The following is a 57,671-nucleotide window of genomic DNA, read 5'->3' as shown; positions in this document are numbered from 1 at the left end:
GGCCGCCGGACGACAGTGAAATACCGGCTGGTCGAACCTACGAGGGGAGGTGGCCTGTGAAGGCCGTTTGGAAGTACGTGTTCTTGGTGAAGTGCTCGAGATAGCGGGGGTCACTCACTTCGAGGGTGAAGTCGGCGGACGTCCCCTCGTCTTCGTCAAGGTCGGTGGAGTTGTCCTCGCGGATCTCCCAGGAGACGATGATCTCTTCGGCGCGGCGTGCAAAGTCGTCCGACCGCGGAGCGAGGCATATGTAGTGGGTGCCGTCCGAGAAGCCCCGCCCGCCATGGGGGTCGAGCTGGCCTTGGTAAAACTCCTTCGCCTTGACGCGAGGTATGCGCACCTGGGTGGAGCCCTCCTCCAACAGGTAGCCCTCCTCGTCAACACGCACCGTCGGGCCGAGATACAACTCGAAAAGCTCGTTGAACTCAGCTTCCGTTGCGGCGGAGACCGGCCCGGCACCGAAGTCACCGCCCTCCTTCCAGGCATCCATGATGAGCTGCAGGCCGAATACGGGCCCCTGGGAGAACCCGTAGTTGTCGGGATCGCGGTACTGAACACTGCCGGTGAGGGTGGTGCCACGGCGCGCACCGGTGAAGACATCGAAGATGTAGGTCATGCGCCTGGATCCTAGTGATCAGGACTGACAACTGCCCTGGTGCGCGGAACAGTCAGACCAGCGGCTCGATTGTCTCGGGACAGCTTGTTCGAGGCAGGCCACGTCGTCTGCTTGCGTCCCCCGGGCAGGGGAAATGCGAGTCGTGGAACCGTCTCCGAGACGGTTCCACGAACGGCAGCGTTGGGACCTCCTGCCCGCCATCGGTGCGGTGACCTGCGGTCTCAGGAGTCAGAACAGGCTTTCAGCGGCCGAACCGTGACTGCAACTGCTCAGGGAGACGTTCGCCCTGGATCCGGATGTTGGCCGCGGCCTCTTCGATCCGATGTAGGTCGCCGGTTGTCAGCTCGACGTCGAGTGCGCCCAGGTTCTCTTCTAGGCGGTGCAGCTTGGTGGTGCCGGGGATCGGCACGAACCACGGCTTCTGCGCCAGCACCCAGGCGAGAGCGATCTGGGCCGGCGTGGCTCCTTTGTCGTCGGCAATCTGCTGCAGCAGGTCGACCAGCACCTGGTTGGCTTGCCGTGCTTCAGGGCTGAAGCGCGGAAGCAGGCGGCGGAGGTCATTGTCGGCCAGCGACGTGCTGGAATCGATCTTGCCGGTCAAAAATCCTTTGCCGAGCGGGCTGTAGGGCACCAGACCGATGCCCAGTTCCTCCAAGGTCGGAATGATTTCGGTTTCGTGCTCGCGCATCCAGAGCGAGTACTCGCTTTGCAGTGCCGTTACTGGCTGCACGGCGTGGGCGCGACGAATCGTCGCGGCACCGGCCTCGGACAAGCCGAAGTGCTTTACCTTGCCTTCGGCGATCAGCTCCTTGACCGTGCCGGCCACGTCTTCAATGGGCACGTTGGGGTCGACGCGGTGTTGGTAGAGCAGGTCGATGCTGTCGGTTTGAAGACGCTTGAGCGAGGCCTCGGCCACTTGGCGGATCTGCTTGGGTCTGCTGTCGACCCCGGACATCGGGGTCGGCCCGTTCTCGCCGTGCTTGATTCCAAACTTGGTGGCGATCACCACTTGGTCGCGGACCGGTGCCAGCGCCTGACCGACCAGGTCCTCATTGGTAAACGGGCCGTAGACTTCGGCAGTGTCGAAGAAAGTCACGCCGTGGTCAACAGCCGCCCGCAGCAGCTTCGTCATCTTGGCTGTGTCTTGTGGCTGACCGTAGAAGAAACTCATGCCCATGCAGCCGAGCCCGAGAGCCGAGACTTCGAGGTCTTGCCCTAGTTTGCGTTGTCGCATTAGAGATGCTCCTGGGATATCGATCGTCTGGCTCCCGCTTATTTCGTGTTCAGCCGGGATCCGGTTTAGAAGTTAGGCAGCATTCCGGGACGCCGGCGAAACCCTAGTGATACAGGCATGCCCTCAACGCTATGGCCTTGGAGTGCACTCCAAGCAAGCGGAACAGGTAAGAGGGCGTTTTCTCCCGTTGTTTCATCCCGAATTACTTGTCATTTAACGATCGGTGTTGGCTCTCCGGTGGTTTCGTGCCGACTTTGTGATGGGCGGGGCGGCTGTATGCCTCGCCGGTCGCGAGGACGCGGCCCACGTCGTGACGGGCGGCCGGACGGCGGTTCTTCGAACCAAGTGGCCTTCCTGGCCCGGGCGTTGAGGGTTTCGGTGCGCTGGCTGGAGAGCCGGTCTTCGTGCGCAGGTTTCTGAACCTCCGTCGGACACGAGCGGGGGTAAGCCTGTGCGGTTCGGTCGGTCTCTCCCAGGGCCTGCGGAGGTCGGTGACCAGTGGCCGAGCGAGCCGGAGCTGGGCGTAGGCGGCGATCACGAGCCATGTCCACCGGTCGGCCGTCGCGATCTCGACGGGTGGTCCCGTCCTTTCGCGCGAGCTGGAGCGGCCGGGTCGGGGTGAGCTTCGGCTGGCCCAGGAAGCGCGGACTCGTTCGCGGTGCGGTTGGCCGGCGTGCACCAGGAACGGGTGGCAGAGGTAGACGTCCCCGGCCTTGCCCGTAGCGTACGCGAGCGGGCGATGCCTGGTGGCAGACTCCGCGCGCCGGGCCGGTTCCCTGGCCTCCAGGCCCGTCTCGCCCTCGGGCTCCAGCACCCGTGCGGCATCCAGGTGGGAGCCGACGCGATGCGGGTGGGGGCGTCGTCCTCTGAGTCCCGCCAGAGGCCGCGGCCAGGTGGCGGGATCATCCGGGGCGGCGTCCATGTTCCGCCAGATGAGATCGCGGCACTCGGCCGCCGTCTCCCGGGAGAATGCGCCGTCGATACGGACGAATCCGTCCTCGATGAAGGCGTTCACCTGCGCGTCGTCGAGCATGATCCCGCCATGCCCGTCGGCCGTCGCCAGCCATTTTCCGGTCCCGCCGCGGTCCACGACGCTGACGCCCCGCTGCTGGGAGCGGTCTGCGTTGCGTATTGGCGGTGCCGCGCCGAGTGGTCGGTGCTGACTGCTGCTTCGCTGGCCACAGCGGGACGCCGAGCGAGAGCAACACGGCCGCCATCAGCACGACGGGCAGCGGGACGAAATGCGTGCGCACCCGCTTCCCCGCCATCCGGTCGAGGCGACGAGCCCGTAGTCGACACCGCGTACGGTCTCGATCAGCGCGGGCATACGCGGTTGTACTGTGTGGTGGGACAACTGGCACTGGTTCTCGACTCCGGACGCCGCGAAGGTCTGGACCACGACGTGTCGCATGGCCGGGGAGCCGACCCTTTCCCGGGGCGGCGCCGCCGATGCTGACTTTGTTCTGACTTCCTGACCGGTTTCTCGATCGAGGAACCGCGCCACGGGGTACTCACGGAACTGGCCATCGCGCTCATGGTGTTCGTGCCGCTCTCCCTCATCGGTACTGCTGCACCGCCGGGCGCACCTACGTCGGTGCAGCAGGCGGTCGGACCAGGACCCCGCTGCGACGGCGGTTCATTCCCTGGCACGCCGTCGAGCGCATCTCTGTGGACCTGCGGAACGGCGAAATCTTCGGCCGCAGGGGCCTGTGTACCGGATCCGGCTTGACCTGGTGAACGGAGAGAGCTTCTGCTTGCTCGCGCCCGTACACAGCGAGTTCGACTCCGCCCCTGGAGTCGGCCAAGGGCGAGGTCATTCGCCGTGGGAAAGCGGCAACCGATCGGGTTCAGTCCGGCGGGTCGTGAACACTCGGCCGCCGATGCGCCGTGCAGGAGTTGCCGTACGCGTCGGCGGTCGATTCAGCGCGGGCGCGTCTCGCCTGTCGTGCGGGCGGCGAGCTGTTCGAGGTGGGTTGCCGCAGCGGTCGCGCCGCCGGCTTCGCGGAAGGAGCGACCCACCCGTTGGGCGGCGGCCCGGTAGTCGGGATCGTGGGGTACGGCGTCGAGCGCCGCATTGATATGGGCGGCGCCCGCCTGGTTGAAGCGCACGCGTACTCCCGCGCCGGCCCGGGTGACCTGGCCGGCGACGGCCGGCTGATCGTCCCGTATGGGAGCGACGACCAGGGGGAGCCCGTGCCAGAGCGTCTCGCAGACGGTGTTGTGGCCGGCGTGGCAGACCACGGCGTCGACTCTTACCAGCAAGGGGAGTTGGGGGACTCGGCGGCGCGCGAGAACGCTGTCGCCGATCTCCGGCAAGGTGCCCGAGGGGTCGACGACGATTGCCTGCAGGTGGTCGGTCCGGGTGCGTAGGCGCGCTGAGGTTGACGGCGTTGAGTAGGCCACCCCAATGCAGGTCGACCTCTTTCCGGGGTTGCCCCGGGAAAACATGGCGCACTGGTTTTTTGGCGCGATCGACCTGGAGCAAGTTGCGTTGATGGCCGTCTCGGCGGTTCCCTTCGACCCTGCGGCTCACCTCCGCCCGCGCGGAGAACACTCCAACCACAAAATCGTCATCGGAGCGCACACCGGCTCACCTCCGCTCAGGCGGAGGTGAGCCGTCGCGGTGCCCGGAGGGGTGTGGCCTTGATGAAAATTGAGGACCCCAAGGTCAGGGCCACTGCGCTTGAGGGCCCTGAAACGCCCTTCGCGCACTCCGGGAACGCCTGATGGGCTTCCTCAGGTCGGCATGCTCTTCACCGAGGGTGAGCCACCCGTCCGGGATCCAGCCGGCGACGTGCCCCTCGGTGAAGAGATCGAGGCCGGGAAGCTCCGGCGCGGACGCAGCTCCCGCGACCTCACCACAGGGCACCCAGAGGAAAGCAGCGCCCCCCTTTCCCCTTCACAGGGGAAAGGGGGGCCGGTCCAGGTGCGCCACAAAGGCCCTGTCTTCCCAACGCACTTGACCCCGCATCGGCCGGGTGTTCCACACAACGGAGCCTACGGCGTGTCCAAGCTCCCGCTCGCCCACGCGGTGCGCAGCGCCTTCTTGTCCACCTTGCCGACCTTGGTCGTCGGCAGCTGGTCCAGCAGGACCGTCCTTCGGGGCGTGTACAACTCGCCCAACTCGCCGGTCACAGCCGCGCCGACCGCCTCCGGGTCGACGTCAGGGCCGCCCTCGGCCGTGGCCAGGAAGATCTGTACGGCTTCCCCGTACTCCTCGTCCGGCACGCCCAGGGCCGCCGCGTTGCGCACACCGGGCAGCGTGAGCAGGAAGTCCTCCAGGACCCGGGAGTAGACGTTGTCGCTGGTACGGCCGGTGACGATGATGTCCTTGGCCCTGTCGACGAGGTAGAGGTACCCCTCGGCGTCGAGATAGCCCATGTCCCCGGTGCGCAGCCAGCCGTCCTGCAGCGCCGCCGCGGTGCGCTCCGGGTCCTCGTAGTAGCCGAGCATCACCGTCTCGCCACGGACACACACCTCGCCGACCTGCCTGACGGGCAGTGCCGCCGTGCTGTCTTCACCACGGATCTCGATCTCGACGTCGGCTATCGCACGGCCGCAGCTGCGCCAGAGCTCGGGGCGCCCGGCTCCCTCCGAGGCGAGATCCTCCGCACCGAACGCGGTGATACCGAGCGCCTCCGACTGCCCGTAGCCCTGGCTGACCACGGGCCCGAACACCTCGACCGCCTGCTGCAGCCGACTGGGCGACGTGGCCGCACCGCCGACGACGATCCGCCGCAGCTCGGGCAGCGCGCCCGGCTCGCACTCCGGGTGGTCGAGAACCGCGTACAGCATGGGCGGTACGAACATGGTGGCGGTGATCCGCTCCTCCCGGAGTACCGTCAGCGCCGCGCCCGCTTCGAACTCGGGCAGCACGACGAGGGTGGACCCCGTCACCAGAGCCTGGAGCGAGGTGAGGTGGCCGCTACCGTGCGTGAGCAGCGTGGCGGCGAGCACCCTGTCCGTACCCTGGTCCATGGTCGGGAAGAACGCAGAGCCGGAGTACTTCGGGACGTCTTCCACCAGGTCCACCAGCATGTTGTAGAGCCGGTGGCTGTGCGAGGCGAGTTTGGGGCGGCCCAGGGTTCCGCCGGTGTAGAGGACGGTGACGGCTTCGTCCGCTCCCGGGGCGGGCACGCCCTCGGGGCGCGTGTCTGGGCACTCGGCTGCCAGGGCCAGCAGGTCCGTGCACTGCTGCTCACACGGCCCGAGGCTGAGCAGTGCGGGGGTGTGGATGCTGCGGCCGGCCGCGTCGGCGGCCCGCCCAGCGAAGAGCGGGTCGGTGACCACGGCGCGCGCCCGGGACTGCTCGACCAGCGCGGCGAGTTCGCCGGGTCCTGGCTCGGGCGGCAGGAACACGACGCGGCAGCCGATGAGATGGACGGCGAGCTGCACCAGGACGGAGTCCACGCGGTTGGCCAGGAAAAGGCCCACTCCGTCGCCGGGCGCGAGACCCTGCCCGCGCAGCGCATGCCCCAATTCGAACAGCCGCCGACGAGCCTCTCCCCTGGTCAGCCGCTGCGCCCCTTGGACGAGCGCCTCGGCGTCCTCGTCCTTGTACCAGTGCTCCAGAATGCGGTCTAAGTACGTCCGCGGCTCAGATGTTTGCTGTGCGTTAACAATCACCAACACATCCAAACATGCTGCTCAGAAGCCGTGGCCTCACGGGGGCCACCTTCGGCCATCAGCTGGCGAAGTACCATGCCCATGCCTTGATGGAAATTCGGTGTTCGCAGGTCAGTTGAGCGCTTGAGAGCGCGCACAGTACGCTCGGCTCGCCAGATCGGCAGATGCTCGGGGCGATGATGCTGTTGCCGCAACGCGATGGTCGGCAACGGCCGGGGAGGGGGAGGTCGTCGAGGTCAGCCTCTCCCTGCCCGGCCGCAGACGCGGTGTGACGACCTTCAACGACTACGGCGTTCGGGGCCGTTCGTGCGCGGCCGTCGCCGCATCCGCCCCGGACGTGCCGTGGGCCGGCCGGAGCATTTGGCCGGCCGCGAGCGCACGGTAAGAGGGACTGGTGGTCAGCAGTTCCTCGTGGGAGCCGGAGGCGACGGTGCGGCCTTCTTCCAGCACGATGATGCGGTCGGCGTGCCGGACGGTGGAGAGACGGTGCGCGATCACCAGGAGGGCGCATTCCTGGGCGGCTTCCTTCATGAGCGTGGTGAGTGCGGTCTCGTTGATGGCGTCGAGGTGGGAGGTCGGTTCGTCGAGGAGAAGGAGTGCGGGCCGGGCGAGGAGGGCGCGGGCCAGGGCGACTCGTTGCCTTTCGCCGGCCGACAGGGTGTTGCCGCGTTCGCCTAGTACGCCGGACAGGCCGCCGGGCAGTCGTCGGACCACCCCGTCGAGCCGGGCGAGTTCGACGACCCGCCGGACCTCGGCATCACCGGCGTCGGGTGCCGCGTAGGTGATGTTGTCCCGGAGCGAGCCGTGGACGACATGGGTGTTCTGGTCGACGACGGCGATGCGTGCCCGGCATGCTCCGCGGCTCAGCTCGGCTGCGGGACGACCGTCGAACAGCAGCGTTCCGGAGTCCGGTTCGTGGAATCGCGCCACCAGCGCGAAGATCGTGCTCTTGCCCGCGCCCGACCGTCCGACGAGGGCGACCTGCCCGTGGTGGGGGACGGTGAACGAGACACCGTTGAGCACCGGCCGGTCCGGGACGTACCCGAAACGGACGTCGTGCAGGGCCAGGGCCGGTGCCTCGCCCTTCCCCGTCCGCTCCGCCCGCCGGGGCGTCACACGGACGACGCACCCGCCCGGCCCGGTCCGCTCCACGGCCTCCGCGCGCTCCACGACCTCCTCCGGTTCCGCCGGCATCGCCAGCGCCTGCGCGATCCGCTGGTACGCGCCCATGCCGCGCTGCATCAGCCCGACCGCCCGGAACACCGACGACAACGGCAGCACCAGGTAGGAGGCGTACAGCAGAAAGGCGACCAGATCGCCGAGGGAGTTGGCGTGTCCGTTGACCCGCAGCCCGCCGATGACCAGGACGAGCAGGAAGGAGCCCTGGACGGCGAGTTCGACAGCGGGGCTCATCACCGAGGCGAGTTTCGCGGTCCGTACGCCGGCGTCGTACGCCGCGTCGACCCGCGTGCCGATGCGCGCCGCCTCGCGCTCCTCGGCGCGGTGCACCCGGACCATCGGCAAGGCGCCCAGCGCGCGCTCCAGTTCGGCGGCGACGGCGCCGACGGAGCCTTGCATGCGTGCGGAGGCGGCCCGGATGCCTTTGAGCAGTGAGGCCACGACCACGGCGGCGGTGGCCACGGTCAGGGCGACCAGAAGCAGCAGCAGCGGGTCGATCCACGCCATCAGGACGACCGCCCCGGCGGCGGCGAGGGCGCCGGTGACCAGGTCGACCAGCGCCTGGGACACGACGTCCCTGAGCAGGGTGGTGTCGGTGGTCACGCGGGAGATCAGGTCGCCGGTACGGTGCCGGTGGTACTGGTTCATTTCCAGCCGCAGCAGGCGCGCGATGAGGCCGTGGCGCAGTCCCCGTACGACGCCTTCACCCATGCGTTCCAGGACGAAGCGCCCCACCGCGCCGGTCGCCGCCTCGGTGACGAACAGGGTGGCCAGGAGCGCGAGCAGCGGCCAGAAGGTCCGTCCGTGTCTGCTGGCGTCGACGATGTTCTTGGCGAGGAGCGGCTGGGACAGTCCGAGGGCGGAGCCGGCCAGGGTGAGCACGGTGGCGACGACGACGGAGGCCCGGTGCCCGGTGGTGAGCCGGTACATGGTGGTGACCGCACCCCATGTCGAACGGTCCGGTGTCTTCGTGGTGGCCGCGGTCATCGGGTGGGCCGGCTGACCGGTGCCACGGCGATGAGCCGGGTGAAGTAGTCGTCCGGCACCCCTTCGTCCACCGGGCGGGCATCGACCTCGATCCAGGCGTGCGCCGTGAACGGCGGCACGACCCGCACCCCGGTGCACCAGGTCGGCCAGCTGCCGCTCAGCCGGCACAGCAGCGCGGCCCCCAGGGAGCGGGGCAGGCAGCCGCGCGGCCCGGCGCAGCGCAGGCTGACCGCGCACATCGCGTCCCGGGCAGCCTTGGCCTGGCCGGCAGAGGCGGGTGTGGCTCCTCGGCGTACGAGCCCGAGTACGGCACGGATGCGGTGCGGGGGCAGGAAGGACAGCGCGACGGCGGGGAGGAGGACGAGTCGGGCGGCCAGCCGCCGGGCGAGGGGGACTCCGGTGGGCCGCTCCAGTGCGCTCGGTGTCGTCATGCGGCCAGCCCCGAAGCGCGCAGCTCCTCGACCAGGGCCGCGACGTCCCGCTCGGCCCGCGTGCGGTCGATGGCGAACTCGGCGAGAAGCGCGTCGGCCGCCGCTGTTTCGTCGCCGCCCGCCAGCAGGGTGGTGACGATCAGGCCGGCGGTGGGGTTCAACTCCCAGTACTGTCCGCTGCGTTCGTCCAGCAGGACCGTGCCGTAGTCGGTCGCGGCCGTGGAGATCTTGTCGCCGAACCGCAATGCCATATGTGTGCCTTTCGTATGGGGGCGTATGGGGGCGTATGGGGGGCGTGCAGCGAAGTGCCTGGGGGAAGCGCCTAGGGGGCGGTGCGGGTCCTGTCCTGCGCGGGGCGGGAGAGGCTGCGCAGCCACACTTCGCCGGCGATGGTCGAGTAGAGGATCGCGTCGCGCAGCCCGGGGGTGGCGGGCCGCTGGGCCAGCCGGCGCAGGGCCTCGCCGTCCACCAGGCCGAGCCGTTCCAGCCGTGAGTCCTCCCAGAGCGCCAGCAGGTCACCGCGGTGCTCGCGCAGCCCGTTGGACGCGTCCATGGACGCCGCGGCCTTGTTGGTACGCCCCAGACAGGACTCCGGCACGATGCCGCGCATGGCCGTGGTGAGAAGAGGCTTGTACCGCCAGGGCGTCACGCGCTCGCTCGGGCGGACCGCCAGGCATGCCTCGATCACCCGGTCGTCGAAGAACGGCGACGCCATCGGCACCCCGGCCCTGGCCGCCATCCGGTCCCACTGCCGGATGATGCGCGTACAGGAGCGGATCTGCTCCAGGTCGGTGTGCAGGCCCCGGTCCGGATGCAGCGGTAGGGCGGTTGCGGCCGCCGCACGAAGCGCCCGCCCGGCCAGCCGTTCGGCCTCGGGAGTGACCCAGTCGAACAGTCGCGGTGCCATGCCCCAGCCCAGACCGCTGCTGACGGACGCGGGCAGCGGCTCGCGCAGGTCGCGGCCGGCGTCCGCCAGCCATGTCCCGTACGGCCGGGAGTCGGCCAGCGCCCGGGCCATACCGCCGAGCGGCCACTGCCACAGCGCCCGGAACCCACGAAGCTGCCGCACGGCGAACAACGGGCGCCTGCGCAGCAGGCGGTGGTAATACGCCTCGGAGCACCACGCCACATGGTCACCGCCGATACCGGTCAGATGCAGCCGGCTGCCTCGCTCGGCCAGGCCCGGCAGGTGGTGCAGCACCCGTGAGCGGTCCATGACGCCGATGGTCGGCTCGTCCAACAGGTCGTCGATGCCGAGGAGGTCGTCGTAGACCAGTGGTGAATCGTCGGCGTTCCACACCACATGCTCGACCTGCGGCAGGCACCCGGCGGCCTGCGAGGCCCAGTACAGGTCGGTGTCCGCGGGATCGCGCCCCGGCCAGGTACTGGCCACCACCTTGGCGGGCGACCGAGCGGCCAGAAAGGTGATGGAGGTGGAGTCCAGCCCGCCGGACAGATCGCAACTGACCACGCCGCCCTGCCGCGTACGGGCCTCGACGGCTCCGGTGAGTGCGTCCCGGACGAGGGGGGCGCCGTCGGCGAGCGACCGGGTCGGCTCCGGCGGCGTCCACCAGCGCGAGTGCCGTACGGACCGCCCGTCCGCCGCGACGATCAGCGCGTCCTGCGGGGGCACGGCGGTGACCTCCCGCCACAGCGGTGCTTCGAGCAACGGGTGGGGAACCGGCCACAGCAGCCTGACCGCGACCTGTTCCTCGTCCGGTTCGGCGCCGAGCGCGTCGGCGAGCACATCGGAGCTGGTGGCCGCCACCCGCACACCGCCGACGAGCGCGTGGAACACCAGCCGCAGACCGGACGCGGTGCCCTGCACCCGGAGCTGCCCGTCATGTGCGGCCACAAGATGGAAGCTGCCGGGCAGGCTGCGAGCCCAGGCGTCGAGTTCGGAGAGATCCCTCAACCGGCCGATCCGGCGCGCCAGTTCGGCGGAGTCGACCGGACAGCAGCCGACGAGGGCGAGGGCGTCCGTGCCGGCGCGAGCGGTCACGATGTCCTCGTCGTGCCAGTGGCCCACCAGCCAGGGACGGCCGGAGGCGTACGTCAGGGTGCGGGTTTGCGGGTGGGCGAAGCAGCGGGCCACGGCGGCCGCGTCCGCACGGTCGGGAAAGACCGCGAAGTGCGCGTCGCCGGGGCCCCTGCCCGCACCTGGGTGCGTTTCAGTCATGGCTTCGGATCAGCGAGCCGTTGACCGTCAGTTCTTGCTCAGGATCAGCCGGTCGTTCCCGGAGCTGTTCAGGAGCCCGGTCTTCTTCCGGAACGAACCCAGTCGGACGAGCGTCGGCGCTTCGTAAGCCTTCTTCATTGCCGTCTCCTTCGATGCGGATTACGCCACCCCTCCCCAGCCCGGCCACGAGCCGGCTGTCCGGCTCATGAACAGCTGCGCCCGGATTCATCGGAAATCCGGAACAGGAGCTGCGGCGCGCCACCGAAGCTAGTTGCAGCCCCGCAGCCCCTCGCAACAGAAGAACCACAAATAAGGTTGTATGAATTGGCGTGCGACTCGTGCTCGAAATGGCTCGATAGATGCGCACCACTGAATCGCCAACCGCAGGGCCTGCGTTCCGGCGCCGTTCAGAAAAAACCTTTGGGCCTGTACAGACTTGGCGGTCGTCTTACCCGGCGCACGGGGGCGCAGGAACCCGGAGTGGTCGCCGCCGGGTAGCGCCTGGCCTCGCTCCCTGCACAACCAGTCCGCTGCCTTTCGCGCCGGGCGACGACGGATCGGCTTCATCGGTGAGGCACAAGGCGATGACGGGGGCTGCCCCCTCAGGGACGTCCGGCTCTACGTCGGCGCATTCGCGACGTACGAACGCCGACTGTCGTACGTCCTGGAAGGCCAGGAGGTCGCTGCCCCACAGCGCGTGCTCGTCCGCTCCTGACCTGCGTGTTTCCTCGCGCCCGCCCGCGGTGACGTGTTTTTCATGACGCATCATGTGGAGTGCGTTGTGGTGCTGGAGAAGGCGACTAAGGGCGTCTGACCTGCGGTTTTGCGCGTGCGCATTATGTGCGGTGTGGGCGTTACGGGCGATATCTTGACGCTGAAATGACGCTCGTGACGCTCGTTCTGACGGGGCATCAGTCGCTATGCGTCGTTGGTCAGATGGTCTGCTGGCGACGCAGGTGTGGCAGGTTGCCGGGAATTTCGTGGTGCCAATCGGGCTTGCTCGGCCACATGTGTGGAGAGCCCAGCAGGTTCTTCGTCTGCTGGTGGTACAGCGCAAGCAGCTCGCTGACCTGCGGGTATGGCAGCGGTGGGGACTTTGCCGGGACCGCTGGCCCGGGAATGGTCCGGATCTTGGCTGATGCAGACTTAGGGCTGCGGCTCTGTTGGATTGGCCGCAGCCGCCCGCTCCGAGCTGACGGTCCCACCTGGCACAGGTTGTAGATCGCGTCTTGTGCGGTCCGGGTGGTCCAGGTCAGGGGCGTATGCACAGGTCAGAGCCTCGTGATCCAGGAGCGTCAATGCTGTTGGTGAGACGCGTGTGATACCGCGTGAGAGGTGAGGAACCCCCGTCGGCTTGCCGGCGGGGGTTCCTGCGTTCGGGGGCGGGCCCGGTGAGGTGTTCGGCACGGTCTTGCTGTGCTCCGGCTCTGCCGTTCGACCACGACTGTTGCATCAAGGCCGGACCTGGAGTGAGGGGCCGTGAGCGTTCGACATCGGATGGTCAGGGCGGAACTTAGCTTGTGTACCCGCCAGTTGCTTGAGTCGCCCGTAAACGCATGGGCAACTTGCCTTGTTTTTCATAATGGGTTGTTTCGGTGGCCCTTTCTGTTGCTCCCGCAGTTGATATGGGTGTGCTGTGGCAGCGTGCCCACGCCGTAGCTGTCCTGCTGGGACAATGGGCGGGTGCTGTCCCGGGGCGGGGTCTGGCTCATGAGAATTTTGGCCAGGGTGTCTTGTCTCAGCTTTGTCGCCCCCGCTGACCAGGGATGGTGCGTGCCGGCACCGGCGGGGCGTGTCCCGATAGGCGCCTGTCGACCCATCAGGCGTTGTCACAGTTCTGACCGTCCGCGCGGTCCGGTGTCGGCGACTTGGAACCGCATGTGGTCGGGAGGCGAATGACCATGGCCTGTACGCCCAGCACCGCACGCACCCGTCGGCGTCGGCTTGGTGGGGAGGCCGTCCTCGGTGTGGACACGCACTGGGATGTTCATGCCGTCGCGGTGGTCTCCTCGCTGGGGGAGATGATCGGGACCGGGAGCTTCCCCGCCACCGCGGTGGGCTATCGCGAACTGCTGACGTGGGCCAGGGGGTTGGGCACGGTGCGGCGGGCCGGGTTGGAAGGGACCGGCAGCTATGGTGCGGGTCTGTGCCGCTATCTGCTGGCCCAGCAGGTCGAGGTGTTCGAGGTGAACCGGCCCGACCGGTCGGATCGCCGCCGGCGCGGGAAGCCGGACGCGGCCGATGCGCAAAACGCGGCCCGGGCTGTGCTGAGCGGGCGGGCACGCGCCCGGGCCAAGGCAGGCGACGGGCCGGTGCAGATCGCCCGGATGTTCAAACTTGCCAAGGACTCCGCGGTCAAGGCCCGCACCCAGGCGATCAACCAGCTCAAGGCCGTCCTCGTGACCGCCGATCCGGTCCTGCGGGAAGAACTGGCCGGGCTGAACACCCCGGCGCTGATCCGCACCTGCGCGCGGCTCGCCGACAACGACGAAGACGGGGGCGGCGGCGGTGCTGCAGGCCACCCGCATCACGCTGCGCCTGCTGGCCCGGCGCGTCGAGCAGCTGACCGGGCAGATTCAAGACCTGGAACGTCACCTGGCCCGGCTCGTGGAACGCCACGCCCCGCAGCTGCTCGCCCCGGTGGGCATTGGCCCGGACACGGCCGTCACCTTGCTGATCACGATGGGGGACAACCCGGAGCGCCTGGGCGGTGAGGCGTCCTTCGCCGCGCTGTGCGGGGTCAGCCCGGTCGAGCACTCCTCGGGCAGTCGGCACTACCGTCGGCTCAACCGCGGCGGCGACCGGCAGGCCAATGCCGCCCTGCACCGGATTGTGCAGACCCGGCTGCGCTTCGACCCGCGCACACGTGACTACTACGAGCGCCGCACCAAGGAGGGCAAGACCCGGCGCGAGATCGTCCGATGCCTCAAACGCTACGTGGCCCGAGAGGTCTTCAACCTGGTCAGGCCCTCACCATCATGACCTCCGTCATAGGGGGCAGCTGTTGTGAGAGCGCGGCCCGGTGTCCGCGCACGTGGCCCGGTTCGTGCTCTGCCTGATGCGGCGCCAAGAGGTCCACCTTCCAGGCGTACGGAGCCGCGGTGCTCAGCCTGTCGGTCACCGGCGGCGGAGATCCAGGAGACGTTGCAGCGGTGAGGTCGGCCACCTTCCACTGGCCGGTGTGCTCGTACCGGTAGTAGCCGTCAGCGTGCGGCTCGGGGATTTCCGGCGAGGCGCCCGGCACCACGGTGCCCGACAGTCCCAGCGGTGCGCCTGGTCCCCTGAGCCGTTCGGGTCCGTTCCCGGCATTTCGCCACGTCGACTCCGTTCTCCCGCGGTTTGCTGTCGTGGTGCGGGGGACATCCGACGCCGGTGCTCCGTACCTGCTTGTGTACGCGCTCGCACCGTCGAGGAGATCGCCGAGGACAGGCGAGAACGGGGCCCAGGATGTATCGCGACAAGCTCGGGATCTACCTGAATGACCACCTGGCCGGTGCCACCTTCGGCATCGGGCTCGCGCAGCGCATCGCCCACCGACACCGCCACTCGGCGCGTAGTGCCGACCGGCAGCGCATCTGCGACGAGATCGCTCAGGACCGGCGGAGCCTGCTCGAAGTCATGGACGCGCTGGAAGTCCCCGCACGCCGCTACAAGGTCTCCGGTGGCTGGGTGGCAGAGCGGCTGGGGCGTTTGAAGCCGAACGGTGTCCTGTACCGGCGCTCCGGACTGAGCACGTTGATCGAGCCGGAGACCCTGCGGCTGGGAGTCGGGGGGAAGACCCTGATCTGGCGCACGCTGCTCATCGTGGCCGCGGGGAAGCCCCGCCTGGACGAATCCCAGTTGCACCATCTGCTGGAACGGGCGCGCGACCAGATCGACACGCTGGAGACACTGCGCCTCGCGGCAGCGGAGGCGGTCTTCTCCTCCCGGGCGCGCAGCGTAACTGACGGCCCGTGAGACCGCGGCGACATCGTCGGCCGTCCAGTCGGCAGGCACACCGATGAAGCCTTCCGGAGCCGCGAGCCGTCCCTCTCTGTTCGGACGGCTGCGCCGTGGGATCCGGCGTTCGCCGGTCGGGCGCGGATGGAGACGGGGCCGTGAGCTGGAGCTGGGGTCGCGGTCACTGGGTTTTGCGGCGCTCGGGTTCCTCACGCTGGTGCCGCTGCTGATCGTGGTCTCCGTGGGTGATCCGACGCACGGGCGGGGGTTCGCGCAGTGGCTGGGGGAGGGGATCGGTGTGTCGACGACTTCCAGTGAGCAGATCGGGCAGCTGTTCACCCGGCCTGGCCAGGCGGCACGGACCACGACCGCGTTTGGCCTTGCCACCCTTGCTGTCTTCGGTCTGTCGTTGGGGTCGGCGGTGCAGACCGGCTACGAGAGGGTCTGGGAGCTCTCGCCGGCGCGCTGGTATGCCCGGTGGCGGCATGTGCTGTGGCTCGTCGTACTCGTCGGGTACCTCTTCATGTCCGCCACCACCACGCTGTGGCGACAGTCCTTGGCCCTCACGTCGGCCGCACTGCTGAGCGCGGTGCTGTTCTTCTGGTGGTCGCAGCGGATGCTGCTCGGTGGGCGGGTCGGCTGGGGCGCCCTGCTGCCCGGCGCGGTGGCTACGGTGATCGGGCTGATCGGTCTCCGGTTCTTCTCCCGGCTCGTCTTCTCGCCGTTGATCGCATCCAGCGCGGTCACCTACGGCGCCATCGGAACCGTCCTGGTCGTGCAGTCCTGGCTGGTCGGTGTGGGCGTGGTGGTGTTCGGCGGTGCGCTGGTCGGCCGACTGGTTCTTCAGCGCCGACACCGTTGAAAAGACCGACCGGCTACCGCTGAACTCGCCATCCGCGCCCGCGCCGAGGCTGGAAGGGCCCCCAACCGCCGCAGCCGCTCTGGCCGTTGCCGTCACGGCGCGAGCCCTCGCTTCCACCGGAGACCACAAGGGGCGCCCTGCGTGCGGTCGCCGACGCCCGCCGCCGTGGTCACGCTGACGCACCAAGGCACCCGGCGCATGGAGGCCGAAGAAGAAGAGCACGATTGACGCCCTGCTCAGGCGGCGTCCGAACCCTTCGTCTGCGAGCGGAGGCCCGGAGGAACAACCCGATCACGCGCCCGTGCACGGACCGTCAGGTTGCAAGGAGACGGTCGCCAGTGGGTGCCCGATGGACCCAGCGGCTGACCTCCGACGTTCGTTCCTATGACGCGGACCGCACCACAACTCCCCCTGATACGCCGCAATTCACCGCCGCGCGGCGAGCACTGGCACCACAAGCACCAGAACGCGCAGCAGTGCCACTGCCCCCAGGGGTGTCCGTGCACGAACGGTTCCAGCCCGCCTTTCTGTGCTGGCTATGAGTTCGCTCCGCCGTCAAGGCGTGATGTCCACGCATGGTCCGTGGCAGCAGCGGCCCTGGGTAAGCGCTGCGCCATTCGGGGGACATCTGGGCCCTCCCTCTATCCGAGTACCGCGGGTGATGCCTTAAATAGCAACAGTGAGTCCGGAGGTCGCCCATCCCTCGTGGGGACTCATGTTTTGCCGGTTGGCCCGTAGTGGCCAGCGGCATTTCCTTATGGGCGCTCCTTGGACGGCTGGTCAGTTGTTTCTACCAGCTGTGATCTGACTGCCAGTCGGTCCTTGAGGAGTCCCGAACTAGATCCACGCAGACCTAGATCGCGAGGGCTCAACATGGGCAAGGGTTTTCAGCCGAAAAGGCATCAACTGCTTTGAGTCGTGGTGAGTGGAAAACAACTCACGCTGCCGACTCCGCTGAATCCGACCACATCGGTTTCGGCGGATCCCATCTCAAACGGGGCTCCACGGACCGCTAGCACGCCCAAGTGACCGACTCGGGCGACAACTCCGCCTGTTTCCAGGCTCCCCCTGTTCTCCATCAGACCTGGATGGCGGACACCCCCGACGTCCGGCACAGGCGACGATCCGGCATCAGGCGACCTCCCGTGCGGCGTCACCAGGAGCACGCGGTAGGAGCGCCGACGCCTGAGTGCGCCCAGGCAGCTGTGACGAGTGCGCACACCACGCTCGGGGCGAAGCCTTCATGTTCATCCCGGCGCGCAGCAAGTGGCACAGCTCACCCCGTGCCCAAGGCGCCGGTCGCAGCGGTGCAAGCGCGCCGCCCTCCCACAGTTCCAGGGCGGCATCAGAGCCGCCCCGGAAGCCTTAGGAAAGGAAACCCACGATGGCAACACTTGTACCTCTGGGCACCGCCGCCACCTTCGGCGTGCTCGCCAACACGGCGGTCACCAACACCGGCCCCACTGTGGTCACCGGCGACCTCGGAGTGAGCCCCGCCGGTGCGGTGACCGGGTTCAACCCTCCCGGAACGGTCACCGGAACCATCCACGTGAACGACGCTGCCGCGGCGCAGGCCCAGGCCGACCTGCTCATCGGGTACGGCAACGCACTTCTGCAACCGGCCACGGCCACTGTCGCGACGGAACTCGGCGGGACCACCCTGACCCCCGGCGTGTACAACTCCCTCTCCGGCACGTTCAGCCTCAACGGGCCACTGACCCTGGACGCTCAGGGTGACCCCAACGCCGTCTTCATCTTCAAGACGAACACCACGCTCATCACGGGAGCCGCCGGCACCGTCAACCTCGCCGGCCTCGCGCAGTCCAGCCATGTCTTTTGGCAGGTCGGCAGCTCCGCGACACTCGGCGTCGGCACCACCATCAGGGGCAGCATCCTCGCCAACACCTCGATCACCGCCAACACGGGGGCCATCGTGGACGGCCGGTTGCTGGCTCTCGGCGCCGCCGTCACGCTGGACACGAACGCGGTCACCGTCCCGGCCCTGACTACCTGCCAGGTGGTGGTCCAGCCGGTGGTCGGGCCGGTGGTCGTCGGCCAGCCGACGCCCGTCTCCGCTGTGGTGACCTGCAATGGTTTGCCGGTCTCGGGTGCTTCGGTGACCTTCAATGGCGGTGCGGTCCCGGTGACCGTCACCACCAATCTGGCGGGTGTCGCGACCGGATCGCTGACCTTCAACACCGCCGGAGCCGCCACGGTGACCGCCACTGTCACCGCGGCGGGCACCGCGTGCTCGTGCACCGGCGTCGTCTCCGCGCCCGTCACCATCACCGTCACTCCGCAGCAGTCCTGCCAGGTGGTGGTCCAGCCGGTGGTCGGGCCGGTGGTCGTCGGCCAGCCGACCTCCGTCTCCGCTGTGGTGACCTGCAACGGTTTGCCGGTCTCGGGTGCTTCGGTGACCTTCAACGGCGGTGCGGTCCCGGTGACCGTCACCACCAATCTGGCGGGTGTCGCGACCGGATCGCTGACCTTCAACACCGCCGGAGCCGCCACGGTGACCGCCACTGTCACCGCGGCGGGCACCGCGTGCTCGTGCACCGGCGTCGTCTCCGCGCCCGTCACCATCACCGTCACTCCGCAGCAGTCCTGCCAGGTGGTGGTCCAGCCGGTGGTCGGGCCGGTGGTCGTCGGCCAGCCGACCTCCGTCTCCGCTGTGGTGACCTGCAACGGTTTGCCGGTCTCGGGTGCTTCGGTGACCTTCAACGGCGGTGCCGTCCCGGTGACCGTCACCACCAATGCGGCGGGTGTCGCGACCGGATCGCTGACCTTCAACACCGCCGGAGCCGCCACGGTCACCGCCACTGTCACCGCGGCGGGCACCGCGTGCTCGTGCACCGGCGTCGTCTCCGCACCCCTCACCATCACCGTCGGTGCGCCTACAGGCCCGCTGAGTGCGTCGCCCGCCTGCTGGCGGGTCAACCTGCCCTTCCCGATTCCGCACCTGTTCGTGGCGACGTTGAAGGCCACCCTCACGCCGGCGCAAGCGGGAGTCACGGTCACCTTCTACGTCTCCGGCCTGCCGGTGGGCACCGCGGTGACCAACGCCAGCGGTGTCGCCACCCTCAACAACGCCGGCCTGTCCATCCTGCAGATCAGCGCCAGCAGCTACACGGCGGTCGCCACCGTCGGGGGCTCCACGGTCCAGGCAACCGGCTCCCTGACGCCCTGCTTCCCGCCGGTGTGACCGACCTGCGCCCGATCGGCCGGGGGAGTGTGACGGGTCCTGCTGCGGTACTCGCGCACAGGTCTGGTCACGCAGTGCAGCCCCTGACCTGACGGCCTTCCGGTAGGCGGCCGGCCCCTCAAGGGCGTGTCCGTCAAGGGCTGTCCCCCGTCCTTCCACGACGGGGGACGGCCCGACTCAAACTTACCGGTGAGCCATTCGGCACCACGCCCGTCGGCAGGACGGAGACGGGGAAGCGGACAGCCCCCCCCCGGTGCCGGTGGTTCGTGGACGGCTCACAGGTGAGGACCGGGGCCGGTGTTTCCCTCCGGCATCGGCCCCGGACAGCCGAGCGGCTCTCACTGCCCCAAGGTCACGTGTGGAGCTCCAGGTGGCCGGTCAGACACATGTTTTCCACGTCATCGGGGTCCCGCCGAGTCCGCCCCACCCGTAGTGAGCCCAGCAGGAGAGTGGACGGTTCTCATGAGCGTTGCCGCGTTCCTTCTCGCCCTCGGCACCACGTGTCGCCTCACCCGTTTCATCACCAAGGACACACTGGCGGCGGGGTTCAGATCATGGATCGGCGCTCACTTCGGTGACGACCCCCGAGCCGCCTATCTGGTCAGCTGCGGATGGTGCACAAGCATATGTCGGAGTTTCACTTAGACCGTGTCCTACGTGGTGAGGCGGACGAGGCGCTTGTAGCAGCAAAGGGCGGCGGTGAGTCCGAGAAAGGCCAGGTAGTTGCGGGAATGGCGCTCGTAGCGGGGGCTGAGTCTGCGGTAGCCGGACAGCCAAGACATCGTGCGCTCGATCACCCACCTCCGGCGCCCTAAGCGTTCGCTGGATTCGATGCCTTTGCGGGCGAGGCGCACTCCGATCCGCTTGCCGCGCAGCCATTTCCGCAGATCGGCGCGGTCATACGCCTTGTCGGCGTGAAGGCGCTGGGGCTTGAGGTACCGGCCTCGGTGGGGGTCGTGTCTCGTTTGGTGACCCGCCACCATGGGCTTCAGCCCTTCGCTGTCGTGGGTGTTGCCGGCCGAGATGCCGACGAGAAGGGGCAGCCCGTTCGCGTCCGACAGGATGTGCATCTTGGAGCCCGGCTTGCCCCGGTCCACGGGGCTCGGATCTGTGTGTTCGCCCCCTTTTTAGCCCTGACATGGGCGGTGTCGAGGACAACGCGGGTGACGTCGATCAGGCCGGTGTCGTCGAGGCGGTGCAGCACGGCTTCGTGCAGGCGGCCCCAGACGCCGGCTCTCGACCAGATCAGGAACCGGCGGTGGGCGGTCGACTTCGATATGCCGAAGCAGGGCGGCAGTTGGCGCCAGGCGCAGCCGCTGACCATGACGTAGACGATGGCCGCGAACAGCGTCTCATCAGGCGTGTCCTGCGTTCCGCCGCCCTGCGGCCGCACTCTCGCCGGAGGGATCAGCGGCTTCGCGATCTCCCACAGTCCGTCCGGAACAAAATCCAACTCCACGTACCCCGCCCCATACCGAAGCCAACGACCGCCTCACCACGTAGGACACGGTCTTAGTGCTTCGGTGGCGCTGTCGCCACCGTCGTCAAGCGCAGGCGGCCGTCACTGACCCCGGACGGCCGCGGGCTTCAGGCCGGAGAATCGCCCCTGGGGTGGCATTTTCCCTGTTGGCTCGAACTATTCGAATGCATTGTGTGCGATTATGGCTTCTAGTAGCTGGGGGCGAGAAAGAGGCGAATCGTGAGCGCGAGCGAAAAGGCGAAGGCGAAGGCCGAGCAGGTCAAAGGCACAGTGAAGAAAGAAGCCGGTCGATCCGTCGGCAACGAGGGAATGATCGCCAAAGGTCAGGCGCAGCAGAGTAAGGGTGCCGCCCGTGAGGCCAAGGAGAAGGCGAAGGACACTTTCAAGAACAGAGGCTAATTGCATGGAACGGTAGGTCACGTTCCGAAACCCTGTGTTGCTGCCCACCTGCCGCGCATTTCGGTATCACCCCACATCATGCGGTGCCGGGTGACTGGTGAATGCACGCCTGAGGGGGAACTGGGCGCGCAGCTCGCGGGTAATTGCGTCAGACTCGAGACCGGCCGAGCGGCGGGCGTGCGCCACCGACTCGTCCGACAGCCGCCGGACGACGGTCCCCGGATCCGCGTGCGGGGCGAGCGCCAGCACGGTCCGGATGTGCGCAGCTCGTACGTTCCTGGATCGGTTACCGGCGTCGGGTCGAGCGGAAGCTGGCCTCGTCCGGCTTCACCGACAAGCGCCTGCCCGGCGGGCCGTCCGGGCGCTGGCGGCCTTGACCGTGTTCAACACCCCGTCGCACCACTGTGTCCACCACGGCGCCAACAACCCCTACCTGGACAAGAACTACGGCGGGATCCTCATCGTGTGGGACCGGATGTCCGGCAGCTATGCGGCGGAGACCGAACTCGTCAGGTACGGGTTGACCACACTCGGACCCTGCAGCGGGCCCGGGCGGACTCATCGCGCAGCGACAGCGGACGGACCGTTCACAGATCGGACCGGGCCCCCGCGGGGTGCCTGTTCAAGCGCAAGTCATCGGCCATCGTGATTTGAAACCCTCGTGAACACCCTGGAGTTCTACGAGCACCTCGGGCACACCCGAACTGTGTCGTCGAGGTGCGCTTCGGCACCCCGCGAGTTCGGCATGCTGCGTGCCATCGGCCTGTCGGGCAGGCAACTACGCGAGATGCTCACCCTGGAATCAGTACTGCTCGCGCTGACAGGCGCGGTCGCCGGCACCATCCTCGGCCTGGTCTACGGCGTGCTGGCGGTCCGCTCGATTTTGGCGGTTCGCACGTCGCCATCCTGACCTCGTCGGACGGCACAGCCCTGACGGTGCTCGGCATCCTTGCGGCCACCGTGTTGACCGGCATCGCGGCCTCGGTCCTGCCCGCCCGTCGGGTGCGCCGCATGGCGGTCGTCGACGCCCTGCACACGAGCGGATGACACGCCGCTATCAACCGCCCATCGCGGTCACCGGCGGACGTCGTGGCCCGGATCCCCTCGGACAGGCCTCCTTTGTGGGCAGCTTCACCGTCGACCGGGTCGAGCCGCGCGTTCCGCACGAGCGCGGTGAGGCGAGTTGCCCGGCTCCTTGGGCTGGCCGCGCCGAGATGCCGGCCGGCCGTCAACTGCACTGCGCGAGCGCGTATCGGTGGAATGACCGATGTGCGGGAGGTGGGGGAGTGGCCATAGTCCCCGGGAGATCGTTCGCGGGTGGCCGTGATGCACCCGGTTTTCGAAAGGAACTTCTGTGGACACGTATGCGGATCTGGTGTTTCTCGGCGGGCGGGTGGTCACGGTCGATGCGGAGTTCTCCGTCGCCTCGGCCCTGGCGGTGACCGGTGGGATCATCAGTGCCGTCGGCGGGCAGGACGACGTCGCGCCGCTCGTCGGACCCGGCACCCGCGTCGTCGATCTTCGGGGGGCGACACTGCTTCCCGGTATCAACGATTCCCATCTGCACGGATGCGCCTTCGGCATGGCGACGCCGCCGCTCTCCCTCGACCTCGGCCATCCCGCCGTGTGCTCCCTCGTGGACGTGGCCGAGGCGGTATGCGAGGCCGTCGGGCGGGTTCCGGACGGGCAGTGGATCACGGGGCACGGCTGGGACACCGGTTACCTCGACGAGTGCGTCTCCGATCCGTCGCGGCTGCCCTCGCGGCACGACCTCGACGCCGTGAGTCCTGACCACCCCGTCGTCCTGTACTCCTTCTCCGGGCACGCCACCTGGGTCAACTCCAAGGCACTGGAGCTCATCGGGATCGACCGGCACACCGTCGCGCCGCCCGGCGGGGCCATCGTCGCGGACGAAGCCGGGGAGCCGACCGGGCTGCTCCACGAGGGGGCCCAGGCCCTCGTCCAGAACGCGCTGCCGCCGCTCAGCCGGCAGGAGCGGACCGACGCGATCAGGTCGACCCTCGCCACGCTCGCCCGGCTCGGAGTGACCAGCTACACCGAACCCGGACTCGGCCCCGGCGGCGACGGCATCATGCGCGGCGCGCTCGGCGCGGAGACCCTCGACATCTACCGCCGGCTGCTGGCCGACGGCGAACTGACCGCCCGCCTCGGCGTCCTGCTCCTGCCCACCGGAATGGCGAGCACCGCCGAAGAATTCGCCCGCACCCTCACCGCCCTCGGCGAGTGCGGCGACGCCAATCCGCGCCGCCTCGCGATCCACGGAGTCAAGATCTTCGCCGACGGCATCGTCCCCAACAAGACGGCCTGGATGCACGAGCCGTACGTCGGCGGCGGCTGTGGCTCCTTGTGCGTCGGCGGCGCAACCGACGCCGAGCGGATCGCGGAAATCGACGCCATGATCCGGCATGCCCACGCCGCCGGGCACCAGCTGGGCGTCCACGTCACCGGCGACCGGGCCATCGACACCGTCGCGGACGCCTTCGCCGCGGCCATGGCCGAGCACCCGCGGCCCGACGCCCGCCACTACGTCATCCATGGCGACTTCCTTACCGCGCACAGCATGAAGGTGCTGGCCGCGCACGGCTTCGGCGTCAATATGAACCCCACGATCAAGTGGACCGTCGCCGACATGGAGGAGGAGTTCGTCGGCGTCGGCAGGGCCGCGTACGCATGGCCCTACCGCGATGCCATCGACGCCGGTGTGCGGGTCGCGAGCGGGTCCGACGCCCCCGTCACGTACCCGGACTGGCGCCAGGGCGTTGCCACCATGATGCTGCGCGAGTCGAAGGCCGCCGGCCGGGTCAGCGGCCCCGAGCAGCGCATCGGCCTGGCCGAGGCGATCCGTACGTACACGATCGACGCGGCCTGGCAGGACTTCGCCGACGACTGGAAGGGCTCCCTGGAGCCGGGCAAGGTCGCCGACCTCTGTGTGCTCGACGGGGACCTGCTCACCGCCGACCCCCACGACATCCCGGAGCTGCCCGTCGTCCTCACCGTCATGGACGGGCAGGTCGTGCACAACGCCCTTCGCGATTGACGTATTCCGGGCGCATGATCATCCTTGGGGGATGGCAGCGAAGCGGAGCACGGCGGACATCCTGGACGCGGCCGTCCACGTCCGTGAGGCCGCCAGGAGCGCCACGAGCGGCGCGACCGGCGTCGGCACGGTCCTGGCGGCGCTGTCGGAGGTGATGGAGTACGACCACGCCTCCCTGGCCCGGTGGGATCCGCTGCGCAGGCGCCACACCACCCTGGCCGGGAGCTACCCGGACGACGTCACGGCCTACATCGAGACCCGCCTCCACCACGACCCGGTGTTTCCCGTGCTCCGCAGCCCGGCCCGAGGCGGTCTCTGGCTCAGGGACGTCCCCTGGCAGCTCCTGGCGACATCCCCGGGATTCCAGGAGGTGCTGTGTCCCCTCGGCATCGAGGACGGCGTGGCCCAGTGCCTGTTCGCCACCGACGGCCGGTACGTCGGCATGCTGAACGTCAGCACCCGCCGACCGCGGCGCACGCCCGACCCGGCGCGCGCCGTGGTCACGCTGCTCACCGAGGCCCTCGCCGCGGCCGTCGACCTGCGCTCAGGCCCGCCGCCCGAGGAGATCGCTACTGCCGACTTCGCCGCGGACGCGCGGCGGCCTGGCGGACTCTCGCCGCGGGAGCTCCAGGTGCTGGCTGAACTGACCACCGGACGCACCAACCGGGAGATCGCCGAGCGGCTGTACATCACGCCGCGCACCGTAGGGACCCACATCGAGCACATCCTCGCCAAGCTCGACCTCCCCAACCGCGCGGCCGCCGCCGCCCGAGCCGCCGCCTGGGGAATCGAACTCTCCCGCTGACGCGAGCCCAACAACGCAATGCGCTGGGACCGCGGGCGCGCCCGGGCGGGACACCCCGTTTCCACACCTGCCGGGGCGACAACGGAGAGCTGAGGCAGGGCCAGTGTGGCTCCACGCCTGCGGGCTGAACGCTCTTGTGCCGCCGTTCCCTTTGTCGCCCGTGTGCCGGTGACGGCCTGCCGAGGTGTCACCTCACTTCGCGAGGAGCGACTCTCATCAGGAGCTTGGCGGGGTGGTTGGTAGAGGTCATGACTCCCCGTACCTGTGCCCCTGGGAGCGGCTCCAGACGCCACCGGCGCGCCACGGCCACGACCACCGTGGTCATTTCCGCGCGCGCGAACGACTCACCGATACACCTGTGCCGTCCGGCGCCGAAGGGAAGGAACGCGCCGCGGGGCGCGGCCTTCTGGCCGGGCAGCCAGCGGTCGGGATTGAACCTCAGGGGGTCGTGGAAGTGGTGCGGGTTCCGGTGCAGGACGAGGGCGCTGAACATGAACTCGGCACCTGGGGGAAACCGGTAGCCCGCGAGTTCGACCTCCGTGGTCGCTCGTCGCATCGTGACGCCTCCGGGGTTGCGCACGCGCAGCGCCTCGTCCACCACCCGCCGCGTGTACGGGAGATGGCCGAGGTGTTCGAACGAAGGCGCCTCTCCGCTCCTCGTCCGCAGCTCCTCGTGGAGTTCCCGGTCGACGGCGGGGTGCCGGCCCAGCTCGTGGAAGAGCCAAGCCAGCCCGCCTGCCACTGTCTCCGTGCCGGCGACCAGCAGTGTGATGAGTTCGTCGTAGACCTGTTGGTCGGTCATGGTGTTGCCGCTGTCGGCGTCCTGGGCCTGCAGGAGCATCGACAGCAGGTCCGGCTGCTCGGCGGGGAGGCCGGTGCGCCGGGTGCGGATGAGGTGGTCGATGGCCCGGCGCAGCCGGTCGTGTGCGGCCGCGAGGCGGCGGTTGCCAGGAGTGGGGAGCTTCTGCCCAAGGCCGGTCGGATCGATGGCCCGGTTGTACACGCCGCGGAGCACGACGGGCACGTCGTGGCGGATGTCCGCGGCAGTGTGCTCGTCGAGTGCGGTTGAGAACAGCGTGGTGGTGACGATGGCGAGGGAGAGGTCAAACATCTCCTGGGTGACGTCGACGACCTGTCCGGCCTGCCAAGAGGCGACTCGTTCGTCGGCCAGCCGCGCCATGGCTCGCGCGTAGTGATCGATCTGCCGGTGATGGAAGGCCGGCTGCATCCGGCGCCGCTGGCGGAGGTGGAAGGGCCCTTCGGAGGTGGCGAGGCCCTCGCCGAGGTAGTCGCGGAGCTTCTCGAAGGAGCGGCCTTTCGCGAAGTGGCCGGCGTCAGCGACCATCACGCGGTCGACGACCTCCGGTCCGGCGAGGACGTAGGTCGGTGTGGGGCCCAGGTAGACGGCAACGATCTGGTCGTACGCGGTGAGGGAATCGAGGAATTCCAGGGGGCGCCGCCACATTTCGAGTGCATGGCCGATCAGCGGAAGGCGTCCGGGAGCGGTGGGAGGAGCCGGGAGGCGAGCTGCGGTGGCCATAGGTGCCTTTCTTTGGCCGCGGGCCCGTGCCTGACCGGCAACCGAGTAGTACTCCTCGGGACGTTACGGACCGGTGATGCGGGTGCAGGCGTTCGGGACACACCGGGAAGCACCCGCCCGGCGACGTCCTCGCAGGTCGAGTAATGCATACATCACGGAAGGTAGCGTTATGGGCACTCAGGGCGATACCTGGATCTCGGTCAGTCGAGGGCGCCGGGGGCTGGAATCAGCCTGCGGCGTGTCTCGGATGGGTGAATCCGGGAACCTGGCCGCTCCCGGATTCCGGTAGGACCGTTGGGTTGGGCGGATAGCCGGATGATCGCTCTTCGGGCGTCCCCTGCTCATTCCTGTACACCTGCTTGAGGAGACGTCCCCTTGGCTACCGCTGATCTTCCTGGTCCTGATTCGCTGCTGCGCCGCACGCTGGGGGAGTGGCGGATCGGGTTGGTGGCGTGGCGGCTGCTGGTTCTGCAGACCGCGGATCCGGCGGTCGCCGCTGGCATGGCCAACTTCTCCACCTACCGCGCGCACCCGTGGCGGCGTATCGAGCACACCATGGACAGCGGGAAGCGGCTGTTCTTCTCCGACCGTGAAGGGCTACGCCGTGAGGTTGCCCGTCTGGAGCGCGCGCACCGCCGTCTGGCCGGGACCGACGAGCAGGGCAGGCCGTTCACAGCGTTGGACCCGGCGGTGCGGGTGTGGGTACTGGTCACCTTGTACGAGTGCATGACGGCGATGCGGGAACTGTCCGGGCGCCCGCTGGCGCCGCCTGAACTGGATCAGATGTACGGAGAATTCCGTGCGGTGTGTACCGAGTTCGGCCTCTGTGACGACCTGCTCCCGGCCACGGCCGCGGACGTGCCCGCGTACATGGACCGCACGATCCGCGAGCGCCTCGAATACAGCGAACCCGTGCGCTACCTGCTCTTCGACATGCTCCGTGAAGCACCCGCACCCCGCCGCCTCGGCCACCTGAAGCCGGCCTGGCCGCTTGCGCGCACCGTGGCCGCCCGCATGATCGGTGCGCTGACCATCGCGGACCTCCCGGAAGCCTTCCGCGAGCGCTTCAACTTGCCCCGCACCCGCCGCGCGGCCCTGCTGTCCTTCATCCTGCACCGTGGCATGCGCGTGCTGATGAATGCGCTGCCCGAGCACCGCCGCTACCGCACCCCACTGGCGGGCAACTCCTCGACTTCGCAGCCTCCCACCGCCTCCACCGACCGTCCTTCCCCGCCGGAGGCAAGCCCTGTCCGGCTTCCCGCACCACGCCGCCGCAAGGGTGCCGATTCCCGCCTGGCGCGTCTGCGGACCTTCTTCCGCCAGGTCCTCGACCAGACCGGCGACGGCCGCATCAGCTCGGCCGATCTGCAGGCCATGGCGCACAACGTGTGCTGGCCGCTCGAACTCACCCCTGAGCGCGAAGCCCGCGTCTATGCCGCCTTCGAGACCTGGTGGCAGCACTTGCGGGCCGGCATGGATGCTGACGACGACGGACAGGTGACCTGCGAGGAGTTCGTCACCGCCATGCTCACCGGGATCGACGCCGGGCCGGCTTATCTCGAGGAGGGGCTGCATGTCGCGGTGCGGGCGGTCTTCCACGCTGCGGACACCGACGGCAGCGGACACCTGTGCGCCGATGAGTACCGCACGATCTTCGGCGGCTCCCGGGTCCACCCCGCCGAACTCAACCACGGCTTCCGCCAGCTCGACCACGATGGAGACGGCCGCATCACCGAAGAGGAATTCGTCCAGGCCTTCACGGACTACTTCACCGCCCGCACCGACAACACGGCCGGCAGCCAACTCCTCGGACGCCCATAGCGGCCGATGCGGGCGAAGTGCCGGGGGCAGCCACTGATGGGCCTTGGCGGTTCAGTGGCGATTCCCGCAGGGGCCTGACGCGTGTGGCGGCGGAAGGGGGCGTCGTCGCGCTCGCGGTCTCTGACCCGGTGGTGGCCGTCGAGGTGATACGCATCGCGCCGACGGGTCCAGGCTGAGGGCGGGCCGCCGGTGGCACGAGGTGCGGAGGACCACGAGGAGAACGTCCGGTACCTGGCCAGCCCGGAATGCCCAGCCCGCAGGCAGCAGACCGGCGGCGATCTGGGAATGGTGCCGAGCGGGCGGCGGACGCCGGAGCGATCGTTGCTCCGCCGTCGCAGCGCGTTCGCTTCGCGGTCGTCCGCGCCGTGCGGCGTCGGCACCGGCCGAGTCGTCTGCCCGGTCCGAGGGGGCGGCTCTTCGCTGTTCACCGGTGGCCGGCCGATCCGGCTGCGGTGATCAGTGCTGGGGGTGCGGACGGTGGAACAGGGGGTGCCGCTTGGCGGTGGGGGCCGGAGCGAGACGGTCGACTTCGATGCGGATCATGATGGCCCGGACCACCTCGGTCAGCCCCAGGACGATGGCCATGACGCCCACCACCAGGGTGAGTGCCGCGATCGAGGCGAACGGCGAGACGATCAGCACGATGCCCGCCAGAGCGCTGATGATCCCGAAGGCCACGTGCCAGCCTCGGGCCGGCATGTCCTGGGCGGAGGCTGCCGCGGCCGTCTCCATGGTGCCGCGCACCAGCCAGCTGAAGCCGATCCACAGGGCGAGCAGCAGAATCGACTCCATGGCGCCCCGGAAGCAGATCAACCCCAGCAGGATGGCGAGCGCGCCTGTGAGGAAATGCAACACCCGAAGATGCCGGGGCACGTGCGTGCCGAAGGCGCCGGCCAGCTGGAAAACGCCGGTCGCCAGCAGATAGACGCCGAAGAGCACGCCGAGGACCCGCAGCGTTGCGCTCGGCCAGACCAGGGCGATGACGCCCAGGGCGGTGGTGGCCAGGCCCATGGTGAGCAGGATCTGCCAGCCCTTGTTCGCCAGGAAGGCCATGCCTTCGGCCAGGGGCGTGTCCTGTGGCTCGGTGCTGTGCGGGGGAGCGGGGTCTGGAGAACCGGAAGGGGATGTCATGACGTCTGCCTCCTTCTGGGAGCAGCGTGATCACGTCAGTACACGTCCATCGTCACCCGATCGGCTTCCCGTCGCTCGGCGGAGACGGAGATTGGTCGCGGTGCATACAAACGCCAGCCCTGCGTGGTGTGTGGGCGTTCTTGGGTTCTTGGGCGTCAGGAGGCGGAGAGGCGGGTTGGCCAGGCGGCGTTCTGCTGTGCAGTGATGTCCAGCAGCGGTGCGGAGGCGGCGGGCAGTGCGTCGAGCTGTCCCGGGCCGGGGTCTGACTCATGAGAGATCTGGCTGGCGGAGGTGTCTTGTCTCAGCTGTGTCGCCCCCGCTGGCCTGGAATGGTGCGTGCCGGCACCGGGCCGACGGAGCGTGTCCCGATAGGGGCCTGCCGACGAGCCAGGCGTTGTCTCAGTTCTGACCGTCCCCGCGCGGTCTGGTGTCGGCGACTTGGAACCGTTCATGTCGTCGGGAGGCGAATGTCCATGGCCCGTACGCCCAGCACCCCATGCACCGGTCGGCGTCCGGCTGGTGGGGAGGTCATCCTCGGTGTGGACACGCACCGGGATGTTCATGCCGCCGCGGTGGTCTCCTCGCTGGGGGAGGTGATCGGGACCGGGAGTTTCCCCGCCACCGCAGCTGGCTATCGCGAACTGTTGGCGTGGGCCAGGGGGTTGGGCACGGTACGGCGGGGCGGGGTGGAGGGGACCGGTAGCTTCGGCGCGGCACTGTGCCGTTATCTGCTGGCCCAGCAGGTCGAGGTGTTCGAGGTGAACCGGCCCGACCGGTCGGAGCGCCGCCGGCGCGGGAAGCCGGACGCGGCCGATGCGCAAAACGCGGCCCGGGCTGTGCTGAGCGGGCGGGCACGCGCCCGGGCCAAGGCAGGCGACGGGCCGGTGCAGATCGCCCGGATGTTCAAACTTGCCAAGGCGACCGGCTACCGCTGAACTCGCCATCCGCCCGCGCCGGGGCGGGAAGGGCCCCAACAGCCGCAGCCGCTCTGGCCGTTGCCGTCACCGCGCGATCCCTCGCTTCCACGGGAGAGCATGAGGGGCGCCCTGCGCGCGGTCGTCGACACCCGCTCCATCGCCGAGCGCCTGGACAAGGCCCGAGGCGCCGACATCGGGTTCGGCCACCCCTCCAGAAGCATCACGTCCATCTCTCCCCGGTATTCACCTTGATGGGATGGACGGGCGTGAAGCGCAGGGCGAACAAGAAGCGGTGCTCGTCCGCACGCAGTCGGTGCCCGAGCGGTTCGCCGCTACGCGACAGTGGCTAGCGATCGATGAGGAGGCGGACACCTGAGGGACTCAAGAACGTTAGGCAGTACGGGATGATCGGACAGCTCTACCACTGCCTGATGAAACGCGAGCTGTTCGATGAACAGACCGCCTTCCCCGCCGCGGCTTGACGCCTTCGCATCGTGAGGTGTCTGTTGCGTCCAACATGCCTTCCCACACCTGCGCTGAGCTGCACAAGGCACTCTGCTTCGTCTCGCGCCACACGTTCCACCCCGTAGCATCCCCTTTCTCTGGGGTGGGGCGGTGTCTTCACCTGGTCAGACCCGACTCACAGAAACCCACGTCATAGGGGCAGCTGAGACAAGAAGCCCTGCCGGATCGCTCCGGCGGGGCTTCTGCGCACTGCGGGTTAGGACGGCGGAGTGTCAGGCTCGGGCACCGTTGTACTCCGGCTCTCCGCTTTCGAGCACGCGGAGCAGGGATGCGGTGACGACACGTGTGCTACGGCCGATACGCAGCACACGGCATGGGAACTCCCCGCGGCGAGCCAGGTCGTACCCCTTCGCACGCGAGAACCCCAAGGCCCTGGAAGCGTCCTCCACGCTCCCTGTTCCGTCCCAGGTGGCGCGGATGCTCGTCGGGCTATACCGGGTGCCCTGAACCTCGTTGGGCTGTTCCTGCATTTTGCGATTCTCCGGTGCAAGAATAGTGCTGCTTAGGCGTAGTCGATATGGTTTGAAGTTGCCCAAAGATGCGGCTCTCATCGCGCGTTGATGTCGACGTCAGTCAACCCAGTGCAAGGTAGACCCCTTTCCTGGGTTCCCTCGGGAAGATGTGATGCTCTGCTGATTGCGGCGCGGTCGACTTGGGGACGCAGATGCGAGTGGGAGCGTGGACCGTACTTATTCCTTAGGGGCGCGCGGCTACGTAGGGTGCTGAAGGACGTGGAGCAAGTTGCATTGACGGGAGTCTCAGCGATTCCTTTCGTTGCGTGGTCGAGTAGTGGCGGTGGACAATTTAATGATCCAAGGGACCGCCGGTTTGGCTAACCGGCGATCCTGCGCTATGTTGCTTCGCTTCGAAGCAATCGGCGTCTATCGCCCCTTTTGTGGAGAGCCCCTCAACTCCAACTCGACGGTCACGCCATGAATCGACCCACCTTCGTCTGTGCGGAGAGCGCGCCTTCCACGCGTCTTGAGGTCCTGTAGTGCCGGTTCGCCTCGCTTGCGCAGAGCGGACGCCTTTGCGTCCAGAGCGAGGAAAGGCGGCCGGAACATCTCCACGTACGCGGAGAGGCGCCGCCGTTTCAGATCACCACGCGTTGAATCAGTACTGCGCTCCGAGAGGTCGCAAGCCGCGGGACCTGGGTATATCGGTTGATGTACCCACGCGCTGGGCTCTGGCTCGTGAGAAATCGGACCTGGTGTCCGGTCTGTCCTTCGTCGATCACCAGTGCGGGGTGTACTGCTGCCGGGCTGTTGAGGCGTGTCCCGGGGAGGGTCGTGCCGTGAACTGGGCATTGTCTCACTGCTGACCGCCTTGACGGCCCGGTGGCGAGGGCCGGCAAGCCCGAAGAGCAGGAGGTGCGCGCCTCTGGCGAGGGTCCCAAGTCCTAGAAAACGTCCTCCTGTTGTGGGCGAGGTCGTCCTTGGTGTGGACACGCACCGGGATGTTCATGTGGCTGCCGTGCTCTCCACCCTAGGGGCGGTCATGGATACCGCGCCCTTTCCCGCCACGTCGGTGGGCTATCGCGAACTCTGGGAGTGGGCCAGCGGCTGGGTACGGTCCACAGTGCCGGGGTGGAAGGGTCCGGCAGCTACGGAGCTGCCCTCTCCCGCTATTTGCGGGCTCGCCGGGTCGAGGTGTTCGAGGTGAGCCGGCCTGACCGCTCGGTTCGTCGACGGCGGGGGAAGTCGGACCCGGTGGACGCACAGGAGGCGGCACGGGCGGTCCTTAGTGGCCGCGCTCGCTCCCAGGCCAAGGCCGGCGATGGGCCGGTCCAGTGCGCCCGTCTGTTCAAACTGGCCAAGGACTCCGCTGTCAAGGCCCGCACGCAGGCGATCAATCAGCTCAAGGCGGTCCTGGTCACCGCCGATCCGGACCTGCGTGAGCAGCTGGCCGGTCTCAAGACTCCGGCCTTGGTCCGGACTTGCGCGCAGTTCGAAGATCGCGAGAGCGGCGACGGCGAGACAGCTGCCGTGGAGCAGGCCACCCGCATCGCCCTGTGCCTGTTGGCCCAGCGGATCGATCAGCTGACCGGGCAGATTCGCGACCTGAAGCGGTGCCTGACTGCACTGATGGAGCGGCACTTTCCACAGCTACTCACCCGGGTGGGCATTGACCCGGATAGCGCCGCCACCTTGCTGATCACGATGGGGGACAACCCAGAACGCCTGTGCAGCGAGGCGTCGTTCGCGGCGCTTTGCGGGGTCAGCCCCGTCGAGCACTCCTCCGGCCCTCAGCGTCACCACCGGCTCAACCGCGGCGGCGAACGAAGAGCCAATGCCGCCCTGTATCGGATCGTGCAGACACGGCTCCGGTGCGATGCACGTACCCGCAACTACTACGAGCGGCGCACCGCGGAGGGCAAGACCCGTCGCGAGATCATCCGCTGCCTCAAACGCTACGCCGCCCGAGAAGTGTTCAACCTGGTCCGGCCTGGCATCGGGCCCCACGAAGCGACTTAAGGCGACCGCAAGCCTGCGGCCCACCTCCGCTTGCGCGGAGAGCACCATCTGGAACGGCGCTGTCCCGACTGCGTCGACGGTTCACCTCCGCTCGCGCGGAGAGGACCAACAGCAGTCACTTGGGCTGAGATTCGGACACGGTTTACCTCCGCTTGCGCGGAGAGGACCGGCGAACATCAGCTGGAAGAGCGGGTTGCGGGCGTGCTCTCCGCGCAGGCGGAGGTGAACCGCCAGTACTTCTGCCCACGCTCCTGATCCTCCGGTCCTCTCGGCGCGAGCGGCGGTGAACCGTCGGCCGAGCAGTCCGCGGTGATGGCGCTTGCGTGGTCTCCGCGCGGGCGGAGGTGGGCCGGTCGGAATGACCGGGGCGAACGGGATGGGGCGGTGCTCTCCGCGCGTGGAGGTCGGCCGTCGTTCTGGTGCTAAGGGCTGATACCTGGTGAGCACGTCTTCGTGCTGGAGGGTGGTTGGTTCGAGGAGGCGTGGAGGGAAGTGTCGGGGTTCGGTAGTGTGCTGCTGTGTCGCCTGGTGATCTTCTGCTGCGGCGCTGACTGGTTGGACATGCTGGCTTGACCAAGCGCGTGAGCGCCTACGGATTCCGGCTGACTTCGCGGAATCGCACTGGACGGACCACGACAGGCTCATCGAGTATCTCGCTCACCTTGTGTGCGGGTTCGTCCTCAAGGAGGGCTTGCGCACCTGCACCTGCACCTGCACTTGCGCGTTCGGGGAGCGGGGCTGCAGCATCTGGTTCGACGGCCCCGAACGTGCTGCCGGACGACTCGACTTGCAGCTTGTCACCGTTCAAGGGGACTGCGAGATCGCCGAGTACGACCAGGTTCTCACCTACGCGGGCGGGCCGAGCGCGGAGATCCTGCGGGTTCACCGGGCGCCCCTCAGGGGCTGCGGTGGTGTGTGCTCCCGCATGCCATGGTGGACACGGCAAGGTCGCGTTCCTGCGGCGTATGGACGAAGGACGTCGAAGGGAACACGCGCGGGGAAGGCGGAGGGCCAGGTGACTGCGGAAGGGTACGTCCTCAAGGCTTGGGCAGTGCGTTCGGTGCGCTATTTGTCGTGGGGCACGCTGGGTCGTGTCCGATGGGTCCGTTGTCAGACCGTTCCGGTTGTTCGTGGCGCAGGGTCGTGTGGCGGAAGGCGTTCAGGTCGGCGGTGTCGGTCGGCGGTGTGGGTCGGAGTGTCGGGGGTTGGGTGTCCGGCAGCGAGAGTGTAGAGGGTGCTGTGGGTGGCGCTGTCGAGCCCGCGTCGTTGTGTTGGTGTCCGGTGAAGTGGTGGGCAGCAGGCCGGTGTGCAGGTCTGTCATCAAGTTCACTTGCCGGGATGCGTCGGTTCCTCGACGCCGTGATGCGTGGCGGGTGAGGGTTGCTGTGTGGCTCGGCGGTTGCGGGGTGCTGTCCGCCGGCACTGGGGCGGGCGTGTGCGGATGCCGTCCGGTTGCGTTTGCTGTGGCTGACCCGGCACCGGCTTACGCGCCCCGAATTCCTCTCCCTGACCCCGGGTGCGCAGCAGAGGTCAGGAAGGTGTGACCGTGGCCTTCTTGGGCCGGCGGGGCACGGTTGCGGTCTTGTCGTGGTGCCCGTACTCCGTCGACCGGGCCACGCCGGAGAGGTGGGCGATCTGCTGGACGGTGGGTCTTCTCACGGCGTCGCAGAGCTGCTGGGCGAGCGAGGCCTGGTCCTCGGACGGCCTGGGCCGGCGTCTGCCGGCCCGGCCGCGGGCTCGCGCGGCAGCGGGCCCGTCGTCGGTGTCCGTCACGATCAGTTCGCTTGGGAGTTCGGCGAGTACGGACAGCCCGCCCTGCGAACATCGCCGCCCGCCCCTGCCTCGTGGACGTACCGTGGACGGCCGATGTCCTGTTCGGTGACGTGCAGCCGACCGACGGCCGCGCTCGCGCAGCGAAGGAGATCGGCGCCGAGGCCACCGGGTGCGCCACGGCGCAGGAGAGCCCCAGACGGCGCCTGGCATCAATTGTCTGACGCCGTCGCCCTCGGCGTCACCTGGGCATCGGATGCGCCGCGGTCAGTCCGCCGTCGCCCCTCTCCGGCCCCTCCCGGCTCTCAGGCAGGGAGGGGTGCGGCTCGGAGTCGGGCATTGTTCGGGGGAAGGCCCGTCGGTAGTTGCTGGGTGACACTCCGATCTGTTTGAGGAAGTGGTGGCGGAGGTTGTTCGCTGTGCCGAGGCCGCTGAGCTCCCCGATCTTCTCGATGGGCAAGTCCGTTGATTCCAGCAGGTTTTGGGCTCGTCCCAGGCGCTGGTTGAGGAGCCACTGCAGGGGAGTTGTCCCGGTGGCTGCCTGGAGCCGCCGGTGGAGGGTGCGTGGGCTCATCGCTGCGCGTTGCGCCAGATCCTCGACCGTCAGGGGCTGGTCGAGGTGTCTGCGGGCCCAGTCCAGGACGGGGCCCAGGCTCCCGTCGTCGGTGGTGGGCACGGACAGGTCGATGAACTGCGCCTGGCCGCCGGGCCGGTGGGCGGGTACCACCATCCGGCGGGCCAGCTGGTTGGCGACGTGTGCGCCCAGGTCACGGCGTACCAGATGGAGGCAGAGGTCGAGTCCAGCGGTCAGTCCGGCGCTGGTGAGCACATCGCCGTCGTCCACGTACAGCACCGAGTCGTCGACATCTACCTTGGGGTAGCGCTCGGCCAGTTGAGCGGTGTGCATCCAATGGGCGGTGGCGCGTCGTCCGTCGAGCAGCCCCGCCTCGGCGAGTGCGAAGGCGCCGGTGCACAGGGAGACCATGCGGGCGCCTGCGTCGTAGGCGTGGCGCAGGGCCGTGATCAGTGCCGGCGGCAGCGGTCTGCCGTCCTCGACGCAAGCGTCGGGCACCGAGGGCACGATGACCGTGTCGGCGCCGGCAAGGTCATCGAGCCCGTAGCGGGTTCGCATCGACAGCCCGGCCCCGGCCCCGGCCCCGGCCCTGGCCGCAGAGCTGTCCTGCTCAGGCTCGCCCGTACTGCACAGCCGCAGGTCGTACCAGGGGTCGGCCAGGTCCGGCTGCGGCTTGCCGAAGACGGTGCAGGGGATGCTCAACTCGTACAGATCCCATGAGGGCACGCCGATGTCCTCGGCCACGACCACGGCGACGGAACCAGGATTCATACCCGAAGGGTATGGCAGGAATTTGGTGGTTGCTGTCACCGGTGTCACTGTTCCCGGCCGCCGCACGCTGCGATCTTGGTCCTACGTGACCAACCGCCGCACGCGGACGTACAGGGAGTGGTGGCATGCATTCTGATCGCCCGGCAGTAACCGTCATCGGCTTGGGCTCAATGGGATCGGCGCTGGCCGCCGCCTTGCTGGAGCGCGGCCACGAAACCACCGTGTGGAACCGCACGGCGCACAGGGCCCAGTCGCTTCTCGACCGGGGCGCCCGCCTGGCCGCAACCCCCCAGGAGGCGATCGCAGCGAGCCCGCTGACCCTGGCTTGCGTACTGGACTACGACGTACTGCACGCCGTCCTCGACCCCGTCGCCGGCTCCCTCACGGGCAAGACCCTGGTCAACCTCACCTCCGGCTCCCCGGAGCAGGCCCACCAGGCCGCCGCATGGGCCCGGTCACACGCCGCCGACTACCTCGACGGCGCCATCATGACCACCCCGCCGGGGGTCGGCAACCCCGAGATGATGTTCCTCTACAGCGGCTCCCACGCCGTCTTCGAAGCCCACCGCACGACCCTGGCGACCCTGGGAGACCCCTTGCACCTGGGCACCGACCCGGGCCTGGCCTCCCTCTACGACGCCGCCCTGCTGGGCCTGATGTGGTCCACCATGACCGGCTGGCTGCACGGCACCGCACTGGTCGGCGCGGAGAACACACAGGCCACGGCCTTCACCCCGGTCGCGATCCGCTGGCTGACCGCCGTGGCCGGCTTCCTTGCCACCTACGCCCCCCAGGTGGACGCCGGCCGCTACCCGGGCGACGACGCCACCGTTGACGTGCAGATCGCGGCCATTGACCACCTCATCCACGCGGCAGCGGCCCGCGGCATCGACAACGCCCTGCCCGAACTCCTGAAGTCCGCCATGCAACGGACCAAAGCCGCAGGCCACGGCTCCGACAGCTACGCGAGCGTGATCGAGATCCTCAAGAACCCGGCGGACAACAAATGACCCGGACACCAACAGCCACCCCTCACCTCCCGCCAAACCCGACGGCTCCCGCTCCCACCGTGCCATGGACGGACCTCCTGGCCGCCGCCACCGACGACTGCCTGGCCGCCCTCCTCCAACAAGCCGACCAGGACTGGTCACGCCCCGCCCACGCCCTCGACTGGACCTGCCGCCAGACCCTCGACCACCTCGCCCTCGGCCTGATGGGCTACACCGGCCTGCTCATCGCCCGCCCCGACGACCGCTACATCACCCTCTTCGCCTCACTCGACCCCCAAGCCCCCGTCCCCGCCTGCCTGGACGGCCTGCGCATCGCCGCCACCCTCCTCACCTCCACCGTCCGCGACACGCCTGCCGAGGCACGCGCCTGGCACCCCTGGGGCCACTCCGACGCCACCGGCTTCGCCGCCATGGGCATCACCGAACTGACCGTCCACACCTACGACATCACCCGCGCCCTCGGCCTGCCCTGGACCCCACCCGACAGCCTCAGCACCGCCGCCCTCACCCGCCTCTTCCCCGACGCCCCGTCCGGCCACGCCCCGTCCGACACTCTGCTGTGGTGCACAGGCCGCATCCCACTACCCGGCCTGCCCCGCCGCGCCGACTGGCAGTGGAACGGAACCGTGCGCTGACCCCGCCCGCACCCTGACCACCAGAGCCACCCCACGATTCCGCCGGCACTGACCGCATCCTCCAGACACCCCCACCAGCAGCCCCGAACAGCGGATCACCTCATCCCCTGCTCTTCGGACCGGGCAGGGCCGCAGGAAGCCGAGGCCGAGGCGCTCGTCCCTCTCCAGACGGAAGGCGCCGTACGGGCTGATGATCGACCAGAACAGCGCCGTCAGCCCGCGCCGGCCCTTCAACAGACAGCATCTTCGCGTCGCTGCTTGGTGTCGGAGATCCATACCCCGAGCCGGACTGCTACCGGCCCTCTCACCGTCGACGACGCTCTGCTCGCTGTGACCACATGGCACCGGCCGGCCGGCCGGGCCTTCCCGCCCCACCCACTGCGCAAGGGCCACAGGCCGCACTGCAACGCCTGGCTCGACCTCTTCACCGCACACACGGCCGTCGGGGCGGGACAAGGCGCCTAGGGGGTGTCCGCATAGGTTCGCCGGGGGCGGCAGAACGGTTGGATGGGCGGTGAAGTCCGTTCCTACGGCCGGAGGTGTGGTGGCCGACCTGTGCGGGTGCGCAGACTGACCGATCAGGAAGGGCAGAAGCTGCAGCAGATCGTGCGCCGGGGCAGTACCAACTCGGTGCGCTACCGGCCGGCGATGATGTTGCTGGCGTCCCCGGCGGAAATCGTGTCCCGGTCATCGCCAGCTGGTCCAGCCGACCGGGACACGGTCCGGGAGGTGATCCACCGGTTCAACAAGATCAGCCTGGCCTGCCCGGACCTCAGGGGCGGGAGCCGTCCCCGCCTGCGCAAGCCTGACGACGGGGACTTCGTCGTCCAGACAGCCACCACCGCCCCACCAACTCGGCCGGCCCTTCACCCGCTGGTCCACCGCAAACTCGCCGCCTACCTGCGCCGCGTGCACAAACGCGCCATCCGCATCGGCCGTGAAGCCTTACGGAGCCTGCTCCTGCGCCGTGGCATCTCCTTCCAGCGCACCAAGGAAGGAGCCCCGATCCGGACGCGACGCCAAGCTCGACCGGACCGAGGAGGTGCAGGAAGGCTTCCCGGACCGGGTCTTCGCCTCCGACGAGCTCGGGCCGTTGGGGATCAGGCCCACCGCGGGCTCCTGCTGGCCGAAGCAGGGCAAGGAACGTCGCCCGCATCCGCAGCGAGAAAGGCAACCGCTGGGAAGCCGACCGCTTCCAGCAGCAGCTTGATCACACAGGAACTTCAAATATGAGCTCGAGGCCGTCTTCCTCGTCCCATTGTTCTCCGACCTCGACGAAGCCAAATCCAGAAATCGTGGCCAGGGATGCCGTGTTGTCAGGACTGATCGTCACCCGCACGGTCCTGACGCGGGCTTCTGCAACGGCCCGACGTACCAGTGCGGTCAGCATCGCCCTGGCGTAGCCCTGACGACGGTGGACGGGGATCACCGAATAACCGAGCTCCACCATGCCCGCCTCATCCGGCGGCCCATGGAACCCGGCATACCCCACGACGACGCCTTCCGGCTCGGCTACCACCATCTGCGTGAGCCACCCCGCGCAACCCGGGTCGGAGGTCAGCTGATTGACCCGGTACTGCCACACCCACTTTGCCCTGTCGGTGACGAAGTACTCGGTGAGAGCGACACCTGCTTCGGCACTGGCTCGAGCCAGGTCGTCCTCCAGCAAGGCGACCATGGTCGTGCTCGACAACTCAACAAAGCGCACGGACTTCCCCCTCGTGGAGGCTGGGGTCCGGCGCTCGGCTTTGTCTGACACAGCGGGAATCTTCCAGGCGCGCCCAGGAGGTGTCCAACGGTTTTCGCAGCGGCCAACGCATACCCCGGCCCGATTGCGGCCCCGTCCCATCGACCTCAGCCGCGCCCCGGTGAACCTTCCCGGCCAGAGCACTAGGCAGGCTGCACGCCCAGCCTGGACAGCCCCAGCTGCTGTTCTTCCGACCGCTGCGCCCAGATGCCCGCCTCCCGCTGCCGTGCCAGCCACCGCCCGACTTGGCGAGGGCCCCAAACCCCCACGCCTCCGATGCCCCACCGTCAGCCCAACAAGTCACCGACGCCTCCTCGGCCGTCCGCTCCGTTCCAGAAGACAGCTCCCACCCAGAAGGGGAACCAGAACACTTGCTCCGGCAGGAGCGGGGCGGCGACGAACCAGATAAGGGGGAGAGCGGCGAACAGCAGACAGCAGCATAAGCCGCTCCTGCCAGGAGCAGATGACTCCCGTGGATTCCTAGGCATCTCGCGAAGGTAAGCGGTGCCCATAACTCGTGCATGAGTACCCGTACTCACGACGTCACATCCGGTGGCTTCGGGTATGTCCGCCGCGGCCAGCCGTCCGTAGGACCGCACAGGGGCGGCCCGACCGGCCGGTGGCGGCCTCACGCCCAGTCGATGCCCAACTCCCGTAGAGCCTCGCGTTGTTCGGAGGTGAGATTGCGGCGGCGGCCTTGGTGTGGGAGACCCATACGCTTGGAGACCCATACGCCCAGTTTCACGAACACCGGCTCCGTCTCGCCGCCGACCGCGACCTGCTCACCATGGCCGCGCGGTACCGGCCGGCGGCCTTCGCGTTCGGTCCATTGCGTGAGGGCCGCCAGGCCCGCTGGAGCGCCTGCTGTGCCTTGCCGGGCACCTTCGCGCCCTTGCCGGCCGGGCCGCGGCGCCGGGGCCCGGCGGGCTGTACACCCAGCCTTGTCAGCCGTTCCTGCTGCTGTGACGGAGCAGTGCTCTTCAGGGGACTGGGTGGCTTTGGTTCGGTGTCCCGTCTTCCGGCTGGGATCTGGGAGCAGGGGCAGTGGCTGCGTTCGGGCGTGATGACGTGGTCTGGGGTCGTGTTCGGTTTGGTTGTTCGGGCGCTTGGCCTGCAGTTCAGTAGTGGTGTGGGATTGATCTTGGATTTCTCGTAGGTGTGGTGGCGCGTCTACAGGCGGCTGCGCTCTCTGGGGGCTTGGGGTTCCGGATGATGCTGGTCAGTGGCGTGTGTGGTGAGGAAGACCGGAGGGGATCGTTCGCGTTGCTGGTGTGCGTGGTGCGCGGCGACAAGCTCCGGCGCAGCCCAGGCGCGCAGGGCGGAAGCGAGCCGCGGGTCGGGGCTGCTTGCTGGGGGCGTGGGCACATCAGCCGGGGGCGCCGGTTGCACCCAGGCGGTGCCGGTGGCGTCGTGGCTGCGGCGGCGGGTGCACAGGGTGCAGGCACGGACGGGCTGCTGCTCGGTCTTGAGCCGCGTCCAGTACGCGGCCGCCTCGGTGTCGTGGGTGGCGTCGCGGAGGAGAGGTGGGCAGGGCGCGTCAGGTGGGGGACGGGGTGCGGGTGAGGGTGGAGAGGTGCCGGGCCGCGCGTGGAGTGAGGATGAGTTCGGCGGTCGGGGTGTGCCGTGGCGGCGGAGGGTGATGCCGGTGCCATCGAGGAGCTGGGGCAGTGTCAGCCGACAGGTGCCATCGAGGCGTGGGGTGTAGAAGGCGGTTGCTTCGCCGGTTGCGATGTGCCGGTGTGGTGTCAGTGGGTGGGTGCCAGCGACGGCAGGTCAGGCCGGGGCGTTGCCGCTGGCCGGGTGTTGAGTAAGAGCGAGATCTCTGCCGTGGGGTGGCTTCGGTAGCGGGTGCGGCTGTCATGGGCGGTACACCCCACCCCGCTCCGCTGTCTCGGGAACGGCACTTCTGATCCTTTCTGATCCTTCAGTGGCCGCGCGGCTGCGCGGTGGTGGGCGTCGGTGTCCGGGAGGAAGGTAGGGGGTGGGGAGCCGGGCGTGTGGGGCGAGGTCACGGCGCGTTTGGGGTGCCCGGCCGGTGCTGGTGGCGCGGCTGCTGGGGCTCGATGCGGCCGGGGGTGCTGACGACGGCGCATGTCCGTGCGGCAGCCCGCAGGTCTCCCACCTGTACGGTTGCCAGGTGGTCGCGGGCTGCCGGAGCGGAACCCGCGTGGACAGGCCTCCGGGTGTGCGGCGCGCTCGATCGTGCTGTGCGGCTGATGACCTTCGCAGGCCCCGGCCGGACGGTCGGATCAGCGCAGTCCGGCGAAGAGATCGTTCTCGGGTACGGCCCCGCCGGTGGGGTCCTGGACACGTACGAAGGTCTCCATGCCCATCAACTCGCCGAACCTCTCCTTGCCCATCTTGAGGAAGAATATGTTCTCGCCCTGACTGGCGTGTGCGGCCAGCGCGTCGAACTTCTGGCCGCTGAATGCGGTGGTGTCCACCCACGTGGTGATCTCATCGTCGGGGAGGCCGATCTCGGCCATCGCGGCGGCCTCAGCAGGATCCGGCTCCGGCATGTCCTCATGGAACTCGCGCACGATCTCCCCGAACCGCTGCATCATCGAGCGGGGCATCGTCGTCCAGTACACCTTCGGTGTCAGCGCGGTCATCTCCAGCGCCGCCATCGTGATGCGGTGGGCCTGGATGTGGTCGGGGTGGCCGTAGAAGCCGTTCTCGTCATAGGTGACAACCACATCGGGTCGGTAGTGCCGCATGAGTTCCGCGAGTCGGGCGGCGCCTTCCTCCACGGGGGTCTGCCAGAAGGATCCAGGGGCGTCGTTGCTCGGCCAGCCCATCATCCCGGAGTCGGCGTAGTCCAGCATTTCCAGATCGCTGATCTTCAGGGCTTCACAGCTCGCCTGGAGTTCTTGACGGCGCATCAAGGCGACGGCCGCCGGATCGTGCCCGGGGTCGCCCGGCTTGGCACCCCCTGGTCCGTCACCGCAACCGCCGTCGGTACACGTCACGAGAACCGTGCGGATGCCCTCCGCCGCGTACCGCGCGAGGACTCCTCCGGTTCCGGTGGCCTCGTCGTCGGGATGGGCGTGCACTGCCATGAGCGTCAAGGGCCGGCCAGTCATGAACAAGTCCTCCTGCGGAAATACATCCTGGTCTGAGAGCGCGGCGGGCGTACCGAGATCCCGGGGCCCGGATCCTGGTGGGCGGACGACCTTGTGGTCTCCGTGCTCCCTGCCCGTGCGGCGCCGGTCCCTCGGTCGATGCAACAGCGCCGGCAGGACGACGATTCCCCGAGGGCGCAGCCGCAGGCCCGGGGACAGAGGGAGCAGCCGCCGGGTACCGCTCTGAGCACCCGCCCGCATTCCGCCCGGTGGTAAGCACCTTGGTGTTGATGGGCGTTGAGGCTTCCCGCGCAGCGTGCCTCCTGCAGTGCGCCCTACGGTTTCCCCTACCACCCCCCTACGCCACCGTCTCCGGTGTGAGGGGACAAAGCTGCAGGTCAGATCCCCTGGGTAAGGGGCCGCCGGCACTTCGACAACCCTCCTTCCCCCCTCCTCGTCAGTGGTGGGCGTTAGTGAATTGGGGGAGAGGCGTCGGGTTCCGGGCCGGGCTCGTGGCCGTACGGCCCAGAGGACGCGCCGGCCGCGACCGGTGCACTGGGAGGGGTGGGCAGTGGGCGGAACGAAGCGTCGGCCGTACGGGTCGACGGCCAGGACGCGGCAGATGGTCCTCGCCGCGCTGGGTGTGGTGAAGGTGGCGACCGCCGAGCAGATCCGGCAGCTGATGTGTCCGGGCACGGCCAGCGCGCAGACCGTCCGCAACGGCTGCCTCGACCTCGGCCGCGACGGCCTGGTGGAGTCGCTCGGCTCGGCCGGCCGCACCAACGCCAACGGCCATCTGGTCTCCGAGACGCTGTGGAACCTGACCGGCCCCGGGCCGGAGGCCGCGGCCGCGGTATTGGACCGGCCGGTGCGGGAGATGGGCGGCACCGCCCGCGGCGCCGCGCGCTCGGGTGCCAAGCACGCGGTGAAGGTCACCGACACCCTTTTATGGCGACCGGTCCGACCGTGCCTCCAGCCGCGCCGCACACCCCGCTGGTGTGGCTGAGCGGTGTCGTTGGCGAGCTTCGCCAACGACACCGCTCAGCCACGGAGATTCCCGCGCACTTCGTCGTTGCCCGCTGGGTCCGCTTAGGTGTCCTGCGCGGGAGGGCCGTGGGGAGGACGCTGTGGTTAGAGGTTGGTGGAGCGGTAGGCGAAGGCGAGGTCGTCGGTGCCGCGGGCGGCGATGGCGGGGAAGGAGTAGGTCGTTGCGGCTTGGGTGATCGGCACGAACGTCTGCCAGCCGGCGCCGGTGAGGCGGGTGAGCCAGATCTTGCGGTCTCCGCCGCGGACCGCGCAGTACAAGGTGGTGCCGCCGGAAGCCAGGGCAGGGATGTCCGGGGTGGTCCCGTTGTTGATGGCGTACGGACGTTCCCACGCGGTGCCGTTGTGCATGGTGATCATCACGCGGTCGGTGGTCCTGTTGCGGCTGCCCATGTAGAGCTTGCCCAGGTGGCTGGCCAGTGTCACGGCTGCCGCCTCTGTCTCGCTGCCGGGGACGCCGGCGAACCCGGACCAGGTGCCGCCGGGGGCGAGGGTGGACAGGTAGATGCCGCCGTTGCCTCCGCAGGCCGCGTAGTGCAGCTTGCCGGCGTGGACGGCCAGGGCGGGGGAGTGCGCGGTGGTGCCGGAGAGGTTGACGGGGGCTGACCAGTCTTTGCCGTTGGTGGAGGAGGTGACGACCGTTTGGCCGTTGTGGGCGGTGTGGGCCAGGTAGAGCCTGCCGTTGAACGAGGCGAGGGCCGGCGGTCGCCTCGTGAGATGTCCAGGGACCATGGCGAAGGTGCTCCAGCTGCTGCCTTGGCGCCGGCTGACCCAGATCTGGTCGCCGACGCCGCGGACCGCGCAGTACAGGTCACCGGCGTGGAAGGCCAGGGCGGGCGCGGAGGGGGTCTTGGCTCCGGGCCAGGCCAGCGTCGGGGCGCTCCAGGACCCGCTGTGGGTCAGGAGGGCGACGTGGTTGGGCTCGGGCTCGGCAAGGGTGCGGATCCACAGCCTGAGGTGACCCTCCTTGCCGCCGTTGAACTCATAGACGGCCAGACCGGCGGGCCACCCCACGCCACCGGGGACCTTGCTCAGCGCGACGAGCGCCTCGCGGGTGAAGCCGAGGGAGCGGTGGGCGACGAAGTCGTCCTTGTTCTCGAAGAGGGAGAAGAGCCAGCCGACGAACTTGGTGACGAACCCGAACAGCGCAAGTGCGCCGGCGCCGGCCTGGGCATTGTCGTCCGGAATCCCGGAAGCCTGCCCCCTTTCGGCTGCCTCCAGCGCCTTGTCGGAGACCTGGTACAGGTACTTGCTGATCTGGTGGAAGATGCCGCCGCTGTCCTCCTCCCACGCTTCGATGTCAATGAAGCAGAACCGGTCCACGGGCCCGTGGAAGAGGATGTCCGAGCCGCCGAAGCTGCGGGTATTGCCGGTGTACATGCTCCCGAAGACACCGGACCGGTACTCGCGGCGCGCCGCCTCGTCGCTGCCTGCGCCCGCGGCCCAGTAGAACTCGTCGGCCCCGATCTCATCGGACCCTGTCACGCTCATGAACTTGTGCGGCTTCAAGGTGAAGGTCGCCGGCATGGTCTCCTCTGCGGACCGAGGGGCGGTCACCAGAGTGAGCGCGGAGCCGTGCTCACCCATCGCGGCGATGAATTCCTCACTGTCCAGGCTGTCCAGCGGCTCCCCCTCAGGCAGGGAACTCAGGTCGATGGTGTTGACGTTGGGCTGGGCCAGCGCATCGCGGACCAGGACCTCCTGGTCGGCCGCGTAGTCCGCCAGCGAGTAGGAGCGCTCCAGGGGAATCCGCTCCACACCGGCCGGGAAGAACTCCGCGGCGCCGGGGGCGTCCTTGAAGAGCTTGCCGTACTCCGCGACCTCCTCCACCGACACGATCCGGGCCATCTGATCAACCAACTGCTGCTCCAGATCCGACAGCACCAGCCCCTCACTGAGCCGGGCAGCGGCATGCAGCGCCGTCTCGATCAGAATGTTGCTGCTCCGGTTCGCCCGCAGACGCTGTGCCCACCGCGTGTCCGACCGGGCCCCCGAGAGCAGGTTCCGTGGCAATTCGCCCGGATCGACCAAGGCCCACGTAGACCGCAGCCCCGCCGTCAAGACCTGCTGGCCCTACGCGTCCGCGTCCGCGCCGTGCTGCTCGGTGCTCATGCTGCTCCTCCCTTGTCTCTACGGATGCGGGTGGCGGCCCAGTCCGGATCGCGTATGGGCGCCGGGCGCCGGGCGCCCGCGTCGCGGTGGCCGGGGCGCGCATCACGCGCCAGCTGGTGCGCGGCGCGGTGACGACGTGGACCAGGACGACGACGCCTCCCGCCCGGTGCCACCCCGGCGAAGCGGACCTGATCGGCCGCCCAGCCGCCCAGGTGCCGCCACGGGCGCAACCGCCCAGCTGATGGCCGGCCGCGAGCGCGGCGACGCGGTGATGACGATGCCCATCACACCCAGCGCATCCCGATCTTGGATAGTTGCTCCACCCGCGCCGGGGACAGTGTCGCGGCCCGGGACCGCTGGTTCCCGACCCAGGCACCGAGCTTCAGCGGTACGTCTCGCTGCGCCTGGTCCTCCCCGCCGTCCCCGCCGACGGTGATTGTCTCCACGTGCTTCCTCGGCACCCGCAGGTGTCCTTCGCGTTCGTAGAACTGGCGGGCGGCCTCGTAGTTCATCGCCCACTTGTCGGCCTGGGTGCGGCGCGCGGGCGGCTTCTCGTTCTCGGTCGCGGGCTCGATGCCGAGGACCTGCTCGCACATCCACTGCTGCACGGTCGTCAGGTTGTCCCAGCCCAGCCGGACCGACCGCACCCACCGACCGAGGTCCTCGCCCTGGCGTACGACGTCGCCCGCCGCGGTGGGCAGCGTCCCGCCCTCGTCCAGATGCTGCCGGGTCAGGTGGAAGGCCCGCTGCCACTCCACCGGCCAGGCTGGGCACCAGGACGGGTCGATGTCCTCCAGCTGCTCGCGCCGCTCCTGCGACATGGCCCCGGCCGACGACTCCACGGGCAGCCCCTCGGCACGCCGCTGTTCGATCTCCAGCGCCTTCCTCGTCGCGGCCCGCGCGTTCTTCAACCAGATGCCCACCGCCGCGCCCTGGAACGTGGCGTCGAGCGGGGCCAGGAGGTGGCCGTGTTGGGCGGCCCATCCGCGCGCGGCGGTCAGGCCTTCCTCCCAGGCGACGTCGAAGCGGGACCAGACCATGCCGAGCTTGTCCAGCTGCGCGACGCGGTCCTCGTCCATGTCGCCGCGGGCGTAGAAGCGCCTGGCGTCGGCGATCCACTGGCCCAGCGGGAAGTTGGCGAGCGAGGCCGGCCACCCCACCCCCTCGGCTTCCTCACGTTCTGGGACGCGGTACGTGAATGGCACCCGCAGGTCATCGTGCTCGCGGGCGTAGATGACGGCGGCCTCCACACCGCGCCGCCAGTGCTCGCGTTCCGGGTTGAGGACGCGCAGGTTGATGAATGCGGCCAGCTGTGCGGGGTCGCGCGGTGTGGAGAACTTCAGCAGCGCCTTCGCAGGAGTGGAAGGTCCTCCGTCCCCACCCTCACCGCCCTGCTTCCTGCCTTCCGAGTCCTTCTGGACGGGCTTGTAGCGGCTGGGCGCCTGTTGCTCGGCCAGTGCCTCGACCACCCTGGCGTCGTGCGCGCGGAGCGCCTCAAGCAGCTTGGCGAGTCCGCCGTAGGCCTTGGAAGTCAGCATGTTGTCCGCCGTCTCCCCGGGCCCGAGCAGAACCGGCACCACCAGGCTGGCGACTTTTCCCTCACCCGGCTGCATCCGCAGCGCACGCCCCACTGCCTGGACGAGGTCGGGCATGGAGCCGCGTACGTCGGCCCAGTACACGGAGTCGCAGTTGTGGGTGTCGACGCCTTCCCCGAGCACTTTTGTGAAGTGCTGGCTAGATGTCAGTGACTGCATCTCGTTTATGCGTCAGCGTCAGGTCTTCCCGACTGCTTGTCTGACGTGTTGGAACCGCCCTGCTGTCAGTGGCACATGGTGGGGCAGTGTGGTGGCGAGTGGTGACATCATCCAGGACGCGTTCGTGGCACTTCCTATGCGTCTTGGCATCTCCCCAGTCTGATGCAGGGACTGCAGCGGCCGAGCGCCGCGACGAGGCCAGATCGGTCCTGTCTACCAGTTCCGCCACTTCGGCCTGCAACGCCGCCTGGCCAACCGCCCTCCTACCCCTGGGCGTTGATCTTCGCCATGAACACAGCGACGCTGCATGAATATCGGCGCACTTGGGACCGCGGTCAATTCGCCGGCTCCAGCGATCGCGGCTGTCTATCAGGACGGGCACTGCTCCTTCACCGGCTGGTCCGGGATGAGTTGGGCCCAGTGGTGAGCTGTGCTGAGGCGGCAGATGCGCTTGGCGACGTAGTCGGCGTCGGTGCTCCAGATGCGGGCGGCGTTGCGGGAGCTGAAGTGGGAGCTGAGGGTTGCCAGGGCATGGCCGTTGGGGGAGAAGCGTACTGTTGTGCGCATGTCCTTGTTGTTGCCGTGGCTGGGACCGGTGAGGGTGGCGCGTACGTGAGTGGCGAGGGCGTTCCACAGACGGACGGTGCCGTCGGCGCTCGCGGTGGCCAGGGTGCGGCCGTCGGGCGAGAACGCCACCCCCTCCACCACGCCGGTTTGGCCGCTGCGGGTGGTGGTGGTGTGGCGGGTGGCGATGTCCCACACACGGATGGTGCTGTCGCCAATGGCGCCCGCGACGATGCCGGCGGCCAGGGTTTGGCCGTCTGGGCTGAAGGCCAGCGCACTGACGGCGCCATTTTTTGGGCCGGGCAGGGGCGTGCCGGTCTGCCCGGGGCGCATGGTCCACAGCCGCGTGGTGCCGTCGGCGCTGACGGCGGCCAGAGCGCGACCGTCGGGCCTCAGGGCCAGTAGCTCCACCGTGCTCAGGGGCTTGCGAGCTCCGCGCAGGACGGCGGTGGTGCGGCGGGTGGCGACGTCCCACACCCGGATGGTGCCGTCGTTGCCGGTGGCGGTGGCCAGGGTGTTTCCGTCAGGCGTGATCGTGAGTTGCCGCACGGTGCCGGTTGCCCCGGTGAGAGTGGCGGTGCGGCTGCCGGTCGCCAGGTTCCACACGCGTACGGTGTTGTCAACTCCTGCTGTGGCCAGCACGTGGCCGTCACTGCTGGCCACCGACGTGGTGACGGGTTTCGGGGGGCGGATGGGTGCCGGGCGGGTGCGCGAGGGGGCTGTGGACCAGTGGACCAGCAGGTTGTCGTAGTCGACGGTGAGGGCGGCGTCGCGGTCGGCGATGGACCTTGGTGAAGTGATCGCGCCGGTGCGCCCGGTCAGGGTGGCGACCGGTCGGCGTGAGGCCACGTTCCACAGGCGGGTGTCTTTGCCCGCGGTAGCGAGGGTGCGGCCGTCGGGGGAGAATGCGACTGCGTAGACGGGCTGCTTCACGGCCAGTGTGGCCAGGGCCTTGTGTGCCCGCGGGCCCCACAGACGGACGGTGCCGTCGATGCTCGCACTGGCCAGGGTGGAGCCGTCCGGCGAGAACGCCACCTCCCCCACGATGCCGGTGTGGCCGGTCAGCGTCGTGAGCAGGCGGTGGGAGTTTACGTCCCACAGCTTCACGTCCCGGTCACCGCCCGCGGTGGCCAGGGTGCGGCCGTCGGGGGAGAACGCCACCCCGCAGACGACGTCAGTGTGGCCGGCCAGAACGGCGAGGACCCTGTGGGAGGACACCTCCCACAGGCGGGTCGTGCCCCCAGTGTCTGCCCCGGCCAGCATGCGGCCGTCCGGCGAGAACGACAGGCTCACCACCCCATAGGTGGGCCCGGTCAGGACGGCACGTTCCCGGTGGGTGCGTGTGTCCCACAGGCTCACAGTGCGGTCGCCGCTGATGGCCAGCATGCGGCCGTCGGGCGAGAACGCGACGTGTGTTACCTCTTTGATGTGGCCGGTGAGGGTCGCCAGGAGGCGGTGGGAGCGCGTGTCCCACAGCTTCACGCTGTGGTCGAAGCTCGCTGTGGCCAGGGTGCGGCCGTCGGGGGAGAACGCCACCGATCTCACGGCATCGGCGTGGCCGGTGAGGGTCGCCAGGAGGCGATGGGAGCGTGTGTCCCACAGCTTGACGCTGTGGTCGGTGCTCCCGGTGGCCAGGGTGCGGCCATCCGCTGCATAGGCTGTGCTGACCACCGTCCTCGGGTGCCCGGTGAACTGGTTGGCGTAGAAGCGGCCGTAGGCGCTGAGCAGGCTGCTGCGTGCTTCCGTGGTGGGGGACTGCCGATATCCCTTAAGTGCGAGGACCATGGCCGCCTCAGGGCGTTCGTCACTCATCTGGACGGCGCGGGCGGCAAGTGCACGGGACTGGGCCGCCTGCTGCGCGGTCACTGCTGTGTGCCGTTGCTGTTCGCTGGTCCGGTATTGGTCCCATGCGATCATGCCCGCGGTGAGGGCGAGGACGAGTAGGACGGCCAGTGTGCCGGTGAACTGGCGCAGGCGGCGGGTGGTGCGGGCGGCAGCGTGTCGTTCGTGGTCGTGGGCGGTGGTGCTTGTGGTGAGGAAGTCCCGTTCCAGTGTGGTGAGGTTGCTTCTGGCGTCGGGGGTGGCGAAGGCTTCTTCGGCCTGGGCCAGGCGGGTGCCGCGGTACAGCGCCCCGGGGTCCTGGTCGAGGTTGCTCCAGGCATGGGCGGCCTCGGTGAGCTGACGTAATGTGCGCAGTGCGTTGCGGTCTTCTTCGATCCATCCTCGAAGTCTGGGCCAGGCGGTGATGAGGGCTTCGTGGGCGAGGTCGATGGTGTCGTCGTCGAGGGTGATCAGCCGGGCGGCGGCCAGGTGTTCCAGTACCGCTGTGGTGTCGGCGGGGTCGTTGGTGTTGAGTTCGCTGCGGTTGATGGGGCGGCGGGTGTCCTGGGCGCCGTCGCCTGGGGTGATCAGGCGGATCAGGGTGCGGCGGGCGAGGGCGGCTTGTGCGGGGGGCAGTTGGGTGTAGGTGTCTTCGGCGGTGCGGGCGATGGCGCCGTGCAGGCCGCCGGCTGCCTCGTAGACCTGGGTGGTCAGCGTGCGTCCTCGCCGGTGGCGCCAGGTTTCCATCAGGGCGTGGGACATCAGGGGAAGACTGCCGGGTTCGCCGTCGATCTCTTCGATGATGCGGGCGGTCAGGTCCCGCTCGACGATCAGCCCGCGGGCTGCGGCAGGTCGGACGATGGCTGCCCTGAGCTGGTGGGTGTCCATGGGGCCGACCAGCAGTGTGGCGTCCCGCAGAGCAACGGCGAGGGCTCGGTGGTCGGCGCAGCGGCCGAAGAAGTCGGCCCGCACGGCCAGGACCACGCGCAGTCGGCTGGCCCCATCCCGCGCGGCCAGCAGACGATCGAGGAAAGCACCGCGTTCCTCATCATCCGTGCAGAGGGTGAACAGTTCTTCGAACTGGTCCACCAGCAGCCAGGTCTCCCCGGCCCCGGGAGCCGGCTCCAGACGTTCGCCATGCACCATGGGGTGTACGCCCGGGGTGAGGATCCGTACGGCGGCCGGTGCCTGGCCGTCGGCCTCGTCCGGGGCGCGCAGGCGGGGGATGAGTCCGGCCCGGAGCAGTGAGGACTTGCCGCTTCCCGACGCACCCACCAGCGCACTGACACGGTGCCGACGGACGGCCTCGGCCAGCTGCGCCGTCAACTCGTCGCGGCCGAAGAACAGTTCCGCGTCGCCCGGTTCGAAGCGGGCCAGCCCACGGTAGGGCGGATCGGCGTCGTCGTTTTGCGGTCGTGGCCGGCGGGTGAGCTCGGCGTCGGTCTGCTCCCAGCGGTGCTGCCACTCCTCCACGTCCCCGTTGCAGGCGCGCACATAGGCGAGCAGTACCGGCAGGGTCGGCAGACGTTCGCCCGCGGCGGCCTGCGACAGCGTCGCCGCTGAGAATCCCACGCGCCGTGCCATGGACCGGTAGGCCGGCGCCCCCGCCTCCACTCGCAGCTTGCGTAACTCATAGGCGAAACGCTGGACCGGACCGTCCTGCGGATCGATCGGATTCTCCGGACGCCCCACTCGCCGCTCCCCCCCCGAATCCCTGCAAGCGTTTCTCCAGCCTATGGGCCAGGCCACCACGTCCACAACGGCACCCCAGACGCGGCAGGGCACCGGGCGAATTGATTAGCTGCAGCTCAGAGGGCTGTCAAACAACTCTGCGGCGGGTGGGCTTGCTCTTGCCCCGGCCGGTTGCCCCGCCCCGGGGGAGTGGGGCAACCGACCCGGTCGCACATCCTGCCGCCAGGCCGGCGTGGCACACCCAAGCCGTCAGCCGAGCCGCAGGCAACAAGACCATCGAAGGGGGAACCCATGCCAAGCAGTAGCTCTGTACGAACAGAGGAAAGCGGTCGAGCTTTGCCCGGGAATCACAGGGGCATCGACGATGCACCCGCACAAGGCGCCGAAGGCCCGGCACACCCCCGCACGCCAGGAGACCCCGGCGGAATCTCTCACTTGACGCCCCGCGAGCGCCAAGTCCTCATCCTGATCGGGCAAGCCGCGCCAAATCGGGCAATCAGTCGGCAGCTGGCCATCACTGAACGTACAGTCAAGGCGCACCTCGCCAACCTCATGATGAAGGTTGGTGTCTCCACCCGCATTGAAGCCGCGATCTTCGCCTACGTCCACCATCACGCCATCCGCCGACCGGCCGCCTGACCCAGGGCAGCCAGCGGTGATCGAGCCAGCGCCCCTCCCTTGTTCCGGGATGGTGTACCTGTGGGGCGTCGGCTGCGGTCTGACGCCCCACATCGCACTGTGCCCACCGAGCCGGGGAGCTTGACCTCCGGTCAGGGCCACAAGCAAAGCAGCCGTATCTGCCGAGGAACTGGCTGATGGGCGGGAGGATGCAGGTCCTCGCTCTACGACAGCGCCAATCGCCCTCGGTCCAACGTGGGGCGCCAGGACAGGTGTATTGACCTGGAGCGTTGTTCACACGGCTGATGGGTGGCTTGCCGCCGAGTGCGGTGTGGTTGCGGTGGTGGTTGTGATGGGCGTCAGCGTCACCGCGGCTGCCCGCGTCGCCGCGACTGTAATCCGACGTGGTCGCCGAGGTAGGAACTCTTGAACCCGAGACAGCATCTCCTGCCAGGAGATAAGGCCCAGCGGCAGCAATGCCCACCCGGAACAGCGCCAGCCCTCCCCGAGACTCCACTGACTAGCACCGACCCCCGGGACGAGCACAACCGGCTCTCACTACCACCGACACCAAACCGAGGCACTTGGCGGCTGATCATGCTGGGCACAGGTCCTTTACCGGCTGGTCGGGGAGGGTCTGTGCCCAGTGGTGCTCTGTGCTGAGGCGGCAGACGCGTGTGGCGACGTCGTCAGCGTCGGTGTTCCAGACACGGGCGCCGTTGCGGGTGCGGGTTGCCAGCGCGTGTCCTTTGGGAGAGAAGAGCATCTGGGGTGGTGGGCCCTCCTTGAGGGTGGTGTCGGTGAGGATGGCGCGCAGGCGAGCGGTGCGGGTGTTCCACAGTCGTATGCTGCCGACCTCGTTGGCGGTGGTGGCGGCGAGTGTGGAGCCGTCTGGGCTGAAGGCCATCTGCTCGATGAAGCCGGTGTGGCCCCTTAGGACGGCGGTTGTGCGGCGGGTGGCAACGTCCCACACCCGGATGATGCCGTTGTCACTGCTGGCGGCCAGGCTGTGGCCGTCTGGGCTGAAGGCCAGGGACATGTCTCCGTTCTTGGGGCCGGGCAGGGGCGTGACGGCGTGACTGGAGCGGGTGTTCCATAGCTCCGTGGTGCCGGATCTGAGGAGGGCCAGAGCGCGGCCGTCGGGCCGCAGGTCCAGCGTCGCCGAGGGGGATCCACGCAGGATGGCGGTGGTGCGGCGGGCGGCGATGTCCCACACCCGGATGGTGCCGTCGCTGCTGCTGGAGGCCAGAGTGTTCCCGTCAGGAGTAAGCGCCAGTCGCCACACAATTCCGGCGCCCGCTGGGAGAGTGGCGATGCGTCTTCCTGTCGCCAGGCTCCACACGCGTATGACACCGTCGTAACCGGCGACAGCCACGGCGTCGTTGCTGGCCACCGCTGCGGTGAAGGGCTTCGGGACACGGATGGGAGGGCGGGTGCGCGGCCTCGCCGTGGACCAGCGGGCCACTGAGCTGTCGTAGTCGACTGTAAGGAATGCGTGGCGGTCTGCGACGGCTGGCTGTGCAGTGATGACGCCGGAGTGTCCGTTCAGTATGGCGACTGGTCGGTGAGAAGTCACGTTCCACAGGCGGACGGTGGAGTCCTTGCCCGTGGAGGCAAGGGTGTGGCCGTCGGGAGAGAAGGCCAAGGAGCCGAAGATGACGTAGTTGGGCGGCCCTACGTTCAGCGTGGCCAGGGCCTTGCGCGTCTGCGGGCGCCACAGGCGGATGGTGCCGTTGGTGCCCAGGCTGGCAAGGGTACGGCCGTCCGGCGAAAACGCCACGTCCCACACCTGGTAGGTGTGGCCGGACAACGTCGCAAGCAGACGGTGGGAGCGTACGTCCCACAGCTTCACGCTGCGGTCGTTGTTCCCGGTGGCCAGGGTGCGGCCATCGGGGGAGAACGCCACCCCGGTGCCGGTGCGGCCGGCAAGGGTGGCCAGGGTGTTGTGGGAGGACACATCCCACAAGCGGGTCGTGGCCTCGCCCGTGCTGGCCAACATGCGACCGTTGGGCGAGAACGCCACCCGCGCCACCCTATCGCTGTGTCCGGCCAGGAGGGCGCGTTGCCGGTGGGTGCGTGCGTCCCACAGGCGCACTGTGCGATCTCTGCCAGCGCTGGCCAGGGTGCGGCCGTTGGGGGAGAACGCCACCCCTCCGACCTCGCCCGTGTGGCCGGTCAGGGTCGCCAGGAGGCGGTGGGAGCGTGTGTCCCACAGCTTGACGCTGCGGTCCTCACTCGTGGTGGCCAGTGTGCGGCCGTTGGGGGAGAACGCCACCGCGTTGACAGTTCCGGTATGGCCGGTCAGGGTCGCCAGGAGGCGGTGGGAGCGTGTGTCCCCCAGCTTGACGCTGTGGTCGAAGCTCGCCGTGGCCAGGGTGTGGCCCTTTGGTGAAAAGGCCGTCGCTGTCGCTCTCTGGGTGTGCCCGGTGAACTGGTTGGCGTAAAAGTGGGCGTAAGCGCTGAGCAGGCTGCTGCGCGCTTCCGTGGTGGGGGCCTGGCGGTATCCCCGGAGTGCGAGGACCATGGCCGCCTCAGGGCGTTGCTCGCTTAACTGACCTGACCGGGCGGCAAGCTCACGGGAGACAGCCTGACGTCGTTGGTTCTCGGCACCATTACGTTGCTGGAAAGCGACGTAAGTGGCGATGAGAGCCAGGCACAAGAGGGCAGCGAGGGTGATCAGGGTGCGCCGTGTGCGGTGCTTTTGACGCTGACCGAGGGTGATGGAGGCGTCGAGGAAGGCGGCTTCCAGCGGGTTGAGCGCCTCGTGGCCGCGGCTGGGGCCGATAAAGGCTTCCTCGGCCTGGGCAAGGCGGGTGCCGCGGTAGAGGGCGCCGGGGTCCCGGTCCAGTTCGTCCCATGTCTTGGCGGCATCGGTGAGCCGGCGGTGCAGGCGCAGGTGGTCGCGTTCTTCGTTGATCCAGCCGAGCAGCCGCGGCCAGGCGGTGATCAGCGCCTCGTGGGCCAGGCGGACGTATCCGTCGTCGAGGGTCAGCAGCCGGCTGCGGGCGAGGCGGTCGAGTACCACCTCGATCTCGCCTCTTGCGCTGTCGGGTCCGATGGTTGCGAACTCGGAGGTCGGGGTGGGGCGGTGGGTGTCTTCGGTGCCGCTTCCGGGGACGATCAGGCGGAGCAGGGTGCGGCGGGTGAGGGTGGCCTGGGTGGGGGTGAGCTGGTGGTAGGTGTCTTCTGCGGTCTGGGCGATGGCGCCGTGGAGGCCGCCGGCCGCTTCGTAGGCCTGGATCGTCAGTGCCCGGCCGCGTCGACGGCGCCAGGTTTCCATCAGGGCATGGGACATCAGCGGCAGCGCGCCGGATTCATCCTCGACGTCCTTGAGGATGCGGGCGGTCAGCTCGCGTTCGACGATCAGGCCTTGGACGGCCGCGGGTTTGACGATGGCTTCCCTGAGTTCGCCGGGCGCCATGGCACTCACCGGCAGGGCGGCGTCCCGCAGCACAGTGGTCAGGCCTTGGTGCTCCAGACACCGGCCGTAGAAGTCTGCTCGTACCGCGAGGACAACCCGCAGGCGGCTGGAGGGATCACGGGCTTGAAGGAGAGCCTCGAGGAAGGCGGCGCGCTCGGCCGGATCCTGGCAGAGGGTGTAGAGCTCTTCGAACTGGTCAACGACCAGCCAGGTATCGGCCTGCGAACCAGGCGTTTCCTTCGGTGTCAGACGCCGGTCGTCGGAGGAGGGCGGGTGCTCGCCTGGGGTGAGGATACGCACGGCGGCCGGCCGCAGGGCGGGATCGTCGGTGTGACGCAGGCGGGGCACGAGGCCTGCGCGCAATAGGGAGGATTTACCGCTTCCGGAAGCTCCGACGACGGCTGTGACGCGGTGACCGCGAGCTAAGTGCAGGAGGTCGTCGACGAGCTGGTCGCGGCCGAAGAACAGTTCCGCGTCGCCCGGTTCGAAGCGGGCCAGTCCACGGTAGGGGGGATCTGCGTCGTCGTTTTGCGGTCGTGGCCGGCGGGTGAGCTCGGCGTCGGTCTGCTCCCAGCGGTGCTGCCACGCCTCCACGTCCCCGTGGCAGGCGCGCACATAGGCCAGCAGTACCGGCAGGGTCGGCAGACGTTCGCCCGCGGCGGCCTGCGACAGCGTCGCTGCTGAGTAGCCGACGCGCCGTGCCATGGCCCGGTAGGCCGGCGCACCCGCCTCCACTCGCAGCTTGCGTAACTCATAGGCGAAACGCTGCACCGGTCCGTCCTGCGGATCGATCGGATTCTCCGGACGCCCCACTCGGCCGCTCCCCCCCCCCGGATCGCTGCAAGCGTCCCTCCAGCCTATGGGCCAGGCCACCACGCCCACAACGGCACCCTAGACGCGGGGGAACATCAGGCGAATTGATTAGCTGCAGCTCAGAGGGACTGTCAAACAACTCTGCAGCAGGTGGACTTGCTCTTGCCCGGTTGGTTGCCCACCCCGGGGGAGTGGGCAACCGACCCGGTCGCACACCTGCCGCCACGCCGGCGTGGCACACCCAAACCCGCCAGCCAAGCCGCAGGCAACAGGACCATCGAAGGGGGAACCATGCCAAGCAGCACCTCTGCACAAAAAGAGGAAGACGGACGAGCTTTGCCCGGGAATCACACGGGCATCGACGATGGACTCGCACAAGGCGCCGAAGGCCCGACACGCCCCCGCACGCCAGGAGACCCCGGCGGCATCTCGCACCTGACACCCCGCGAGCGCCAAGTCCTCATCCTCATCGGGCAAGCCGCGCCAAATAGGGCAATCAGCCGGCAACTGGCCATCACTGAGCGCACCGTCAAGGCGCACCTCGCCAACCTGATGATGAAGGTCGGCGTCTCCACCCGCATCGAAGCCGCGATCTTCGCCTACGTTCACCATCACGCCATCCGCCGACCGGCCGCCTGACCCAGAGCAGCTGGCGGTGGTTGAGCCAGCGCCCCTCCCTTGTTCCGGGGAGGGGCGCTTATTCGCATCAAGAATCGAGCCGCACAACCGGCGCCGGTAAGGAGCCATTGAGGCGGAAGCCGCTCGCCGGTACAGATAGCACTGCCGCCAGACCGGTAGGCAGCGCACGGCGTGACCATGCCTGGGACGAAAACGCGATGCCCTGCCCGCCGACGTGGG

General features: G+C 68.7%; 35 protein-coding genes and 7 pseudogenes. 19 read left to right on the top strand and 23 right to left on the bottom strand.

Annotation, left to right across the window (positions count from 1 at the left end):
* Positions 1-37: 37 nt before the first annotated feature.
* The 10 genes and pseudogenes from NUT86_RS00490 to NUT86_RS00450 all read right to left on the bottom strand — a co-directional run bounded on the left by NUT86_RS00490 (position 38) and on the right by NUT86_RS00450 (position 11,390).
* Positions 38-616 (bottom strand): hypothetical protein, encoded by a 579-nt coding sequence (locus NUT86_RS00490; RefSeq protein WP_109886541.1) that lies wholly within the window; start codon positions 614-616, stop codon positions 38-40.
* Positions 617-857: 241 nt separating this feature from the next.
* Positions 858-1,850, bottom strand: coding sequence for an aldo/keto reductase (locus NUT86_RS00485; RefSeq protein ID WP_274732623.1), 993 nt, complete (start codon positions 1,848-1,850; stop codon positions 858-860).
* A 202-nt stretch (positions 1,851-2,052) separates the two neighbouring features.
* Positions 2,053-2,409 (bottom strand): annotated as a pseudogene (locus tag NUT86_RS40415) (NF041680 family putative transposase); the annotation flags it as partial.
* A 1,361-nt stretch (positions 2,410-3,770) separates the two neighbouring features.
* The gene (locus tag NUT86_RS00480; protein ID WP_401855337.1) at positions 3,771-4,298 is read right to left on the bottom strand and encodes a glycosyltransferase; all 528 of its coding nucleotides are present in this window, start codon (positions 4,296-4,298) and stop codon (positions 3,771-3,773) included.
* 549 nt (positions 4,299-4,847) lie between these two features.
* Entirely contained in the window at positions 4,848-6,482 is a 1,635-nt protein-coding gene (locus NUT86_RS00475) for a class I adenylate-forming enzyme family protein (RefSeq protein WP_274732621.1), read from the bottom strand.
* A gap of 279 nt (positions 6,483-6,761) precedes the next feature.
* Positions 6,762-8,642, bottom strand: a complete 1,881-nt coding sequence (locus NUT86_RS00470; protein WP_274732619.1) for an ABC transporter ATP-binding protein — start codon at positions 8,640-8,642, stop codon at positions 6,762-6,764.
* Entirely contained in the window at positions 8,639-9,073 is a 435-nt protein-coding gene (locus NUT86_RS00465) for a lasso peptide biosynthesis B2 protein (protein WP_093647010.1), read from the bottom strand. Before NUT86_RS00465 ends, NUT86_RS00470 begins: the two co-directional genes overlap by 4 nt.
* Positions 9,070-9,324: a lasso peptide biosynthesis PqqD family chaperone gene (locus NUT86_RS00460; protein WP_093647012.1), complete on the bottom strand. Its 255-nt coding sequence runs from the start codon at positions 9,322-9,324 to the stop codon at positions 9,070-9,072. Before NUT86_RS00460 ends, NUT86_RS00465 begins: the two co-directional genes overlap by 4 nt.
* Positions 9,325-9,395: 71 nt before the next feature.
* Positions 9,396-11,252: a lasso peptide isopeptide bond-forming cyclase gene (locus NUT86_RS00455; protein ID WP_274732614.1), complete on the bottom strand. Its 1,857-nt coding sequence runs from the start codon at positions 11,250-11,252 to the stop codon at positions 9,396-9,398.
* Between the two features lie 27 nt (positions 11,253-11,279).
* Positions 11,280-11,390, bottom strand: coding sequence for a keywimysin-related RiPP (locus NUT86_RS00450; protein WP_104531164.1), 111 nt, complete (start codon positions 11,388-11,390; stop codon positions 11,280-11,282).
* 1,757 nt (positions 11,391-13,147) lie between these two features.
* Between NUT86_RS00450 and NUT86_RS00445 the strand changes: the two are divergent.
* From NUT86_RS00445 to NUT86_RS00425, 5 genes and pseudogenes are all read left to right on the top strand, one after another.
* Positions 13,148-13,597, top strand: a pseudogene (locus NUT86_RS00445) (IS110 family transposase); the annotation flags it as partial.
* A 163-nt stretch (positions 13,598-13,760) separates the two neighbouring features.
* Complete coding sequence (locus NUT86_RS00440) at positions 13,761-14,234, top strand: transposase (RefSeq protein ID WP_274732611.1); 474 nt, start codon at positions 13,761-13,763, stop codon at positions 14,232-14,234.
* Between the two features lie 465 nt (positions 14,235-14,699).
* Positions 14,700-15,209, top strand: coding sequence for a hypothetical protein (locus tag NUT86_RS00435; RefSeq protein ID WP_109893876.1), 510 nt, complete (start codon positions 14,700-14,702; stop codon positions 15,207-15,209).
* A 43-nt stretch (positions 15,210-15,252) separates the two neighbouring features.
* Complete coding sequence (locus NUT86_RS00430; protein ID WP_159492167.1) at positions 15,253-16,053, top strand: YhjD/YihY/BrkB family envelope integrity protein; 801 nt, start codon at positions 15,253-15,255, stop codon at positions 16,051-16,053.
* Positions 16,054-17,437: 1,384 nt separating this feature from the next.
* Complete coding sequence (locus tag NUT86_RS00425) at positions 17,438-19,255, top strand: ice-binding family protein (RefSeq protein WP_274732606.1); 1,818 nt, start codon at positions 17,438-17,440, stop codon at positions 19,253-19,255.
* 653 nt (positions 19,256-19,908) lie between these two features.
* On the opposite strand, the pseudogene NUT86_RS00420 reads toward NUT86_RS00425, so the two are convergent.
* Positions 19,909-20,728 (bottom strand): annotated as a pseudogene (locus tag NUT86_RS00420) (IS5 family transposase).
* Between the two features lie 226 nt (positions 20,729-20,954).
* Between NUT86_RS00420 and NUT86_RS00415 the strand changes: the two are divergent.
* From NUT86_RS00415 to NUT86_RS00395, 5 genes and pseudogenes are all read left to right on the top strand, one after another.
* A complete protein-coding gene (locus NUT86_RS00415) occupies positions 20,955-21,134 on the top strand; it encodes a CsbD family protein (RefSeq protein ID WP_159492173.1) in 180 nt (59 codons plus the stop codon).
* Positions 21,135-21,513: 379 nt separating this feature from the next.
* Positions 21,514-21,660: pseudogene (locus NUT86_RS00410) on the top strand (sterol desaturase family protein); the annotation flags it as partial.
* Between the two features lie 135 nt (positions 21,661-21,795).
* Positions 21,796-22,044: an FtsX-like permease family protein gene (locus tag NUT86_RS00405; protein WP_274732604.1), complete on the top strand. Its 249-nt coding sequence runs from the start codon at positions 21,796-21,798 to the stop codon at positions 22,042-22,044.
* 444 nt (positions 22,045-22,488) lie between these two features.
* Positions 22,489-24,192: an amidohydrolase gene (locus NUT86_RS00400; RefSeq protein WP_274732602.1), complete on the top strand. Its 1,704-nt coding sequence runs from the start codon at positions 22,489-22,491 to the stop codon at positions 24,190-24,192.
* Positions 24,193-24,223: 31 nt separating this feature from the next.
* A complete protein-coding gene (locus NUT86_RS00395; RefSeq protein ID WP_274732600.1) occupies positions 24,224-24,997 on the top strand; it encodes a helix-turn-helix transcriptional regulator in 774 nt (257 codons plus the stop codon).
* Between the two features lie 187 nt (positions 24,998-25,184).
* On the opposite strand, the gene NUT86_RS00390 is transcribed toward NUT86_RS00395, so the two are convergent.
* Positions 25,185-26,537 (bottom strand): cytochrome P450, encoded by a 1,353-nt coding sequence (locus NUT86_RS00390; RefSeq protein ID WP_159492177.1) that lies wholly within the window; start codon positions 26,535-26,537, stop codon positions 25,185-25,187.
* A 375-nt stretch (positions 26,538-26,912) separates the two neighbouring features.
* Here NUT86_RS00390 and NUT86_RS00385 point away from each other — a divergent pair, with 375 nt between their 5' ends.
* The gene (locus NUT86_RS00385; RefSeq protein WP_148591672.1) at positions 26,913-28,358 is read left to right on the top strand and encodes an oxygenase MpaB family protein; all 1,446 of its coding nucleotides are present in this window, start codon (positions 26,913-26,915) and stop codon (positions 28,356-28,358) included.
* A 456-nt stretch (positions 28,359-28,814) separates the two neighbouring features.
* Here the strand turns inward: NUT86_RS00385 and NUT86_RS00380 are convergent, their stop codons facing one another.
* The gene (locus NUT86_RS00380; protein WP_159492181.1) at positions 28,815-29,489 is read right to left on the bottom strand and encodes an HdeD family acid-resistance protein; all 675 of its coding nucleotides are present in this window, start codon (positions 29,487-29,489) and stop codon (positions 28,815-28,817) included.
* 155 nt (positions 29,490-29,644) lie between these two features.
* Positions 29,645-29,734: pseudogene (locus NUT86_RS00375) on the bottom strand (urease accessory protein UreF); the annotation flags it as partial.
* A gap of 294 nt (positions 29,735-30,028) precedes the next feature.
* Here NUT86_RS00375 and NUT86_RS00370 point away from each other — a divergent pair.
* The gene (locus NUT86_RS00370; RefSeq protein WP_229838230.1) at positions 30,029-30,424 is read left to right on the top strand and encodes an IS110 family transposase; all 396 of its coding nucleotides are present in this window, start codon (positions 30,029-30,031) and stop codon (positions 30,422-30,424) included.
* Positions 30,425-31,143: 719 nt separating this feature from the next.
* On the opposite strand, the gene NUT86_RS00365 is transcribed toward NUT86_RS00370, so the two are convergent.
* Positions 31,144-31,401 carry a helix-turn-helix domain-containing protein gene (locus NUT86_RS00365; protein ID WP_274732595.1) on the bottom strand — a complete coding sequence of 86 codons (258 nt, stop codon included), beginning with the start codon at positions 31,399-31,401 and terminating at the stop codon, positions 31,144-31,146.
* Positions 31,402-32,311: 910 nt separating this feature from the next.
* Between NUT86_RS00365 and NUT86_RS00360 the strand changes: the two are divergent.
* A pseudogene (locus tag NUT86_RS00360) lies at positions 32,312-33,405 on the top strand (IS110 family transposase).
* A gap of 1,530 nt (positions 33,406-34,935) precedes the next feature.
* Here NUT86_RS00360 and NUT86_RS00355 read toward each other — a convergent pair.
* Together NUT86_RS00355 and NUT86_RS00350 are read right to left on the bottom strand one after the other, a co-directional pair.
* Positions 34,936-35,178, bottom strand: coding sequence for a hypothetical protein (locus NUT86_RS00355; RefSeq protein WP_274732591.1), 243 nt, complete (start codon positions 35,176-35,178; stop codon positions 34,936-34,938).
* A 238-nt stretch (positions 35,179-35,416) separates the two neighbouring features.
* Positions 35,417-36,499, bottom strand: coding sequence for a GlxA family transcriptional regulator (locus NUT86_RS00350; protein ID WP_446750814.1), 1,083 nt, complete (start codon positions 36,497-36,499; stop codon positions 35,417-35,419).
* A gap of 146 nt (positions 36,500-36,645) precedes the next feature.
* Between NUT86_RS00350 and NUT86_RS00345 the strand changes: the two genes are divergently transcribed.
* The 3 genes and pseudogenes from NUT86_RS00345 to NUT86_RS00330 form a co-directional block, all read left to right on the top strand.
* Positions 36,646-37,530 carry an NAD(P)-dependent oxidoreductase gene (locus NUT86_RS00345; protein WP_274732587.1) on the top strand — a complete coding sequence of 295 codons (885 nt, stop codon included), beginning with the start codon at positions 36,646-36,648 and terminating at the stop codon, positions 37,528-37,530.
* The gene (locus NUT86_RS00340) at positions 37,527-38,165 is read left to right on the top strand and encodes a maleylpyruvate isomerase N-terminal domain-containing protein (protein ID WP_446750742.1); all 639 of its coding nucleotides are present in this window, start codon (positions 37,527-37,529) and stop codon (positions 38,163-38,165) included. Before NUT86_RS00345 ends, NUT86_RS00340 begins: the two co-directional genes overlap by 4 nt.
* Positions 38,166-38,672: 507 nt before the next feature.
* Positions 38,673-39,330: pseudogene (locus NUT86_RS00330) on the top strand (IS630 family transposase); the annotation flags it as partial.
* A 45-nt stretch (positions 39,331-39,375) separates the two neighbouring features.
* Here NUT86_RS00330 and NUT86_RS00325 read toward each other — a convergent pair.
* On the bottom strand, positions 39,376-39,873 hold the full coding sequence (locus tag NUT86_RS00325) for a GNAT family N-acetyltransferase (protein ID WP_274732584.1): 498 nt from the start codon (positions 39,871-39,873) through the stop codon (positions 39,376-39,378).
* A 2,288-nt stretch (positions 39,874-42,161) separates the two neighbouring features.
* Entirely contained in the window at positions 42,162-42,995 is an 834-nt protein-coding gene (locus NUT86_RS00315; protein WP_266448598.1) for a PIG-L family deacetylase, read from the bottom strand.
* A 550-nt stretch (positions 42,996-43,545) separates the two neighbouring features.
* On the opposite strand from NUT86_RS00315, the gene NUT86_RS00310 reads away from it, so the two are divergent.
* Positions 43,546-43,980 carry a replication-relaxation family protein gene (locus NUT86_RS00310; RefSeq protein ID WP_274732580.1) on the top strand — a complete coding sequence of 145 codons (435 nt, stop codon included), beginning with the start codon at positions 43,546-43,548 and terminating at the stop codon, positions 43,978-43,980.
* Positions 43,981-44,105: 125 nt separating this feature from the next.
* Here NUT86_RS00310 and NUT86_RS00305 read toward each other — a convergent pair whose 3' ends face one another.
* The 3 genes from NUT86_RS00305 to NUT86_RS00295 all read right to left on the bottom strand — a co-directional run bounded on the left by NUT86_RS00305 (position 44,106) and on the right by NUT86_RS00295 (position 51,961).
* Entirely contained in the window at positions 44,106-46,031 is a 1,926-nt protein-coding gene (locus tag NUT86_RS00305) for a hypothetical protein (protein WP_274732578.1), read from the bottom strand.
* Between the two features lie 383 nt (positions 46,032-46,414).
* A complete protein-coding gene (locus tag NUT86_RS00300) occupies positions 46,415-47,884 on the bottom strand; it encodes a Helicase associated domain protein (protein WP_446750741.1) in 1,470 nt (489 codons plus the stop codon).
* 369 nt (positions 47,885-48,253) lie between these two features.
* Positions 48,254-51,961: an nSTAND1 domain-containing NTPase gene (locus NUT86_RS00295; RefSeq protein ID WP_274732576.1), complete on the bottom strand. Its 3,708-nt coding sequence runs from the start codon at positions 51,959-51,961 to the stop codon at positions 48,254-48,256.
* Between the two features lie 435 nt (positions 51,962-52,396).
* Here NUT86_RS00295 and NUT86_RS00290 point away from each other — a divergent pair, with 435 nt between their 5' ends.
* Positions 52,397-52,600 carry a helix-turn-helix domain-containing protein gene (locus NUT86_RS00290; protein WP_274740339.1) on the top strand — a complete coding sequence of 68 codons (204 nt, stop codon included), beginning with the start codon at positions 52,397-52,399 and terminating at the stop codon, positions 52,598-52,600.
* Between the two features lie 574 nt (positions 52,601-53,174).
* Here NUT86_RS00290 and NUT86_RS00285 read toward each other — a convergent pair.
* A complete protein-coding gene (locus NUT86_RS00285; RefSeq protein WP_274732574.1) occupies positions 53,175-56,813 on the bottom strand; it encodes an nSTAND1 domain-containing NTPase in 3,639 nt (1,212 codons plus the stop codon).
* Positions 56,814-57,104: 291 nt separating this feature from the next.
* Here NUT86_RS00285 and NUT86_RS00280 point away from each other — a divergent pair, with 291 nt between their 5' ends.
* Positions 57,105-57,452, top strand: coding sequence for a helix-turn-helix domain-containing protein (locus tag NUT86_RS00280; protein WP_274732572.1), 348 nt, complete (start codon positions 57,105-57,107; stop codon positions 57,450-57,452).
* The last annotated feature ends 219 nt before the right edge of the window (positions 57,453-57,671 follow it).

It is taken from the genome of Streptomyces sp. G7(2002) (genome assembly GCF_028870195.1).
In the GTDB taxonomy this organism is placed as follows: Bacteria; Actinomycetota; Actinomycetes; order Streptomycetales; family Streptomycetaceae; genus Streptomyces; species Streptomyces nigrescens.
Note: the sequence above shows the minus strand (reverse complement) of the source record. Positions and strands in the feature narration are given on the sequence as shown.

Excerpts from the sequence above, each read along its gene's own strand:
- NUT86_RS00315 (WP_266448598.1), bottom strand. The coding sequence starts at position 42,995 with ATGACTGGCCGGCCCTTGACGCTCATGGCAGTGCACGCCCATCCCGAC.
- NUT86_RS00340 (WP_446750742.1), top strand. The coding sequence starts at position 37,527 with ATGACCCGGACACCAACAGCCACCCCTCACCTCCCGCCAAACCCGACG.
- NUT86_RS00455 (WP_274732614.1), bottom strand. The coding sequence starts at position 11,252 with ATGACTGAAACGCACCCAGGTGCGGGCAGGGGCCCCGGCGACGCGCAC.
- NUT86_RS00300 (WP_446750741.1), bottom strand. The coding sequence starts at position 47,884 with ATGCAGTCACTGACATCTAGCCAGCACTTCACAAAAGTGCTCGGGGAA.
- NUT86_RS00365 (WP_274732595.1), bottom strand. The coding sequence starts at position 31,401 with ATGCAGGAACAGCCCAACGAGGTTCAGGGCACCCGGTATAGCCCGACG.
- NUT86_RS00425 (WP_274732606.1), top strand. The coding sequence starts at position 17,438 with ATGGCAACACTTGTACCTCTGGGCACCGCCGCCACCTTCGGCGTGCTC.
- NUT86_RS00480 (WP_401855337.1), bottom strand. The coding sequence starts at position 4,298 with ATGTTTTCCCGGGGCAACCCCGGAAAGAGGTCGACCTGCATTGGGGTG.
- NUT86_RS00390 (WP_159492177.1), bottom strand. The coding sequence starts at position 26,537 with ATGGCCACCGCAGCTCGCCTCCCGGCTCCTCCCACCGCTCCCGGACGC.
- NUT86_RS00430 (WP_159492167.1), top strand. The coding sequence starts at position 15,253 with ATGAAGCCTTCCGGAGCCGCGAGCCGTCCCTCTCTGTTCGGACGGCTG.
- NUT86_RS00490 (WP_109886541.1), bottom strand. The coding sequence starts at position 616 with ATGACCTACATCTTCGATGTCTTCACCGGTGCGCGCCGTGGCACCACC.
- NUT86_RS00450 (WP_104531164.1), bottom strand. The coding sequence starts at position 11,390 with ATGAAGAAGGCTTACGAAGCGCCGACGCTCGTCCGACTGGGTTCGTTC.
- NUT86_RS00460 (WP_093647012.1), bottom strand. The coding sequence starts at position 9,324 with ATGGCATTGCGGTTCGGCGACAAGATCTCCACGGCCGCGACCGACTAC.
- NUT86_RS00485 (WP_274732623.1), bottom strand. The coding sequence starts at position 1,850 with ATGCGACAACGCAAACTAGGGCAAGACCTCGAAGTCTCGGCTCTCGGG.
- NUT86_RS00380 (WP_159492181.1), bottom strand. The coding sequence starts at position 29,489 with ATGACATCCCCTTCCGGTTCTCCAGACCCCGCTCCCCCGCACAGCACC.
- NUT86_RS00465 (WP_093647010.1), bottom strand. The coding sequence starts at position 9,073 with ATGACGACACCGAGCGCACTGGAGCGGCCCACCGGAGTCCCCCTCGCC.
- NUT86_RS00345 (WP_274732587.1), top strand. The coding sequence starts at position 36,646 with ATGCATTCTGATCGCCCGGCAGTAACCGTCATCGGCTTGGGCTCAATG.
- NUT86_RS00470 (WP_274732619.1), bottom strand. The coding sequence starts at position 8,642 with ATGACCGCGGCCACCACGAAGACACCGGACCGTTCGACATGGGGTGCG.
- NUT86_RS00395 (WP_274732600.1), top strand. The coding sequence starts at position 24,224 with ATGGCAGCGAAGCGGAGCACGGCGGACATCCTGGACGCGGCCGTCCAC.
- NUT86_RS00280 (WP_274732572.1), top strand. The coding sequence starts at position 57,105 with ATGCCAAGCAGCACCTCTGCACAAAAAGAGGAAGACGGACGAGCTTTG.
- NUT86_RS00435 (WP_109893876.1), top strand. The coding sequence starts at position 14,700 with ATGTATCGCGACAAGCTCGGGATCTACCTGAATGACCACCTGGCCGGT.